The sequence below is a fragment of the Tenacibaculum litopenaei genome, from assembly GCF_964514025.1.
Taxonomy (GTDB): Bacteria; Bacteroidota; Bacteroidia; order Flavobacteriales; family Flavobacteriaceae; genus Polaribacter; species Polaribacter litopenaei.
In genome coordinates this window covers 1-57,671 of the sequence record NZ_CAZEQT010000001.1, presented here as the reverse complement: position 1 = coordinate 57,671, position 57,671 = coordinate 1, and the positions used below count along the sequence as shown (strand labels likewise).

Annotated in this window: 39 protein-coding genes (1 of these 39 running past the window's edge); 18 read left to right on the top strand and 21 right to left on the bottom strand. The window is 39.1% G+C overall.

Annotated elements, in window-relative coordinates:
- From ACKTS5_RS00195 to ACKTS5_RS00180, 4 genes are all read right to left on the bottom strand, one after another.
- Nucleotides 1-1,165, bottom strand: the 5' end (the start) of a protein-coding gene (locus tag ACKTS5_RS00195) for a GEVED domain-containing protein (protein WP_408041803.1). 3,083 nt of this gene lie to the left of the window's left edge; only the first 1,165 of its 4,248 coding nucleotides appear in the window; its start codon is at nt 1,163-1,165; the stop codon falls past the left edge of the window.
- Nucleotides 1,166-1,247: 82 nt separating this feature from the next.
- Nucleotides 1,248-4,628 (bottom strand): GEVED domain-containing protein, encoded by a 3,381-nt coding sequence (locus tag ACKTS5_RS00190; protein WP_408041802.1) that lies wholly within the window; start codon nt 4,626-4,628, stop codon nt 1,248-1,250.
- Between the two features lie 233 nt (nt 4,629-4,861).
- The gene (locus ACKTS5_RS00185) at nt 4,862-7,390 is read right to left on the bottom strand and encodes a GEVED domain-containing protein (protein ID WP_408041801.1); all 2,529 of its coding nucleotides are present in this window, start codon (nt 7,388-7,390) and stop codon (nt 4,862-4,864) included.
- Between the two features lie 255 nt (nt 7,391-7,645).
- Nucleotides 7,646-10,330 (bottom strand): GEVED domain-containing protein, encoded by a 2,685-nt coding sequence (locus tag ACKTS5_RS00180; RefSeq protein WP_408041800.1) that lies wholly within the window; start codon nt 10,328-10,330, stop codon nt 7,646-7,648.
- Between the two features lie 169 nt (nt 10,331-10,499).
- Here ACKTS5_RS00180 and ACKTS5_RS00175 point away from each other — a divergent pair, with 169 nt between their 5' ends.
- Genes ACKTS5_RS00175 through ACKTS5_RS00150 form a run of 6 tightly spaced genes read left to right on the top strand, consistent with a single transcriptional unit; the run spans nt 10,500 to nt 17,262 of the window.
- Nucleotides 10,500-12,161 (top strand): ABC transporter ATP-binding protein, encoded by a 1,662-nt coding sequence (locus tag ACKTS5_RS00175; RefSeq protein ID WP_408041799.1) that lies wholly within the window; start codon nt 10,500-10,502, stop codon nt 12,159-12,161.
- Between the two features lie 53 nt (nt 12,162-12,214).
- On the top strand, nt 12,215-13,231 hold the full coding sequence (locus ACKTS5_RS00170) for a sugar phosphate nucleotidyltransferase (protein WP_408041798.1): 1,017 nt from the start codon (nt 12,215-12,217) through the stop codon (nt 13,229-13,231).
- Entirely contained in the window at nt 13,209-14,192 is a 984-nt protein-coding gene (locus tag ACKTS5_RS00165) for a tetratricopeptide repeat protein (protein ID WP_408041797.1), read from the top strand. Before ACKTS5_RS00170 ends, ACKTS5_RS00165 begins: the two co-directional genes overlap by 23 nt.
- A gap of 29 nt (nt 14,193-14,221) precedes the next feature.
- Entirely contained in the window at nt 14,222-14,992 is a 771-nt protein-coding gene (locus ACKTS5_RS00160; protein ID WP_408041796.1) for a DUF4292 domain-containing protein, read from the top strand.
- Nucleotides 14,993-16,216 carry a murein hydrolase activator EnvC family protein gene (locus tag ACKTS5_RS00155; RefSeq protein ID WP_408041795.1) on the top strand — a complete coding sequence of 408 codons (1,224 nt, stop codon included), beginning with the start codon at nt 14,993-14,995 and terminating at the stop codon, nt 16,214-16,216.
- Nucleotides 16,217-16,227: 11 nt separating this feature from the next.
- Nucleotides 16,228-17,262, top strand: a complete 1,035-nt coding sequence (locus ACKTS5_RS00150) for an AI-2E family transporter (RefSeq protein ID WP_408041794.1) — start codon at nt 16,228-16,230, stop codon at nt 17,260-17,262.
- A gap of 5 nt (nt 17,263-17,267) precedes the next feature.
- Here ACKTS5_RS00150 and ACKTS5_RS00145 read toward each other — a convergent pair whose 3' ends face one another.
- Together ACKTS5_RS00145 and ACKTS5_RS00140 are read right to left on the bottom strand one after the other, a co-directional pair.
- Complete coding sequence (locus ACKTS5_RS00145; protein WP_408041793.1) at nt 17,268-17,780, bottom strand: acyl-CoA thioesterase; 513 nt, start codon at nt 17,778-17,780, stop codon at nt 17,268-17,270.
- A gap of 66 nt (nt 17,781-17,846) precedes the next feature.
- Nucleotides 17,847-18,758, bottom strand: coding sequence for an HU domain-containing protein (locus tag ACKTS5_RS00140; protein WP_408041792.1), 912 nt, complete (start codon nt 18,756-18,758; stop codon nt 17,847-17,849).
- A 96-nt stretch (nt 18,759-18,854) separates the two neighbouring features.
- Between ACKTS5_RS00140 and dprA the strand changes: the two genes are divergently transcribed.
- Together dprA and ACKTS5_RS00130 are read left to right on the top strand one after the other, a co-directional pair.
- Nucleotides 18,855-19,955, top strand: a complete 1,101-nt coding sequence (gene dprA, locus ACKTS5_RS00135; RefSeq protein ID WP_408041791.1) for a DNA-processing protein DprA — start codon at nt 18,855-18,857, stop codon at nt 19,953-19,955.
- Between the two features lie 95 nt (nt 19,956-20,050).
- Nucleotides 20,051-21,109: a hypothetical protein gene (locus ACKTS5_RS00130; RefSeq protein WP_408041790.1), complete on the top strand. Its 1,059-nt coding sequence runs from the start codon at nt 20,051-20,053 to the stop codon at nt 21,107-21,109.
- A 34-nt stretch (nt 21,110-21,143) separates the two neighbouring features.
- Here the strand turns inward: ACKTS5_RS00130 and ACKTS5_RS00125 are convergent, their stop codons facing one another.
- Together ACKTS5_RS00125 and ACKTS5_RS00120 are read right to left on the bottom strand one after the other, a co-directional pair.
- Nucleotides 21,144-22,043 carry a transporter gene (locus ACKTS5_RS00125; RefSeq protein WP_408041789.1) on the bottom strand — a complete coding sequence of 300 codons (900 nt, stop codon included), beginning with the start codon at nt 22,041-22,043 and terminating at the stop codon, nt 21,144-21,146.
- A 61-nt stretch (nt 22,044-22,104) separates the two neighbouring features.
- Nucleotides 22,105-22,965, bottom strand: a complete 861-nt coding sequence (locus ACKTS5_RS00120) for a DMT family transporter (RefSeq protein WP_408041788.1) — start codon at nt 22,963-22,965, stop codon at nt 22,105-22,107.
- 123 nt (nt 22,966-23,088) lie between these two features.
- Here ACKTS5_RS00120 and ACKTS5_RS00115 point away from each other — a divergent pair, with 123 nt between their 5' ends.
- A complete protein-coding gene (locus ACKTS5_RS00115; RefSeq protein WP_408041787.1) occupies nt 23,089-25,830 on the top strand; it encodes a DEAD/DEAH box helicase in 2,742 nt (913 codons plus the stop codon).
- A 309-nt stretch (nt 25,831-26,139) separates the two neighbouring features.
- Here ACKTS5_RS00115 and ACKTS5_RS00110 read toward each other — a convergent pair whose 3' ends face one another.
- From ACKTS5_RS00110 to ACKTS5_RS00090, 5 genes are all read right to left on the bottom strand, one after another.
- Nucleotides 26,140-26,874 (bottom strand): protein phosphatase 2C domain-containing protein, encoded by a 735-nt coding sequence (locus tag ACKTS5_RS00110; protein ID WP_408041786.1) that lies wholly within the window; start codon nt 26,872-26,874, stop codon nt 26,140-26,142.
- Nucleotides 26,874-30,233, bottom strand: a complete 3,360-nt coding sequence (gene mfd / locus ACKTS5_RS00105; protein ID WP_408041785.1) for a transcription-repair coupling factor — start codon at nt 30,231-30,233, stop codon at nt 26,874-26,876. The genes ACKTS5_RS00110 and mfd overlap by 1 nt, the downstream gene beginning before the upstream one ends.
- A 93-nt stretch (nt 30,234-30,326) precedes the next feature.
- On the bottom strand, nt 30,327-30,827 hold the full coding sequence (locus ACKTS5_RS00100; RefSeq protein WP_408041784.1) for a nuclear transport factor 2 family protein: 501 nt from the start codon (nt 30,825-30,827) through the stop codon (nt 30,327-30,329).
- Between the two features lie 50 nt (nt 30,828-30,877).
- Nucleotides 30,878-31,222: a biotin/lipoyl-containing protein gene (locus ACKTS5_RS00095; RefSeq protein WP_408041783.1), complete on the bottom strand. Its 345-nt coding sequence runs from the start codon at nt 31,220-31,222 to the stop codon at nt 30,878-30,880.
- Nucleotides 31,223-31,336: 114 nt separating this feature from the next.
- Nucleotides 31,337-31,900 carry a YceI family protein gene (locus ACKTS5_RS00090; protein ID WP_408041782.1) on the bottom strand — a complete coding sequence of 188 codons (564 nt, stop codon included), beginning with the start codon at nt 31,898-31,900 and terminating at the stop codon, nt 31,337-31,339.
- A 117-nt stretch (nt 31,901-32,017) separates the two neighbouring features.
- On the opposite strand from ACKTS5_RS00090, the gene ACKTS5_RS00085 reads away from it, so the two are divergent.
- Nucleotides 32,018-32,902, top strand: coding sequence for a winged helix-turn-helix domain-containing protein (locus tag ACKTS5_RS00085; RefSeq protein WP_408041781.1), 885 nt, complete (start codon nt 32,018-32,020; stop codon nt 32,900-32,902).
- Nucleotides 32,903-32,933: 31 nt separating this feature from the next.
- Here ACKTS5_RS00085 and ACKTS5_RS00080 read toward each other — a convergent pair whose 3' ends face one another.
- Nucleotides 32,934-35,327, bottom strand: coding sequence for an aminotransferase class I/II-fold pyridoxal phosphate-dependent enzyme (locus ACKTS5_RS00080; RefSeq protein WP_408041780.1), 2,394 nt, complete (start codon nt 35,325-35,327; stop codon nt 32,934-32,936).
- A gap of 524 nt (nt 35,328-35,851) precedes the next feature.
- On the opposite strand from ACKTS5_RS00080, the gene ACKTS5_RS00075 reads away from it, so the two are divergent.
- The gene (locus tag ACKTS5_RS00075) at nt 35,852-36,286 is read left to right on the top strand and encodes a TerB family tellurite resistance protein (protein WP_408041779.1); all 435 of its coding nucleotides are present in this window, start codon (nt 35,852-35,854) and stop codon (nt 36,284-36,286) included.
- Between the two features lie 48 nt (nt 36,287-36,334).
- The gene (locus tag ACKTS5_RS00070) at nt 36,335-36,922 is read left to right on the top strand and encodes a hypothetical protein (RefSeq protein ID WP_408041778.1); all 588 of its coding nucleotides are present in this window, start codon (nt 36,335-36,337) and stop codon (nt 36,920-36,922) included.
- A gap of 52 nt (nt 36,923-36,974) precedes the next feature.
- Here the strand turns inward: ACKTS5_RS00070 and gltX are convergent, their stop codons facing one another.
- From gltX to ACKTS5_RS00055, 3 genes are all read right to left on the bottom strand, one after another.
- Nucleotides 36,975-38,489: a glutamate--tRNA ligase gene (gltX, locus tag ACKTS5_RS00065; protein WP_408041777.1), complete on the bottom strand. Its 1,515-nt coding sequence runs from the start codon at nt 38,487-38,489 to the stop codon at nt 36,975-36,977.
- Nucleotides 38,490-38,651: 162 nt separating this feature from the next.
- On the bottom strand, nt 38,652-39,227 hold the full coding sequence (locus ACKTS5_RS00060) for a hypothetical protein (protein WP_408041776.1): 576 nt from the start codon (nt 39,225-39,227) through the stop codon (nt 38,652-38,654).
- Nucleotides 39,228-39,368: 141 nt separating this feature from the next.
- Entirely contained in the window at nt 39,369-40,211 is an 843-nt protein-coding gene (locus tag ACKTS5_RS00055) for a transporter (protein WP_408041775.1), read from the bottom strand.
- Between the two features lie 209 nt (nt 40,212-40,420).
- Between ACKTS5_RS00055 and ACKTS5_RS00050 the strand changes: the two genes are divergently transcribed.
- The 4 genes from ACKTS5_RS00050 (at nt 40,421) to ACKTS5_RS00035 (ending at nt 52,425) form a co-directional block, all read left to right on the top strand.
- A complete protein-coding gene (locus ACKTS5_RS00050; RefSeq protein ID WP_408041774.1) occupies nt 40,421-43,750 on the top strand; it encodes a DUF4175 family protein in 3,330 nt (1,109 codons plus the stop codon).
- A 247-nt stretch (nt 43,751-43,997) separates the two neighbouring features.
- Nucleotides 43,998-44,411: an rRNA maturation RNase YbeY gene (gene ybeY / locus ACKTS5_RS00045; protein WP_408041773.1), complete on the top strand. Its 414-nt coding sequence runs from the start codon at nt 43,998-44,000 to the stop codon at nt 44,409-44,411.
- A gap of 34 nt (nt 44,412-44,445) precedes the next feature.
- Nucleotides 44,446-46,323 carry a tRNA uridine-5-carboxymethylaminomethyl(34) synthesis enzyme MnmG gene (gene mnmG / locus ACKTS5_RS00040; protein WP_408041772.1) on the top strand — a complete coding sequence of 626 codons (1,878 nt, stop codon included), beginning with the start codon at nt 44,446-44,448 and terminating at the stop codon, nt 46,321-46,323.
- Between the two features lie 5,244 nt (nt 46,324-51,567).
- Nucleotides 51,568-52,425 carry a class I SAM-dependent methyltransferase gene (locus ACKTS5_RS00035; protein ID WP_408041771.1) on the top strand — a complete coding sequence of 286 codons (858 nt, stop codon included), beginning with the start codon at nt 51,568-51,570 and terminating at the stop codon, nt 52,423-52,425.
- 143 nt (nt 52,426-52,568) lie between these two features.
- On the opposite strand, the gene ACKTS5_RS00030 is transcribed toward ACKTS5_RS00035, so the two are convergent.
- The gene (locus ACKTS5_RS00030) at nt 52,569-52,967 is read right to left on the bottom strand and encodes a DoxX family protein (protein WP_408041770.1); all 399 of its coding nucleotides are present in this window, start codon (nt 52,965-52,967) and stop codon (nt 52,569-52,571) included.
- A 129-nt stretch (nt 52,968-53,096) separates the two neighbouring features.
- On the opposite strand from ACKTS5_RS00030, the gene ACKTS5_RS00025 reads away from it, so the two are divergent.
- Nucleotides 53,097-54,029 (top strand): SPFH domain-containing protein, encoded by a 933-nt coding sequence (locus tag ACKTS5_RS00025; RefSeq protein WP_408041769.1) that lies wholly within the window; start codon nt 53,097-53,099, stop codon nt 54,027-54,029.
- A gap of 51 nt (nt 54,030-54,080) precedes the next feature.
- Entirely contained in the window at nt 54,081-54,398 is a 318-nt protein-coding gene (locus ACKTS5_RS00020; protein WP_408041768.1) for a heavy metal-binding domain-containing protein, read from the top strand.
- A 34-nt stretch (nt 54,399-54,432) separates the two neighbouring features.
- Here the strand turns inward: ACKTS5_RS00020 and tatA are convergent, their stop codons facing one another.
- The 3 genes from tatA to rnr form a co-directional block, all read right to left on the bottom strand.
- A complete protein-coding gene (tatA, locus tag ACKTS5_RS00015; RefSeq protein WP_408041767.1) occupies nt 54,433-54,621 on the bottom strand; it encodes a twin-arginine translocase TatA/TatE family subunit in 189 nt (62 codons plus the stop codon).
- 32 nt (nt 54,622-54,653) lie between these two features.
- A complete protein-coding gene (locus ACKTS5_RS00010) occupies nt 54,654-55,331 on the bottom strand; it encodes a GIN domain-containing protein (protein ID WP_408041766.1) in 678 nt (225 codons plus the stop codon).
- A gap of 110 nt (nt 55,332-55,441) precedes the next feature.
- Entirely contained in the window at nt 55,442-57,637 is a 2,196-nt protein-coding gene (gene rnr, locus ACKTS5_RS00005; RefSeq protein ID WP_408041765.1) for a ribonuclease R, read from the bottom strand.
- Nucleotides 57,638-57,671: the final 34 nt, after the last annotated feature.

Below are 57,671 nucleotides of genomic sequence, written 5' to 3'. Positions count from 1 at the left end.
CTGATGTTGTTCCTTGTGTTAAGGCATAAATCTTATTCGCATTGGTAGCCGATGGCTCTAATTCAACACGGTTAGAATTTGCCAAAGGCGATGCTGCTGCCTGAGTCCAAGTACCTCCATTGGTAGAGCTATACACTCGACCACCACCTTCACCGAAGGCTGAATTGATGGTACCCATCCAAATCGTATTGTTGGCACTTACTTCTAAATCATTAGGAATGTAGTAGTAGTTTTGTCCTCCTTTAGTATAACGCATATCGGCTGTTTCGATACGATTCCACGTTGCTCCGTTATCTGTAGAACGGTACAATCCAGCTGATTGTAACCCTAAGAAGTTTCTAGGAGTAGAAGAATCAGAATACACGCTGGCACCTACTGCTACAAATAATTCAGTAGCATTCCCGTTGTTCCATGCTAAGATATCATTTACAAAGTGTACTCCTGATAAAAATACATTACTCGCATTGTAATTAATAATTGCATTTCCAGCTGCAGGAATATTTACGGCATTCCAAGTAGTTCCACCGTCTGTAGTAACGTACACTCCGTTACCTACAACATCTCCTGCTGTATATTGCTCACCAGTACCTACGTACCAGCGATTTGAATTTCTAGGATCAATAGTAACCGAAGTCACCGATAAGTTTCCTGGTACATTTTGAACACGTGTCCATTGAGAGTTCGCATTGGTAATATCTGCATTTCTCCAGAGTCCTCCACTAACACCTCCTGCATATACTACTCTGTTGGTAGCGTCATTAGGGTCAAAGAAAACGACTCTTGTACGTCCTCCGACGTTGTTAGGACCTCTTTCTACCCAAGCGTTGTTTGCATGTCCAGGGTTTCTGCGTTGTCCTCTTTCTTTCATCAAACGCTCACGTAAAGCTGCCAAGCTTCCGTCTTCCATTTGTCCCGTAGCTGGGTTCATGGTCAATAATTGCATTTGATCGTAATACCTATTAGGTGGTAAACCTCTTAATTTTCGTTCCTTCTTACTCCACTCTAATTGTTGGTGTAAAGGACTTTGGTTGTAAAAAGTACTGTGTACTTTTCTCTTTTCGGCTAAGGTATCTGCTTCGCTCTTTTCAGCAAGATACTTAGACCCTAAAATTGAAACAGCTGCCACAGACAGCCCTCCAATCAAAAACTTAATTTTTGTGTTCATATAGTAGGGTATTAGTGTAAAATACAGCTAGGGAGCGGACTCCCTAACTGTACTTTACGTAGTAATAATTGTACGCGAATTCTTATTGCTTGATCAACTTAGTAGTCATAGATTTTTGACCATCGTGAACCTCAAGCATATACACTCCTGTTTGAAGTGTTGATACGTCGATTTGAGAAGTTAATTTTCCAGCTTGTACCACACGTCCTAAAGTGTTCACCACTTTATAGGTTGCTCCTTCAACTCTCGTCACAACATTTACTTGTACGAAATCAGTTGCAGGACTTGGGTAAGCCATGAAGTTAACTGCAGGTTCGTTTCCTAATTTTTCAGCGTTAGAAGCTGCAAAAGTGGTATTCAAACTAGCTGCACTTGCCGTAATATTTACAGTATAATCTTCCACCTCACCGTAGCTGAATGTCTCACAAGCTGTTTGTGCTGCGTTGTACTTCATAGATACACGCATTCTCGTTTGACCTAAACTCGCTCCAGATGGAATTGCCACTGTTGCCTTTAAATTGTTAGCACTTGATGAAGATCCTGTAGCTACTTTTTCACTAGCTGCGAATGTTCCATCTTTGTTGTAATCAATCCAAACAGCCCAGTGTTCTGTATACGAAGTACTTCTGAACCCAGCACTGATTAAGAGTTCGTTTGAACTTCCTTGTGCTACGTTCGCTACTTTCGCTGTGTAGTCTTTATAACCACCGTCATTTCCAGTTGAATTTGTCATTCCTCCGAAAGCTACGTAGTCAATCCACTCGTATGAAGAGTTACTTCCTTTAGAAGCACAATACGAAACTGAAGTTCCTAGCGTAGTAACATTTACTACATTACTAGCTGCTGACTCATTACTAGCTGCATCTTTTGCTTTTACTGAGAAGCTGTAGGCAGTACTAGCTGTTAATCCAGTTACATTGTAAGTAGTTCCGGTAACGGTTGCCAACTTCGTCGCTCCGCGATACACGTCGTAACCCGTTACACCTACGTTGTCGGTAGCTGCAGTCCAATTTAAGGTAAGGCTTGTCTGTGCAACGCTAGAAGCGGCTAAACCAGACGGTGCTGTAGGTGCTTGCGTGTCTGCGGTTGCAGGGCCAATAACTACAGTATAGTCTTCAGTTTCTCCGTAATTGTACGATCCACAAGCAGCAGGTACTGCATTGTAACGCAAAATCACACGCATTCTCGTCGCTCCTTCCGTTGCTCCTGCAGGAACGGTAAATGATCCACTCACAGGTGTATCTTTTGACGCTGCTTTTGTCCAAACAGTTTCCCCACTATCAGAGAAATCACCGTCTTTGTTATAATCTATAAATACACCGTATCCTTCGTTGTACACGGTTCCATTCCACTTAGGTGTGATGGTAATCGTATGAGAAGTTCCTTTTGCCAAGTTGGTTGAAACAGCTGTGTGGTCAGTATAACCGTTTCCTCCTGTTGAGGTGTTGTTGATAGTTCCTAACTGTACTTTCTGAATGTACTCATCTGAAACACTGTTTCCTTTAGAGGCACAGTATGAAATGGTCACTGCTGAGGTTGTGAAATTCACAGAAGCACTGTAAGCAGAGTTCCCAGAAGAACACTTACTACGCACTTGCACTTCGTACTGAGTAGAAGCAGTTAAACCACTTAAAGCAGTTGATGTAGCGCTAACAGCATTGGTAGTCCAAGCTGTAGTACCTACCTTGCGGTATCTTACATCATAGGTTGCACTAGTTACTGCACTCCAAGAAACGTTTGCTCCGGTAGCACTCACTCCTGAAGTAGTTACTCCAGTTGGTGTTGTCGCATTACAAACTACAGGAGTTCCTTTAATTCCAGTTACGATTAAACTAAAGTTTTGACTTCCTCCAGTTAAAGTTCCTTTGTGAGTTACGGTAATTGTGTATGTTCCAGAAGCTCCTGAAACATCCACTCTTTCATAAGGATCTACATTGTTATCTTGCTTCGCATTGGTTGTAGGTCCTGTTAATTTATATGGCAAATAAGTAGTTCCTGCTTTTGAAACTCTGATATCTAAATCATTAACTAAAACAGGTGTTGTCGAATTTACAGTAGTATTTGCCGTACCGGGTCTGTCGGTCCAAGAGATAGAAGCTAATAATGGGTTTGTTCCATCGCTATTTACTGTAATCGTATACGTTTGACCAGCATTCAAGGTTAACTCATCTATTTTTGATTGGTTCCCTTTCTGAGTAATTACTTGTGCTGCTTTTTTAGTGTTTAATAAACCCCATCCAAATACTGCATCAGGCCCAGAGGCACCAGCATCGTCGGCAGTGTGTAACGCTAAACCTTTTAACGTTGCCGCTTTCATGAATGAGCTTTGCGAAGCTTTGTAGTGCTGTTGTAACAACACCAACGATCCCGTTACATTCGGAGAGGCCATTGAGGTCCCTGTAATCGAATTATAAGCAGTATCGCTACTTGCATAGGTTGAATATACACCAGTACCGTTTCCAGTAATATCTGGCTTAATTCTGAAATCATCGGTAGGACCTTCACTACTAGAGCTATTGATCGATACAGAAACTAAGTTTCCACTCGGATCGACATTGGCATCTTGAGCGTTCGCTACAACCAAGTTATTCTTAGACGTAGCGTGTCCAGTTAACTTATCCCATCCAGAACCTCCAGTAGGATTATTGTTGGCTGTGTTATCATTACCGTCGTTCCCCGCAGCCACAACCATCAAATAGTTAGGTGCGTTAAACATGATTTCGTCCCACGTACGAGAAACAGTAATATACCCACCAAAGAAGTGTTGTGGTAATTGTACTTGACCAAATTGGTTTCTCGTCGCGTATCCGTAAGAGTGATTCGAAACTAACATTCCATTAGCTGCCGCAGTAGTAGCCTCTGAAGTATCGTTGTTCCAATCGTATCCTACAGCCTTGGCATGAGGTGCCATTCCTTTCGCATTGGCTACTACTCCTGATGCGATAATAGTTCCTGTTACGTGCGCAGCGTGGAAATTTTGGGTTGAAGTTCCATCACCGATAGAGAAACGATTGTTTCCTCCTGCACCGTCATACTCCTGGTGAGTAGTACGCGCTAATCCACCGTCCCAAACGTGAGCAGTCATTCCTTGTCCCATTAGGTTTAATCCTAAAGAACCTCCTGAATGTAAATGATTTGTTCTGGTTGATTTTGCTGCATCGACGTTAAATGTGGTGTAGTAAATTGGTTTACCGTCGACTACTCTTTGAAGTTCTAGCACTCTTCCGTCTTTCGTAGTAAATTTGGTTTCCCAACCATTTTGCTTCGCAAGTCTCAGTGCTTGTTTTCTTTCATTAGAAGCAGATTCTAAAAGATCTTGCTTCAACGACTCTAGTTTTGTTAAGTTGTATCCACGCCGGATTTGTTCAACTTCGCCTTTAGTTTGAGCCTGTAGTTGTGCTTGGAAAGTTAATCCAATAAACGCACCTGTAACTACAAGACTCTTAAAGTACTTGTGTTTCATTGTAAGAAGGGTTTTTAAATTAGTTTTTTGTTTTAATTTAAAATTAGATTTTTAAGATATTAAGTCTCAATAATTCAATAATTTGATTAAAACAGTGCCAAATATATAATTTTTTTTTTAACAAAAAAATAACACTTCTAAAACTGAAGACCGTAAATAGGGCTAAATCAACAAAAAACCCCGAGAAACTCTCGGGGTTTGGGATAGTATTAAATTATTATTATTTCAATAAATTACTTTTTAATAAGCTTATTTGTCAATAATTTTTGACCATCATTAAGTTCTAAGATGTAAACTCCTGAATTTAATTGAGATACATCAACAGCACTTTGCGTTAATTCACCAGTCATCACTACACGTCCAATGGTATTTAACACCCTATAGCTCATAGAAGCTCCTTTTTCAGCAGCTACACGAACTTGAACAAAAGAAGTTGCTGGGTTTGGATAAACCATCACATCACTAGCCGTTTCATTTCCTAATGGTTGTGCATTTGACAAGGCTACAGCACCGTTATCTTTACTTGAAGCAGCCGTAATATTCACTGTGTAATCTTCAACTTCACCATCATCAAAAGTTTCACAAGCCGTTTGTGCTGCATTGTATTTCATAGAAACACGCATTCTCGTTTGACCTAAACTAGCTCCAGCCGGAACTTGTACAGTTGCTCGTAAGTTATTGGCACTTGAAGAAGATCCTGTAACTACTTTCTCACTTGCTTCAAAAGTTCCATTTTGGTTAAAGTCAATCCACACAGCCCAGTGCTCTGTATAAGCAGTACTCTTAAATCCAGCACTGATAATCATATCATTTGAACTACCGCGTGCTAAGCTCGCTACTTTTGCTGTATAATCTTTGTAACCTCCGTCATCACCAGAAGGGTTTTTCATTCCTCCTAATTCAACATTATCAATCCACTCATACGTAGAACGATTCGATTTAGACCCACAATAAGTCACTGCATTTGACTTCGTAGTTACGCTAAGTGCCGCACTTGAAGCCGATACGTTTCCTGCAGCATCTTTAGCTCTTACAGAGAAACTATAGGTAGTTCCTGCCGTTAACGAAGTAATATTTGCTGAAGTTCCTGTAACCGAACCTAATTTAGATGCTCCTTGATATACATCGTATCCAGTTACCCCAACATTATCAGAAGCAGCCGACCAATTCAACGTAAAGGATGTTTTTGTCACGCTTGCAGCTGATAAATTCGTTGGAGCAGTTGGTGCTTGCGTATCTGCTGATGAAGCTCCAGAAACAACTGAAATAGCATCAATTGCAGCATCAGATCGATACGACGAAGCTGTAGTCAAATGGAATCTCACTTTTAATTTTTTAGAAGCCAAGTTTACCTCTGCATCTTTCCAAGAGTTTCCTTGGTCTCCAGACTTACTCCAAACACTTGTCCAAGTAGAACTTCCGTCTTCTTGTACTTCTAATTTCAACGTTCCCATACTGCTACCATACATGTGGTACTTAAACTTAAATTTCGCATTTGAAACACTGCTTAAGTCAAAACAAGGACTGTTAAAAATCGCTGTTTTTGTCGGGTAGTTTGGATTCGATGATTCTGTAAACATATAATAGCTTCCAGCAGCAGCTGAAGATGGTCCTGTAGATGATGAAGGGGTTCCGTTCGCATCTCTCGTCCAATCAAAATTGTCATCAGTAGCTTGTGTCCATGCTCCAATACCACTTTCAAAACTCTCGCTGTATGGGAAAGAACTCACTGTTGACGAACACGCGCTTGGTGTTGGTGTTCCACCACCGCTTCCGCTTTTATCAGATAAAGCAAGTGCTCTACGTGCTCCACCTTCTGCTAAGTAGGTACGCATTCTGTTCTTTTGTCCTGTAGTGAACAAGTTCATACAAGAATCGTCAGAATAATCCATAAAGTTCTGTACCATATCTTCAGATCCACAAGAAACATGTCCTGTTTTACACCCGTAGTTTGCAGCATCTGACTCAGGTGTATCCGACACGAAATCGTCAGTTCCACAAGGTCCATCACCCCAAATATGACGTAAACCTAAGTAGTGTCCAACCTCGTGCGTTGTTGTTCTACCTCCGTCAAAAGGTGCCTTCGCTGTTCCTGTACGTCCAAAATACTGATCTGCCATAACCACACCGTCTAACGACTTGTCAGTCATCCATGGGAACTGTGCATATCCTAAGATGCTTCTTCCATCAGAAGTACGTAAGTTATCTACAACCCACATATTCAAATACTCTGCTGTATTCCAAGGACTGATTCCTCCTGCAGAGTTCTTTTTCATACCGTTCGTATCGGTAATCCAAGTAGAAGTACTCGTTTGTTTTCTGACGATCCCTGTAGTTGGGTTCCCGTTAGGGTCTACTTTCGCCAAGTAAAATTCAATTTCTGAATCTGCCGCCTGTGACCATTTATTGGTCTTATCCGAATTGGTACGACGGAAATCTTCATTCAATACGTCTAATTGCGATTGAATTTGGGCATTGCTGATATTGTTGGTACTGTTTGTGTATAAAACGTGTACAACCACAGGTATTTTGATGATGTTTCCTTCAATTTTTCTGTGGTTTTTTGCCAATTCCTTCACTTTTCGCTGCGTAAAAGCTTCCATTTGCTCCATTCTGTGACGTGCGTCTGGATTTTTGGTAAGGTCCTGTTCTAACATCTCCATCACTGCACAAGAGCGCTTCACCGGAGTAGGTGTTTGTTGGGCAAAAGCAGTAGCGCCCATAAATAAGCATGACAATGCCAGGGTAATTGTTTTTTTCATTAAGAAAGGGTTTTTAAGTTACTTTGTTTACGTGTGTACGTCTTTAATAAATCGTTAGCTTTTTATATTTTTTAACAAATAATCACTAATAATTAACTAAAAACAGCGCCAAATATATAATTTTTTTAACATAAAAATAACATTATAGGAAAATCACCCTTTTTTCTTTGAAGTAAAAACACTAAAAAACCCCGAGAAACACTCGGGGTTTTAACCATTAAAATTTTTTTATTTTTTTGTTTACTAAACTTCTGATTATTGCTTAATAAACTTCTGAGTCAAGGTTTTTTGGCCGTCGTTTACCTCCAAAATGTACATACCAGCCTCTAGTTTAGTTACTGGAATCGTTTTAGTCAAGGTACCAGAATACACGGTACTACCTAAGGCATTCACGATTTTCACGGTAGCCGTTTGTACACCGCTCGCTAAAGATACTTGAATAAAATCAGTAGCTGGACTCGGATACGCCATCAGGTCTAAACCGCTGTTGTTACCAAGTTCTTCTGCGGCTACTTCAACCGATTTAACGGCACTTGAGGTAATATTCACTGTATAGTCTTCTACTTCTCCGTAAGAGAACGTTTCACAGGCAGTTTGCGCGGCATTCCACTTCATAGAAACACGCATTCTAGTTTGACCTAGCGCGGCATTCGCAGGCACTGACACATTATAACTTAAGTTATTAGCACTTGAAGAAGACCCTGAAGCTACTTTTTCACTGTCAGAGAAGGTTCCGTCTTTGTTGTAGTCAATCCAAATTGCCCAGTGTTCTGTATAAGAGCTACTTCTAAAACCAGCGCTTACTAACAACTGATTTGTACTACCCGGGCTGATATTTGCTACTTTACTTGTGTAATCTTTGTATCCACCGTCATTTCCGGTGCTGTTTGTCATACCACCAAATGACACGTAGTCAATCCACTCATAGCTTGAGTTATTTCCTTTAGAAGCACAATACGAAACGGTATTTCCTTGCGTAGTTACATTGACAACATTACTCGCCGCTGACTCATTTCCAGCTGCGTCTTTTGCCTTTACAGAAAAGCTATAAGCAGTATTGGCTGTTAAACCAGTTACGTTGTAATTCGTAGTCGTTACCGACGCTATTTTAGTTGCTCCTCGGTACACATCGTATCCAGTTACCCCGACGTTATCCGTTGCAGCTGTCCAGGCTAAACTCAAGCTTGTTTGAGCCACACTAGAGGCCGCTAAACTCGCTGGTGCAGTTGGCGCCTGAGTATCGGCTTGAGCAGCAGTAATGTTTACCGTATAATCTTCTGTTTCTCCGTAATTATAAGTACCACAAGCACTAGGTACTGCATTGTATCTTAAAATTACACGCATTCTTGTCGCTCCTTCTACCGCTCCTGCAGGAACCGTAAAAGTACCACTCACAGGCGTATCTTTTGACGCTGCCTTCGTCCATACCGTTTCTCCACTGTCTGAGAAATCTCCGTCTTTATTGTAATCAATAAACACACCGTAACCTTCGTTGTACACCGTTCCGGTCCACTTTGGAGTTATGGTAATGGTATGAGAAGTTCCCTTAGCTAAATTCGTTGAAATTGCGGTGTGATCCGTATAGCCACCACCTCCAGCAGAGGTATTGTTAATAGTACCTAAAGCGACTTTTTGTATGTACTCATCCGCAACGCTATTTCCTTTTGAAGCACAGTAAGAAATGGTCACCGCTGTCGTGGTAAAGTTAACCGAAGCACTGTAGGCCGAATTCCCAGAAGCACATTTACTTCTTACCTGCACTTCGTATTGCGTAGTTGCTGATAATCCACTTAAGCTCGTGGAAGTTCCAGATACCGCATTGGTCGTCCACGAAGAAGTTCCTGTTTGACGGTAACGCACGTCATACGTAGCACCGCTAACTGCCGACCAAGAAACCGTAGCTCCTGAGGCCGTTACACTTGACGTGGTTACCCCTGTAGGTACAGTCGCATTACACGAACCTCCTCCGCCACCAGTCTTATCAGATAAGGCTAATGTTCTTCGAACTCCACCTTCTTCTAATACTGCACGCATTCTGTTTTTTTGTCCAAGTGTATATAAATTCATACAAGAATCATCAGAATAATCCATGTAGTTTTGAACCATATCTTCGCTTCCACACGACTGGTGTCCGGTAGCACAATTGTAATTAGCTGCGTCAGATTCTGGAGTGTCAGAAACAAAGTCATCCACACCACAACCACCGTCACCCCAAATGTGACGTAAGTTTAAATAATGTCCAATTTCATGAGTAGTAGTTCTACCTTTATCAAAAGGTGCAGACAAATAGAATCCTGATCCTTTTGCCGAGCTTCCGAAGTACTGTGGGCTCATTACAACTCCGTCGGTAGCTGCACTACCTCCAGGAAACTGTGCATATCCAAGAATTCCTCCTCCAATATTACACACCCACATATTTAAGTATTCCGCAGTATTCCAAGGATCCACTCCTCCCTGCGATGATTTTTTCATGGCATCACTTGTTCCCCATGATGTCTTTGTCGATGATTTTCTAGTAATTCCGTTGGTTGGGTTTCCGCTCGGATCTACTTTTGCTAAGTAAAACTCTATTTCTGTATCGGCAGCTTGTGACCATTTATTGGTCTTGTCCGAATTGGTACGACGGAAATCTTCATTTATCACATCTATTTGTGACTGGATTTGCGCATCGCTAATGTTTTCTTGTGCTTTGCTGTAAATTACGTGGACTACTACGGGAATTTGGATGACGTTTCCAACAATTTTCCCATGGTTGTGTTCCAGTTCTTTTACGCGTTGTTTTGTAAAGTTTTCGATGTCTTGCATTCGTTGTTTTAACATCGGATCATTGGACTGTCGGTATTCCAAATTATGCATCGTATGGCAATTCCGTTTTGATTGAGCGACAATAACGCCCACGAATAACATACACATCAGTGTAATCGTAGTTCTAAGTTTCATTTTAGAAGGGTTTTAGTTAAAAAATTAATTATTAGTTTACAATTTTATTAAAATCATATCAAATATATAAAATCATATACTTAGAAACAAGTAAATACCACACTAACAACAGGTTAAGTGATTAGGGCAGTTGAATTAAAAAATGTACATTTACACAAAAGTCCCGTAAATGCTAGCGTTATCGAATGTTTCAGTGCAATTTAAAGGCACTAAAAAAATTATAAAAAACATAAATTACTCATTACCAAGGAATACAATTTTAGGTATCGTTGGAGAAAGCGGAAGTGGAAAATCCGTTAGTTCGCTAGCTATCATGGGATTACTACCAAAAACAGCAACTATAGGAGGGAGCATCGTGTTTGACGGTATCGATTTGACCACTTTACACGAGGCAGAAATTCAAAAACTTCGCGGAAATCGCATTGCGATGATATTCCAAGAACCCATGAGCTCACTGAATCCAACCTTAACCTGTGGACATCAAGTTGCAGAGATTCTCAAAAAACACGGCAAGGTAAATTCCGCCGCTATCAAGTCAAAGGTTATCGAGTTGTTTGAGCAAGTTAAACTTCCGAGGGCAGCCCAATTGTACCACAGTTACCCACATGAAATTAGTGGAGGGCAAAAGCAGCGCGTAATGATCGCCATGGCAATTGCGTGTAAACCCGATGTACTGATCGCTGATGAGCCTACCACGGCACTGGATGTAACCGTACAAAAAGAAATAGTACTCCTTTTAAAAGAACTGCAAGAAACATCAGGAATGAGTATTGTATTCATTTCACATGATTTAGCTTTGGTTTCAGAAATCGCAGACCATGTCATAGTAATGCATAAAGGAACCATTGTAGAGCAGGGGACAGCAGCCGAAGTGTTTTTAAACCCTAAAGAAAACTACACTAAGGCGCTAATCAACTCTCGTCCTAATTCGCGTTTTCGCTTGAAAAAGCTTCCGACAGTCCAAGATTATATGGCTGGGACTGTACACACAGCATTATATACGGATGAGGAGCGTGAGAAATTTCACAATAAGCTATACGAACAACCTCCTCTTCTCCGTGTTGAAGGCATCACCAAACACTACAAATCAGGAGGAGGATTTTTAACTCCTGAAAAAGTTGTTACTGCTGTAAATGACGTATCGTTTAAACTCTACGAAGGCGAAACTCTGGGCTTAGTAGGGGAGAGCGGCTGTGGAAAATCGACTTTAGGTAGGAGTATTTTACAGTTAGAAACTATTGACCAGGGTGAAATCTATTACCGCGGAAAATCGATTACCTCCCTGAAGAAAGGAGAATTAAAAGCACTACGGAAAGAAATCCAAATCATATTTCAAGATCCTTTTTCGTCGCTCAATCCAAGAATTCCTGTTGGTCAGGCCATCTTGGAACCCATGAAAGTTCACAAAATACTCAAGAATAAAACAGAACGCACAGCATACGTACTTGAATTACTGGAAAAAGTGGGCTTGCAAAAAGAGCATTTTGACCGGTACCCACACGAATTTTCCGGAGGGCAACGTCAGCGCATCGGCATTGCCCGAACCATAGCTTTGCAACCCAAACTCATTATTTGTGATGAATCTGTTTCAGCATTGGACGTTTCGGTACAGGCGCAGGTACTAAACCTGTTAAACGAATTAAAAGCCGAATACAAATTCAGCTATATTTTTATTTCACACGATTTGTCTGTTGTCAAATACATGTCTGATCAACTACTTGTAATGAATGGAGGAAAACTAGAAGAAATCGACGATGCGGACCAAGTGTATCGAGCTCCTAAAAGTACGTATACGCAAGCACTCATTGATGCCATTCCTAAGGGCATCTAATGTTTTTACAAAAGGTATATTAATGGTATATTGCACCGTTAAAAAATGAATTCATGAAAATTATTGTACCTATGGCTGGAATCGGTTCACGATTGAGGCCACATACGCTTACAGTTCCTAAACCATTGACTGTAATTGCGGGAAAAACTATTGTTCAACGACTCGTAGAGAACATCGCATCGGTATTGCAAGATCCTATTGAAGAAATCGCATTCATCATCGGACCTGTAGCCAAGGGATTTCCAGCGAATACCCAACAAGATTTACTAGCAATAGCGGAAGAATTAGGTGCTAAAGGAAGTGTATATGTACAAGAGGAAGCCCTGGGTACAGCGCATGCTATTTACTGTGCAAAAGAATCGCTTAGCGGTCCTTGTATCGTTGCTTATGCCGATACTTTATTCAAAGCGGACTTTACTTTAGACGTCAATGCTGATGGGGCAATTTGGGTGAAGCAAGTAGCAGACCCGAGTGCTTTCGGAGTGGTAAAACTGCAGGATGGTATTATTACTGATTTCGTGGAAAAGCCTAAAGATTTCGTTTCTGACTTAGCCATCATCGGGGTGTACTACTTTAAAAATGGTGATAAATTACTCGAAGAAATTCAATACTTAATCGACAATGATTTAAAAGAAAACGGTGAATACCAAATTACCAATGTACTGGAATCTTTAAAGCAACAAGGCGCTCAATTCATTCCTGGAAAAGTCGATGCTTGGATGGATTGTGGAAAAAAAGATCCGACTGTAGACACCAACAAACAAATTCTTATTTTTGAAGAGGAAGCAGGGGCGAATTTGGTTTCAGAAGACGTCGTTTTAGAGAATTCTAAGATCATTCAACCTTGTTACATCGGAAAAAATGTTATTTTAAAGGACAGTACCATAGGACCGCACGTTTCAATTGGAGCTGGGAGTACGATAGAAAATGCTACGATCGTAAACTCACTAATTCAAAAAAACGTGCAAATTAGCAATGCTAAGTTAGACAATGCCATGATTGGAAATCATGCTAAATACAATGGAAACTTTACCTCAGTAAGCATAGGTGATTATACGGAACTCATATAACAAGCTCAATCCATTATTCGAGCAAAGCACGCGACGTATTAAGCAATTAATACTGATTGCTTTGCTCGGCTGTGGAGTAACTTTTAAAGCACAAGCACAGGACAGTATCCCACAAGTGGATGCGCAGTTACTCAAAAAAAAGTTAGACTTTCAAGAGCTCTTTTTTAGTGCTATTACAGACAAGGCCATCCAAAACTATCAAAAGGCAATTACGGCCCTGGAAAAATGTAACGAACTCGTTCCTAATGACATTGCGGTACTCTTCGAGCTCTCCAAGAATTACCATTTCTTAAATCGCTATGTCCCGGCCGTAAACTATGCAGAACAGGCCTTAGCGTTGGACCCTAAAAATTTGTGGATCGCAGAACACTTAGTTAAGGTGTACCGAAATCACAACGCCTTTGACAAAGCCGTTAGTCTGCAAAAAAAAATCATCGCAAATTATCCTAAAAAGAAAGGGGACCTCGTGTATTTGTACCTGCGAAAGAACGATTTAAACAATGCCAAGCTCATTTTGGAAGAGCTAAAAACGGCCAAATTACTTTCTCCTCGATTGAGAAGAATCCACAATCAACTGATGGCCTACCAGAAAAAAAGGCGACAAGCAGCTGTGCCTTCGAAAGAATCAGGTGATCTCGTTGCGGCCTTCGAAAAGGACAGTTCCTTTAAAATATTAAAACCCCTTTTAACCAAACTCGACAGCGCTAAAGACGCGAAACTACTCGCATACAGCGAAAAAGGGTTGAGCCTGTACCCAGCACAACCTTTTGTGTATTTGATGCACGCCAAAGCCCTTTACCGAAATAAAAAATATAAAAACGCGTTAGAAAGCCTAGAAAACGGCATTGATTTTGTTATCGATAATCCAAACATGCTCAAAGACTTCTACAAGGAGTTTGTAAAGAATTACCAACGTATGGGCAATGCTAAAAAAGCGAGTTTTTACAAAAAGAAATTATAGCTCTCTAAAATACAGAATGTAAGAAATTCATGAAAAAATACCTCTACATACTACTCTTAACGCTATTAACAGCGGCCTGTTCCAGCAAAAAAGCCATCCAAACCCAGGCTAATGCCATCAAGGAAATGTCGGCCCGAAGGGTAGCTAAAAAGCATGCTGCACATTATTTTCAAGAAAAAACCATCGATGCCAAACTCAAAGTCAACTATCGAAATGACAAAGAGCGATTGGGTTTTTCTGTACGTATGAAAATTGAGAAAGACAAAGCTATTTGGTTAAAGGGAACCAAACTCATCACTATTTTCAAGGCGAAAATCACACCTGAAAAAGTGCGTTTCTACTCGCCTTATACCAAGAGCTATTTTGACGGTGATTTTGCCATGCTCAAAAAGCTATTAGGAACTGACATCAATTTTGAACAATTGCAAAACCTATTGCTAGGTCAAGCTATTTTTGATGTCAAAAGCAAGCGTCAACAGGTAAATATCGTAGAGAATTCCTATCGTTTATCTCCTAAAAGACAATCGCGATTGTTCGATGTCTTTTTTTACATCAATCCGTTTAACTACAAACTCAATAAGCAATCGTTGATAAATCCGATAGGCAATCAACGCCTCGATGTTTCATACCCAAAGTACTTGGATAAGAAAAAGGCCTTGTTCCCCAACAAAATAAACATCGTAGCTAAGGCCAACCAGAAATCGACCAACATCGATATGACAGTACGTTCTATCCAATTCAACACGCGATTAAACCTAGATTTTTCCATTCCGAAAGGCTATAAAGAAATTCAGTTGTAGATGAAAAAAGCACTCCATATTTTCGTTTTTATTAGTGCCCTGTGTTTTACAGTGCTCGCTCAAGCCCAAAGCCAACGAGAGCTTGAAAAAAAGCGCAACAAACTGAAAAAAGAAATCAAGCAAGTAAATGAACTCTTGTTCAAAACCAAGAAGAAGAAGAGCAATGCCTTAGAGGACCTGAAAGATTTAAATCAAAAAATCAGTGTCCGCGAGCGCTTGATAGAAACTATTGAAATGGAATCTACGGAACTCGAAAATACCATTGCTAAAAATACCACAAAACTCGAAGGTTACGAAAAAGACCTCGCCAATTTAAAAAAGGACTACTCAGAAATGGTGGTAAAAACCCACAAGAGTAAATCCATGCAAAGTAAAACCATGTTCTTGTTGTCTTCACAGAGCTTTTATCAGGCATACAAACGCGTGAAGTACATGCAACAGTACAACGAATTCAGAAAAAAGCAAGGAGAGGCTATTTTAGCCCGTGCCGAAGCCATAAAAAAACTAAACGACTCTCTATCGCGCCAAAAAAACATCAAAGAGCGTCTTATCACCGAAGAAAAAGAACAAAAAGACGAAATAGAAAACGATAGAAAAGATCAGGAGAAACTGATTACCACTATCAAAAAGCAAGAGAGTAAGTACAAAAACTCACTCCTAAAAAAACAAGCTGCAGAGCGCAAAATCCAAGCGCGTATCGATCGTTTAATTCGCGAGGCCATCGCGCGTTCTAACCGCAAAAAGAAAAAGGCGAAAGGAAGTAAGAAAAGTAAAAAATCAGCAGAGTTTACTTTGAATGCTGCAGAAAAGAAATTGCTGGCTAATTTTGAACAGAACAAGGGTAATTTGCCTTGGCCTGTGAAAGGTATTATTACCCGTAAGTACGGTATTCAACCGCATCCTACCTTTTCTGGAATTACGATCAACAGTACCGGATTGCACATTGCCACCAAGGCCAATACAGCGGCCAAAAGTATCTTTACAGGAAAGGTACTAGCCATTCAAAAAAATGCCGATGGTAAGAAGTCCGTTTTGGTACAACACGGAAATTACATCTCGGCGTATAACAATTTAGAGTCCGTTTATGTCAAAAAAGGCGAGGCCGTCAAAACCGGGCAAAAACTAGGGAAGGTTTTTACCGATAGAGTTACCGGTAAAACCAAACTCGGATTTGTATTATTTAAAAACACCGTTCGTCTGAACCCAGCAGAGTGGATTCAATAAACTAACAGCCCGTGAAAAACGCAGCAAACATCATCATCGTTATCATAGCCGTTATGGCTATATTGGTCATCGGAAAAGGGATCTTAATTCCATTTGTATTTGCCTTGATATTCTGGTTTCTCACGCGAGAAATTCGCAAAACAATTTATCGCATTCCCTTTGCCAAACGCTTTATTCCTAGATGGTTGAGCAACATCCTAGTTTTTACGTTTATCATCCTCAGTTTTAGCGCTATTTCTGAAATTATCACCAACAGCATCGGTAATTTGACCAGTTCGTATCAAACGTATGAAAAAAACGTAGATCAGATCATTCAAAAAGTAGATAGCTACTTCCATATGGATCTGGTGAACTCGGTGAAAGCCTTGGTCGGAAAATTCGATTACGGATCTGTTTTAGGAGATATCGCCAACGGCATCAGCAGTTTGTTAGGCGATACGTTTATGATCGTTATTTACGCTTTGTTTATCTTTTTAGAAGAATCTAGTTTCAAGAAAAAAATCGGAAAATTATTCGGCAATGATAAAACCCATCCTGGAAGCGTTCAAAACATGCTCGGAAAAATAGAGGCTTCCATCTCAAACTACTTACGCCTAAAAACCTACGTGAGTTTACTAACGGGGGTACTGAGTTATATCGTTTTGTTGATTGCCGGAGTTGACAGTGCTCCTTTTTGGGCCTTTTTAATTTTCTTGTTGAATTATATCCCGACTATCGGATCACTCATTGCCACGGTTTTCCCTGCAGTATTCTCTTTACTGCAATTTGGAGAGGTTACCCCTTTCCTTATCGTGTTGATTGCAGTAGGCTGTATTCAGGTAATCGTAGGAAATATTATCGAGCCCAAACTCTTTGGAAAATCGTTAAATCTAAGTCCTTTAGTAACGATTTTATCACTTGCTGTTTGGGGAAAAATATGGGGCATCACTGGTATGGTACTCAGTGTCCCCATAACGGTTATTATGATTATCATCTTTTCTCAGTTTGAAAAGACTAAATCTGTAGCGATACTCTTATCGGAAAATGGCGATATTGAGGAAATTTAGCTCGTTTAAGCCAAAAACAAGGCTTTGAGCTCTGTAGCATCCTTTGGAAGCATTTTACCCGCTAAAACAAGGCTTAATTGCTTTCTTCGTAAGGCTCCATCATAACGCTGCTTTTCCAATTCTGTTTCTGGTTTGATTTGAGGAATCGGAACGGGCTTCCCTGTTTCATCCACAGCTACAAAGGTATAGATCCCTTCATTTACCTTGGTTTTCTCACCAGACTGACGATCTTCGATCCACACATCTACATATACCTCCATAGACGACTTAAACGCTCTAGAAACTTTCGCTTCTATGGTTACCACGCTTCCCACGGGTACCGACTTTGTAAAGGCGACATGATTTACAGAGGCCGTAACCACGATTCGTCTTGAATGACGACGCGCAGCAATACTACACGCTCTGTCCATACGTGCTAACAACTCACCCCCAAAAAGGTTGTCTAAGTAATTCGTTTCTCCTGGCAACACTAAATCTGTCAGTGTTGTAAGAGATTCTTTCGGCGCTTTTGCTCTCATATTTCAAATTTGATGCAAAGATACGCAATGTGATAGGAAAGGACGGCTATATTTTAGCCTAAAAACTTACTGTTTGTGTAGTAACCAAGCATCTTTGGTAATGGTCGCTTTGATTCTCATTAATGCCTCGCGAGCCTCTTCTTGAGTTTGATAACTACCAAAAACAACTTGGGTTAATCCCCATTCGTTTTCACCGATAATTTTGGCATTGTAGCCCATCTCTTGAAGTTCCTCGAGTTTTTTGTCGGCATTTTTCAACGATTGAAAAGCTCCAGCTACTACGTGAAAGTTTTTGAGCGCTTCTTTGTTTACCTCCAAATCTATAGAAGGAAGCGGAGCCTCACTGATAAACGTCGCTGTTTGAATTTTCTTTTTTAGCGTTGCTTCTTGATCCGCTACTGCAGCAGCTTGCTCTTGTTGCGTATACGCGTACCAACCTGTAATTCCAACTCCTACGATAGCAGCGGCAACTGTTGCACGCTTTACCAAAGGAATGAGTTTTGACTTCGTAGATACAGGTGATTCTTCTACTGTATTCACTGGGATAACTGGTGTTTCTTCGCGTTCTACTTGCTGTCCTGGTGTAGCTGCCAACCCATAAGCTTCCAGTAAGAAATTGGTTTCTAAATTCGGTTCGAAAACCAATTGCTCAGCGTCATTAAGGGTTACAGTTCCCACTTTTCCGATGGTAACGGTTCCCGTTTTTACTTCGGTCTTCCAAAGCGCCACTTGCTCGTGGATTTGCTCGGTAGCCTTTTCAAAAGAAATGCGCTCTGCAGAGGCGATGTAATTTGCCAACAAACCATCATTGTGCTGTAAATACGCATTGAAGGTCACCTGCTTTTTGGGCGGGTGAAACATCGAGGTCTCCTCGTCGAGGACTGCACTGACTTTATTCGTTACAAATCCACCGAAATTCGGAACTATGACACAATCGTATCTGTACAATAAATCACTGATGTAGTTGGCTAATCTCATAGATACAAAACTAGTAATTTTCACCGGTTGAACGTCCTTCGTGGTGTAATACTTATCAACAGTTTATTTGTACCTTGATAACCAAACTATTAGACTATGAAAAACACTGCACTTTACGCGCTTCTCCGCTTACAATCTTGTAAGAAAATAGGGGCCAAAACCGCGAGAAGACTCCTTGCTGCCGTAGGGAGTCCAGAGCTAATTTTCAAGGAAAAGAAGGCGACTTTATTAAAAATCCCAGGCATTGGACCTCAGTTAGTTTACGAACTTTATCAACCAGAAGCACGAAGAAAAGCCGACGAAGAGCTCCGTTACCTATCAAAAAACCGCTATCGCACTCTTACTTTATTGGACGCGGACTATCCGAAACTGCTCAAACACTGTACTGATGGTCCTATCGTCCTCTTTACCGATGGCAATTTGGCTTGGAATACCCAACGAATCATCGCTATTGTCGGTACGCGCAGAGGTACTGCTAGCGGTCGGGAGTTTTGCAACCAACTCATAGAAGCACTGGCCCCCTTCCAACCGATTATCGTAAGCGGATTTGCTTACGGGGTTGACATTTGCGCACATCGAGCAGCCATTAGCCAACAACTACCCACAATTGCCATTTTAGCTCACGGCATGGAAACCTTATATCCCAAAAGTCACAAACCATATGTTGAAACTATAAACAACAACGGTGGCTTTATCACTGAATTCTTCCACTACGAACTCCCTTGCAGAGAACACTTTATCAAGAGAAATCGCATTATTGCCGGGATCACTGCGGCTACCGTGGTTATCGAATCGGCCGCCAAAGGAGGTGCACTTCTAACGGCTGATTTTGCCCATGGCTACCAACGTGAAGTATTTGCTGTTCCAGGTCGTCCCTGTGACCTCTATAGCAGCGGTTGTAATCAGCTAATTAAAAACCAAAAGGCACGCATGCTTACCTGCGTTGACGATATCGCTCGAGAACTCATGTGGAACAAAGCGAATACTCCCCAACAAATTCCACTTCCCACACAACTTGCTCCTAACGAAAAAAAACTGATTGTTCAGATGAAAACCAGCGGTAAAATTGACTTGGATTCACTAGCTATCAGCACGGAACTTCCCGTTCAAGAGGTGGCTTCACTCTTAATTCAACTAGAACTTCAAGGTCATGTTCGTTCTCTTCCAGGAAAGCTATTTGAACACGTTCAACATTAAAAAACAGGCGGTTACTAAAAAATGATGCTGGATTCAAAATCAACGGGGGTAAAACCTCAAAAAAATCGCTATTTTTGATAAAAACCCGTAGCACTATGTCTTCAGAAGAAAAATTGATGTCTCAAAAAAAACCAGCTTTTCCGGTCACTGAAGAGCTCCATGCCTATTTGACCGAACACAGCAGGAATATCAAAATTCCAATTTTCTACGAAGATTTGCTGCGCTTTCAAGGGTCGATAGTCGTTTACGATAAAAACGATGTAGACACCCTTTGGGTACGCACGTACTATTCCGAATTTGAGCGAGAAGAAATCGATTTAAGTTTAAAAAAGGTATACACCATTTTGCATTCTAACGGTAATGAAGAAACCATCCCATACCTCAACATCGATGCTATCGACTACTGTACCTTTGGGAACTCCAAGCCCTTTCGAGTAAAAGTGCGTAATATTCTCAATGATAACTATACCTATTTCTACGTCAAAAAAACAGACGCCTCTCGAATTTACGGTCTGGAATTAGAACATATACTCTCGCCGTATAATTTAAATTTCTTGGTTTATAAAGACACCCTTATCGAAGAGCACATTGCAGGAATTCCTGGAGATGACTTTATCAAAGAATTTCTGCCTAAATGCCGAGAATCGGAAAAAGCTCAGATCGCCAAAGAGTTTGTAAAGTTCAACGAGCGTTGTATGATCAGACTGCTAGGGGATATGCGTTCGTACAACTACGTTATTGTACCGACACACGACTTTGACCACGTCGTTTACAAGATCAGAGCTATTGATTTTGATCAACAGTGTTTTGAAGGAAAATTTAAAGTCTACTACCCACAGTTTTTTAAAGAAAATTACCCGATGGTAGCATTGGTAGGCGACAAACTTCACGAAGCCTCTATCAACCAATACCGCATCGAAGAGCGCTCCATAGTAGCCAAACGCATACTGAGTTCAGAACAGCGTATTCAACAGTTGATTTTCTGTATGAAAAACGATGTCATTTCAACCGATAAAAACATTCAGTTACTCAAGCAGCAAGTGTTTGATTTTACAAAAGATATTGCCTTCAAAAAGAGTAGTAATATGGGAGAAATTCTAGAAACTGCCTTGGAGTTTGTCAAGAGGAATTACGAAAACATGAGTGTTTTATAAGAAAAAAACCGCCCATAAGGCGGTTGCTATATCGTTAATTTTTGTAGACCAGTCCAATTGAAAAGCCGCGCTCATTTCCGAAGTTACGACCGTCCAAATTCAGGCCATACCCCGCTGAAATACCGAATTGCTGTTGGTATACTGGTACATAAACATCAAAACTCAAATTGGTATAATCAACTTCTGTTTGCGACAAGGCTGTAGGACCGCCATTGGCACCAAATTCTGCTGATCCGATATCATACCCCGAAGTAGAATTTTGAATACCGAGCTTTGCATGTGCGTAAATCCACGAGTTGTAATAACCGAGTTTAAAACTGTGTAATAAGGCATTTGGAACGCTGAAATCGCTGTTACTTCGCAAACTCACTCCCGTTTGTACTTCGGCAAACAGGTTTATTTGAGTCGTAAATTGTGCAATCGCAATTCCGTCAAAGGCCGTTGCCTTATTCCCAATAGAAATAATCCCATTTCCTTCGTAGTTACTGAGGGGAAAGCTAATTCCAGAAGCTACTCCCAAAGAGAATTTACTTCCTCCTTCAAAATGATGTTCAAACAATCGCGCTTTTAAAAACAACGATAAATCTTGAATTCCACTCTGTTTGCTTTTTTGGTGAACTGGATCGAGTGTTCCCGCTTCACTTTCTACTGAAATATACGGAACACTTGCTACTGCCGATAACCAATTGTTAATTCCGTATTCACCGTAAATCCCGAGGATGGTTGAATTAATAGCACCCAAATTTGCCGGGTTGCTAGCCGTCAATGTTTCGCCTCTGTAAAATTGATCATAGCTCTTGTTGGAATAGCTCAAAGCCACGGTAAAACTGTTCTTTTCCGGATAAAATCCGGTAACAGGTGTTTGAGCATTTACAAAAAAAGGACAACAAAAAAGCATAGCAATTCCTAAGAAGGGCTTTTTTAATGAAAACATAGTGCGTTAGTTTTTAGTTTGCTACTTAGACGACTAAATTCTCAAACACTTACACCAGGAACTACTTATTGTTACTTCGAATACTTTCAATAACGACGGTTGCCAAAATCAAACCTCCTCCTAAAAGGGTGTATACCGTTGGTACTTCATCTAGAAATAACAAGGCGAGTACTATTCCGAAAATAGGTTGTACGCTACTGATAATGCTGGCTGTGGCAGCAGAGAAAAACTGAAGCGAATGGACCATTAAACTGTGCCCGATGGCTGTAGTTAGCAACGCCAACAATAGTAAATACGGCCATTGACTCACAAAACCAGAGCAGTCCATAAAAAACAGGGTAGGGGCCAAGCACACTGCGATAATCAATGTCTGATAGAGCATCAGCATAACGCCGTTATACTGGGTAACAAACTGCTTTAATATCAATAATCTAATGGAATAGCACAAGGCAGATAGCAAGCCGAATAAAATACCTTGAACATGCGTACTTTCCAAACTAAACTCTGGTGATAAAATATATAACCCAGTGAGCACCATTCCGCCCAGAACCAGATAAATCGGATTAAATTTCACCTTCAAAAAAACGGGTTCTAAAAAGGCAATCATAACTGGAAAGGTATACAACGACAGCATTCCCGTTGCTACGTTAGAAAGTTTGAGTGCATAGAAATAAGTAATCCAATGGGCTGCCATAAAGATTCCTCCGATAATAAAGGGGCCGTAATGCGCTTTTTTACGAATGCGAAGGTCAATTTTTTTCACTTTACAAAACAGTAATAAGATCGGAAAAGCAAAGGCCGACCTAAACCATACGATGACCTCAGAAGGCATTGCAATATACCTTCCTAACACTCCAGAAGTACTGATAAACAGCGTTGCTAGTAACAAACCTGCAAGTTGTTTAATATGTTGATTTTGCATGTGGTAATTTTGAATTCCAAATGTAGGAAAGTAGAATCTAATTTGACCAATCACTCCGTAATTTAAATGAAAAATCAACTACTTTTTAAAATTTGTTTAAGTTAGCCTTTCCAATAAATTTCTATGATCAAAGATTATCTCAACTATTTGTACAAATGTTATCAAGCCGACAATAATGAGAGCGGTATGCTTAACTTTTTTGCGGCGAAATACGAACACCAATCACTGGTCAAACCAGTGGAGGAATTGACCAATAACCAATATCCTCTTCAATTTGTAAAAGACAGTATTGCCAAATCCATACAACAAACATTAACCTTGTACAGCAACGATAAGGAGCTCTGGTATGCAACGTTATTTTGTACGGGAAAAAGAAAGGATTTTAGAAAGCGAACCCAGGTACTACAGGCACCGCTATTTTTATACAAAGCCCAATTAGTAAACAGAGAAGACGACCACTTTATCAAGATAGATCACGACTCCAGATGCCTGAATATAGCCTTTTGTAAAACCTTGGAATTTCGTTCTTCTTTTGACGATTTCTACATAGCCATCGACCAATTGTTAGCGCAGCACCGCTATATCGATTTTGAGTTTATTAGCGCCTTAAAACCTGTACTAAAAAAACACGTCCACAATATTGCTTTTAATGAGGATTTACTAGTTTTTCCACGATTAAAAAATCAAACCTTCTTAAAAAACTACGCAAAGAATACATCGAACTTCGATACGTACACCTTGCACCCGGCCGCTGGCTTCTGCGTAATAAGCAAAGTTGTTAATACCAATGCCATTGTGCGCGAATTAGAACAGCTAAAGGAGAATGATAATTATTCGGAGGGCCTTAAAGCTTTTTTTAGTGATCAAAAACAGCATCTAGGCGCTCTAAATCGGTCTATCCACATCCCTTTGTTACTCAATAAAGCCCAAGAACGCGTAGTAAAAAATGCCAGCAGCTACAACAAGTCTATCATCTTTGGTCCCCCCGGAACCGGGAAATCTTATACCATTCACGCAATTGCTCAGGACTATATAACCCAAGGAAAAACTGTATTGATAGCGACCAAAACAGCCCAAGCTCTGGAAGTACTTTCAGGCAAGCTGATGAAGTCTAAACTGGGTAATTTCTCTATCAAAGTTGGGGGAAACTATTACAAGCGTAGCCTCATTGCCAAAATTAACAGGATTTTCAGCGGTAAGTATTACGATCACGACCACCTAGAAAAAGCCAGAGATACTAGCAATACTGCGCAGCTACTTCAAAAAGAATTGACATCGGTAGCAAAAGCATTCGAAAAAAAGACTGCCAAAGAAATTGACAGCGCAGAGGCCCTGCTTTCCGAGTTTTATTTTAAACGAGTTTCATCAAAGCTACACATCAATACACTACGCAAATTTGAAAAAGAGGAATGGTCGTTAATCACTAAATATTTCAATTTACTTGAACAATACGAAAAGGCGGCAAATGAAGCCCTATATCGCAAATTGATAAGCAGTATCAATACCTATGCAGATTCCGAACTCAAAAAACTTGGAATTATTCGAAATGTATTACAAACAGAAGAAAAATCAGAAATAAATAGGGCATTACAAAACCTAGATGCCCTTCCTTTGACCCATTTCTTACCAATATGGTTAGTTAAAATCGATGAAATATCACGGTGTTTACCCCTTCAAAAGGACCTATTTGACATCGCTATCATCGATGAAGCCACACAATGTGACATGGCTTCGTGCTTGCCTATTTTTCAGCGGGCAAAAAAAATCGTCGTTGCTGGCGACACCAATCAGCTACGTCATTTGAGCTTCCTGTCGAAAACTCAAATGCAACAATTTCAAGCACAGTATTCAATAGGGGAGCCTCAAGCTTTTGATTTTAGAAGAAAAAGCCTCTTAGATTTCTGTTTAGAACGGACTGAAAAAGGCTCTCAAACCGTACTATTGGACGAGCATTATCGATCCCTTCCCGACATTATTAGGTTTAGCAACGAACAGTTCTACGGAAAATCGCTGCGAATTATGACTGAAACGCCTAGTAAACTTCAGAAAAATGCAACGGAACTGCACTTCCTTACTTCGGTATCTGCCGGACCTGTGAATACCGCTGAGGTAGACGCGATTATAGTCGTACTCAAAAAACTGATTGCAAAAGAAAAAGAACTCCCTAAAAACGCCTCCAGTAGTATTGGGGTTTTGTCTCCTTTTCGTCAGCAAACGAATGCATTAAGTAAGGCAATCAAGGAAACTTTTGAGTTAAACACTCTTAAAAAACACCAAATAAAGCTTGGAACTCCCTATCACTTTCAAGGAGAAGAACGAGACATTATGCTTCTTTCCATGGGAGTTTCACCGCATTCACATCACGGGAGTATCCATTACCTCAACAAGGAAGATGTATTCAATGTAGCCATTACGAGAGCTAAAAACCATCAGTATGTCTTTCATTCCATTACAGCGAAAGAACTACCCGAACATTCGCTACTAAGAGCTTATCTAGATTCCTTTACGACCGTTAAGGGCACACCAAAAACGTCCCACACATCAGAAGATGTTTTTAGTGGGCTAGTTCAAAAGTTTCTGGCTACCTATGACCTCAACATTTATGAGGGGTATGACATTGCAGGATTATCCATCGATTTGCTATTGGAACGCGAAGGAAAGTACTTAGCTGTAGATTTGATTGGTTATCCCGGCAGTTACACTGCTGCGTTCAATTTGGAACGCTATCGTATTCTACACCGAATGGCAATTCCCGTCATTCCCATTTCCTACTTGAGCTGGACATATCAAGAAGAAACGGTAAAAGAGTTCTTGAATCAAACGATACTTTCAATCTTGAAAGTACCGGGTAACCAAGAACCCTAATAAGCAGAATTCAAAATGCTCTTAAAACACGATATAAGCGCTCTGTAAAATAAGAGAGCCTACCTGTATTGCCAGAATACACTTTTAAGAGTTACTAAGTTATTGACTACTCACCATACTACAAAAATAGTTGTTGTAGCTGGTCTTTTAATTGCATAAATGGCTTCTTTAGGGCTTTTCTCGTTTTGCCAGGTCGTCAACAAAGAGCCACAAAAAAGCACACAAGAATCTCGGGCTGGAGTCTTCAGGTTGTTATTTAACTTACAGTCGCGAATACACGTTCAAAACACAGGTGCTTTTTTTAAAATTTTAAAAATCACAGCGAATGACTGCTAGGTCATCAGTAGCCTTCCAAGCATTTGCTTTTTCTAAGTTGTTTACCAATCGAGCCAGTTTTATAAAGCTTCCTTCCATCCGATCCGTGGCACAGAGCGCCGCTATTACGGTATCAGAGTTTTCCTGGTCCGCGGGTTCCCTGAGATTTTTAAAGGCGTGCACACCATCAGTAGCGAGAAGTAATTGCTCGAGCTGATTACAAGAAACTCGTTGCTGTTGAGCAGCGTACCACGTATCAAAAGGCTCATCGAGGTGATAGCCTAAATAATCAGGGGCATTGTCTTGTTCAAAATCATACACGTCGGTATTGACACAAACAACTCCATCTCCGACCACCAATACTTCTGCCTCCTGCTGTTTTTCACACACGACTCCGATAACCAACGTGCTCAACAACTCATACTTGTCCAAATCTAACATCCTTTTCATATCATTTAAACCTAAAAACAGCTCTTTTAAGACCGTTTTAAGCTGCTCTTTGAGTGTTGTAGTGGAAGGCTGTACAAAATCCTTGTAACGTTCTTCTTTTGCAATCTTCCGAAGAAGCTTGACAATCAGCAAACTCGCGAAAACAGCCTCCTTTCCCATGGAACATCCGTCCATCACGGCCAGGAGTCTTCTGTCATTTGCCAAGCTTTCAGTAACGAGAGCGTCTTCACAGTGTTTAGCGTGAAAATAACCGCGTTGTAATACCGTGTCTATATGCATTACGAAGGGTTTGAAGCGACAGCACTCAAGGTCGAAAAAGCCTTGTTTACCGAGTCTATTTTAATAAAAGTTACGAGCAAACGAAGCCCGTTTTTGGTTTCTTTTTCTTTCATCACACAGCTCTTAGCATTGCGCTGTACGTACTGAAGCATTTTAGTAAATGCAGGGGTTTGATAAAACTCACTTTGCTGATCAGCCACAAAATAACCAATCAAGCGCTTTTGCTTGAGCACTACCTTTTCCAGCCCCAATGATTTCGCCAACCATTTTATTCGGACGCTGTCGAGTAAGTCTGCAACTTGCGTAGGATAAGGACCAAAGCGATCCACAATTTCACTTTCAAACACGCTGAGCGCTGCCTCGTCTTGTACTTCTGAAAGCTTGTTGTACAATACCAGGCGCTCACTGACTGCATTGATATAATCGTCTGGGAACAAAATTTCAAAATCCGTATCGATCTGGACTTCTTTGACAAACTCTTTGGGTTCGTTAGCACTTGTAGGATACAGCTCTTTAAATTCGTTTTCTTTGAGTTCTTGAATGGCTTCTTGTAGGATTTTCTGATAGGCATCAAACCCGATATCGTTGATAAATCCACTCTGTTCACCTCCTAACAAATCACCAGCACCGCGAATTTCCAAGTCCTTCATAGCGATATTGAGTCCACTTCCTAAATCAGAAAACATTTCCAAAGCTTGGATTCGCTTACGAGCATCATCCGTCATGTGATGGTAGGGGGGAGTTATGAAATAACAAAAGGCTTTTTTATTAGATCGCCCAACACGTCCACGCATCTGATGAAGGTCTGACAGTCCGAAGTTATTGGCATTATTGATAAAAATTGTATTGGCATTCGGTACGTCTAGTCCTGATTCAATGATGGTAGTAGATACCAAAACATCGAATTCATTATTCATAAAACTCAACATCAATTCTTCGAGTTTTTTCCCTTCCATTTGACCGTGACCAATCCCTACTTTCGCATCTGGTACCAAGCGCTGTATCAGTCCGGCCACCTCTTTAATATTTTCTATTCTGTTGTGTATAAAAAACACCTGACCTCCTCTGGCAATTTCATACGAAACAGCATCGCGAATGGTCTCTTCGCTAAAGCGAATCACATTGGTATCGATGGGGTGTCGGTTGGGGGGTGGGGTTTTGATGACCGATAAATCACGAGCCGCCATCAAACTAAACTGCAGGGTTCTCGGAATAGGTGTCGCCGTCAAGGTTAGGGTATCAACGTTTTCTTTGATTGTTTTGAGCTTGTCTTTAGCCGCGACTCCAAACTTTTGCTCTTCGTCAATAATGAGCAAGCCTAAATCTTTAAATTTTACATTTTTATTGGTCAACTGATGTGTTCCGATAACAATATCCACACTACCATCAGCAACTCCTTCTAATACGCCTTTTCGCTGCTTTGCAGTTCTAAATCTATTGAGGTAATCAATAGTCACCGGAAAATCTTTTAATCGCTTAGAAAAGGTTTTAAAATGCTGAAATGCCAAAACGGTCGTCGGTACCAAAATAGCGACTTGTTTCCCGTTATCTACCGCTTTAAAGGCAGCTCTTATGGCTACTTCTGTTTTTCCAAACCCTACATCACCACAAACCAACCTATCCATGGGTTGTTCTTTTTCCATATCCGTTTTCACATCGTGGGTCGCAGTGTATTGGTCGGGAGTATCTTCGTATAAGAAACTCGCTTCCAATTCGTGTTGCATATGCGTATCTGGACCAAAAGAGTAGCCTTTTTGCAGCTTTCGCTTTGCGTATAATTGAATGAGGTTAAAAGCAATTTCCTTGACGCGAGTTTTGGTTTTTTGCTTGATTTTTTTCCAAGCATTTGAACCTAGTTTATAAATTTTCGGAGCTTTTCCGTCACGACCATTAAATTTTGAAATTTTATGTAACGAGTGTATGCTCACGTACAAGATATCGCGATCTCCATAGACTAATTTAATGGCTTCTTGCTTTTTACCCTCCACATCAATTTTCTGAAGGCCACCAAATTTTCCTACTCCGTGATCGATGTGTGTTACATAATCTCCAACCTCTAATTTGGTCAACTCCTGCAAGGTGATCGATTGCTTTTTTGCATAGCCGTTTTTCAAACGGAATTTGTGATATCGCTCAAATATTTGATGATCGGTATAACAAACTAGTTTTTCTTCGGTATCGATAAACCCTTGATACAACGAAAACACGACTGTTTCATAAGGAACTTCTTGTTCTGCGTCGTCAAAAATATCTTTAAAACGCTGTGCTTGTTTTTCGTTGGCACAGCAGATGTAATTTTTATAGCCGTTCTGATCGTTTTTTACGAGGTCATCAATCAGTAAATTAAACTGCTTGTTAAAAGACGGTTGGGGTTGAATCGCAAACAAGATATCGCCTTCCGAGTGTCCTGCTCTTAACTCAGAGCGATAGGTAATTTCAGTTAGGGTGAAGTTTTTGAGTTCTTCTGCGATCTGATTTCCATCGCAAAACAAGGCCTGAGGTGCTGCGTGATTGAGTTCTTTTGACAAGTTCTCAAAAGCATTCTCCGCCTTTTCAAAAAACGTATCTAACTGCCCCTTTACAGCTCCTATATTACGAGCAAAAACAACGGTTTTAGAAGCTATGTATTGTAAAAAACTCTCGCGCGTTTCTTGTAATTTCTTGTTTTCTACGTTGGGCATAATGCTCACCTTCTTCAACTTGTCTTTGGAGAGCTGCGTTTCTACGTCAAATGTTCTGATACTGTCTACTTCATCCCCAAAAAACTCAATTCGATAGGGTTCATCATTAGAAAATGAAAAAACGTCAATGATACCCCCTCGAACCGAAAACTCACCGGGCTCGGTAACAAAATCAACGCGATTAAAATGGTATTCAAAGAGTACTTCATTGACAAAATCGAGTGATAATTGTTCTCCTATTCCCACTTTCAAGGTACTTTTTTCGAGTTCTTTTTTAGTGACCACCTTTTCAAATAAAGCTGCTGGATAAGTGACTATGACCGCAGGTTTTTTTCTCGAATTGATTCTATTCAGTACCTCTGAACGCAAGAGTACATTCGCATTGTCCGTTTCTTCTATCTGATACGGTCTGCGATAAGATCCCGGATAAAACAGGACATTCTGTTCACCGAGTAGTTGCTCTAAATCGTTCAAATAATAGGCTGCTTCTTCTTTATCGTTAAGAATAAGCAGGTAAGGTTTTCCTGCTTTTTTAAAACTTTCTGAAATGACAAAAGACAACGACGATCCGGCCAAATTCGTAATTTGAAAATGGTTTTGATCGAGTTGAAGTTGCTGTACAATCTGCTCAACCTTAGCAGATTCTTGATAATGATTTACTATGGTTTGCTTACTCAACGTAGGTATTTTTCACAAAGGTACGAGTAAAATTTGGCTCTGAGGGGTAAAATTATACTTCTGCTACTAACTGTAGCACAAACGGCAATGGACTTAGCGCTCCGCTAAGCGAGTGGCAGCTAAAAACTGTTGTTCATTTACTGGCATTCCTAACAGTGTATCACTGTCCCAATCTTGTTGTATACGCCAACGGCCAGCACGCTTCACTACTACCACGTGAAACCTACCAAAACTGGTTTTTACAAGTCGTTTCCCTTCAAAAATACGCACGCGATAAAAACCGATTTCGTAAGCTACTTTGTTAAATACCAATCTTTTTTCGAAACTAAAATCTATGGTTTTCCTTTGGGTAGTAGGCTTAGAAAAATTTGTTTGTATAGCTGTTTTATATTCCTTACCTCGACGGCTACCATAATCGTTAATTCGAAGAACATCATCGGTATGTAAGGCGTTAAAAGCTTTCCAATCTCTCATTTCGTAAGCCTTTTTAAAAGGAAACCACACTTGGGTATTGAGCTCATTTACTTGACTAGCATCCTGCCCCTGAACACCAAGAGCACAGCATAAAAAGGCTAAAATTAGTAGGCGAATCATAATAAAATAAGGTATTTAACGCTTCTTAAAGTTACGAAAAATAAGAGAATTTACTCGGTCGGTTCTATCCCTTCGATATTAAAAAGAACGGTTCCTTCTTTAATTTTCCCTTGGGGAGGTGTCGTGGTTATTCTACCATAGCAAAAACTCTCAAATTCAAAATGAAGTTCATGATTTTCGACGGTCATCAATACTTGCCCAGGTTTGACAATATCGCCTACTTTAAAAAAAACTTCTTTCACGGTATATACTCCGTGATCTCCGATCTTGGGCATTTCCACAATCGATTTTTCACCAGGGAGCAGCGGGATATTCGGAACAGTTGAACCTTCCTTTTTCATAAAATCTGTTGATCCTTTCCACAGTTGTAACTTCGATAATAGCTTTTTTAGCATAGCATTTTGGTATTAGGTTATTTTTCTTCATTCCATACAAGAGTATGCCTAATAAACCTTTTGGTTCTAAGACATACTCTTAGGACAATAATACAAAAACTTCAGTTTTAACTATCAAATTTGCAATAAAACATCAAAACCAATGGCATCGGAAATAGCACCATCTCGAAAAGCACTGGTGTAATTTACCTTCCATTTTCTTCTGTCAATTTTAAATTTTGCTCGAAAAGTTTTCTTTTCGTAGTTCAAGTCTGCAGAAAAGTAAATAGGTTTCATAATTCCTTTAATAGTAAGGTTTGCGTAAACCTTTACTTTCGTCTTTTTTTCATAATCGATGCGCAAAATTGACAATACCGCTAGCGGATGTTTTTCCACATCAAAAAAATCGGCTGCCTTGAGGTGATTGTCCAGGTTGGTTCTTCCATCTACCGATTCCAAATCGGTACTTTTCAAGGATTTCATATCAATAACAAAATCACCACCTGTCAATTTATCATCCGACTTTAAAAAATAGCCGTCTAACAATTTGATGGTTCCCTGATGCCCACCAAAATGGAAAACGTAATACCCTTCCCAATGAACCGTACTCTGATGGATTTTTACTGGTAGTTTTTTTTGCGCTGAAGCAGTGATAAGCCCCATAAAAAATAAGAGCCCAAACATGTAAATTTTTTTCATGATATTTATGTTTTCGATAAAACTACTAGGCCCTCGTTCGGGAAGTGTCAAAAAAGTGTAAAAGAAGTGTCAAGCCTTGTAAAATAAGGTGAAAAAGTAATTTATTTGTTCGAAATTATGAATACGAAAACCATCCTCTTATACGGTAGCTGTTTACTTTTAGTACTTTCAGGAGTGCTTTTTTTAAACTTTAGCCCCCCTCAAAATGACTTTAGTAGCAAGGTACAATCCAGCCTTCGAGAAATAGGGCATCAGTTGTTACTTTACAATGCTGATAGTACCTCTTTGGTACGTCCTGTTTTACAACGTAGCCCTTACCATTATCAATTGGAGTTTCAATCGGCTTTAAAAATTGACCCAGGAGTACTCGCCAGTCAATTTCAAAAAAGTCTGGACAAGGCAAAGCTTCCCAACAGCTATAGGGTAGAGGTAATTCCTTGTACCACCGATGCCATTGCACACAGCTTTATCATGAATCAGGATACTAAAGAAGATATCGTTCCTTGTCAAGGGCGAATTTTACCATCCGCTTGTTATACTGTCCATCTACATTTTACGGAACTCCCCAATAAAGCCGATTCCATTCGTTATTTTACCAGTGCGCTCCTTATACTTCTTGGAAGTTTTTTTGCCCTATTGTTCTACTTAATCAGTATTCGAAGGGAGGTAAAAAAGAAAGACAAACCTGCGAATACCAATATTATTTCCCTAGGAAAGTATCATTTTTTTCCGGACCAACACAAGTTGCATTTTCAAGCCCAAGAAGTCGCTTTATCTAGTAAGGAATGTGAACTGTTAGCCCTGCTCGCCAACCGTCCTAACGAAGTTATTACACGTGAAGAATTGAGTAAAAAAGTTTGGGAAGACAAAGGGGTAATCGTAGGACGAAGTTTAGACACCTACATTTCTAAACTTCGAAAAAAGTTACAATTAGATCAAGGCATACAAATAGTCAATCTGCACGGTGTTGGCTATAAGTTAGTAATAGGAAAAGAGGGTTGATTTCTAGTTGAATCAACCCAATCTTTCTTTATTACAAGGTATCTAATAAGGAATGGCTCAAGTGTTCAGTAGCCTGAACAAAGGCATAAGTCTCCTGAGCAACAGCCCCTAATTTTTTCTTTTCCATATCAGCAGTAAAACCAAAATCAAGCGTTTTACAGCCCAATTCCTTTGCTCTACAGAGTGTTTTGTACAGTATTTGCTTGTATACATTGTACTCGTACACCCATTCGTAATCAAGACCAACTATCATAGCTGTATAGGTATCTGCCTGCTTACAACTAAACATGACACCAACCAGCTTAGGTTGGGCTTGCTCATCGTTCGCTAGATATAACTGAATGCAGTCATAATTATCACTAGTATTCATGAGTTGAAAAAAATGAAATGGCAATTTAAATACGTTGAGTTTGTAGGATTTGTGATACACTTGTTCATACAACTGATACCAAGAGCGAAGTTCTGTATCACTGGCTGCTTTCTGATAAGCCACACTGAAATTGTCACTGAACTTCAAAACTTCTTTTCGTACGTTGTACCTGTATTTCTGGTTCAGTCTTTGCAGGTACTCCTCTTCTGAGTTCCAGTTGATGTTACGGACAAAAAAGTTATCAGGCAGCCTAAATTTCGTATAGCCTAATTCCAATAAGGACGTTTCAAAATCACTTTCGGGAGCACCGTAAAAATCACGCAACATAATTTTAGTGGCTCCTTGGTTTTCCTGAACTTCACTTAAGGTCTTTCCTAATAGCCTTAATGCGTGTTTCCATTCAGCGTGCTGGTAATTGAGGTACAGATGATCACCCTTGGTTATTAAAGTCCCCAAAACGAGAGTTTTAGAACTTAAAAAATACGGATTCTTAACTCGTTCCATTTCAACCTTTTCAGAAACAGCTGCCGAAGCAAACATATCATCCTTTGTCCAAGCGAGCGTAAAAAGAGTTTTTAATACGAGCGCTCCGCTAGCATCCTTAATGGTCACATAATAAAAATCCCATTTGTTTTCACGCGTGGTAGTATCGGAAAAAGTACGTTCGAGCTCGTACAAATTAGCACAGGATAGGGTAGGAGTCTTATCAAAACAGTGAGCCCACTCATGTTGATCGATATTCACTATCGATTTATCAATTTTGACCTGCCAATCTCGAACAGTTGAAAGGGGTTGCTTCAAAGACTCCCTATGAAAGTTTGGCAGGTTAAAAACGCGAGCAACTTCCTTACAATCACTCCCATTTTCTTCCAGAGATTCTAGGTATTTCTCTTGCAAAGTACACAGTATTCCTTCTATTTGCTCGACACTGAGGCTACAGTTTATCATAAAACGAATTCCGCTTTTTTTCATAGGAACCGCCGGAAAAGAAGCCACGTTCAAAAAGTAGCCACTCGCTTTCATTTTATTGACAATATCATAGGAAATTTTAGGCAGTCCAACTGGAATAAAAAACAAAGGACTGTCTGTTTTTTGATACTGAGGTAAATGCAATCGATCTAAGCAAGTATTTGTCAGCTGAATCTTTTGCATCAAATCTTCTTGTCGTTGCCTTACTTTGGACGAGGTATGAAAAGCTGCTGAGGCAATAGCAGCGCCTAGCATAGGAGGCTGTATGGGCCCTGAAAATATATAGGTAGCTCCGCAATTTCGGACTTTTCGTTCCCAGTGTTCATTCGGAAAAATCAAACAACCACCAGCAGCCGCATACGATTTGTTTAGCGATACGGCCAAAATCATTTTATCGTGTGCTCCGAGCTCACTAAAAGCAACTCCACAACCGTGTTCTCCGGTCCAGCCCATTCCGTGGGCATCGTCTATATAGAGGTAAAATTTTTTGTAGGTATCCAACAATTTTTTCAGAGAAGCAAAGGGAGCATAGTCTCCGTACATAGAGTACACACCATCGGCAAAATACCAAACCTTCTCGTGTTTGCTACTTAAACTTGCTATCTTCTTCTCTAATGATTCCATGCAATTGTGCTTTACCACATATACTGGTATCTTTTTTTCTTTCAACAACTTAACCGTCATTTGCACACTGGAATGCACCTGTAAATCCAAGACAACGGCATCATTTGGTCCGACAACCACAGGTATAGTTGCCAGGTGCCCCAAGGTTGTACTTGCAGTGACAATAGCCGGCCGATTGTAAATACGTCTCATTTGTCCTTCCAATTCACTGTAAAGTCCTATAGATAAATAGGTTCGTGAAGAAGAAAATTGCGTTCCATATCTTTCTACAGCAGTAATTACGCCTCGTTTGATATCCGGATCGTGTTCAAGTCCTAAATAACTACAAGAACCAAAATTCACATAGGTATCACCATCGATGGCTACTTCACTGGGAAGTGCATCGAGCTCTGTGGAGGTGTAATTGTGAACCAGTTTTCTTTTAAACCCATCTTCAATAATTTGATCTAAAACATCAATCATAGTTTCGTTATTTTTAATTTATAGTTGATTCAAATTAGTACAGCACCTTTTGTTTTCACAAAACGTGCTTTAAAGATGTAGTAGGTAAGAACGAAGCAAAACTCGTTCAAAATAGTAAGCACAAAGAACGCTTTTCTTTGAAAAACAAATGTTAGTAAATTGTAAAATATAACAAACAAAATTCTACTAAACTGATTTTGTGACATATAAGTCTATAGGTAGGATTAAATCAAAACTTACTGTTTAGAAAAAAGCACAAAAACAGGGTTTTTAGACACTTTAAGTAGGTGATGCATACACGTATTCCAAATAATTTCAATCTTCTATAAAAAGACACTTAAAAAAGACCGTTTAAATAAACATATTTTATCAAGAAAAAATAACTATTGATAAAAACAATACCTTTAGATTTCGTAAATTTAGCTTGTACTACCGAAGAAAATATTTTCTGACGTAAACCTTAAAGGAAGGGGTGACTTTTTTACTTTTTTGAATCTAAAATTATATAACCTAAAATTTACATCATGTCTATTTCTGATATTTATTCAAGTGGAAAACACAAACAAGAGTTGGGTCATTTTGCGAGTATTGTGAAAATAGCCCAAAGTGACGGAATCATCGCAACGGAAGAGTTAAACCTATTACAACGAGCAGCACGCAAGCTCCATATTAACGAGGAGGAATACGAGAGTATTTTGAAAAATCCTAACAAATACCCTGTAAATCCACCTGTAAACTACGATGAACGCATTGAACGTTTATACCGACTGACACAAATGATTTTTGCGGATAATTCTGTTGATCCAGCCCAAGTAGTACTGCTGAGAAAGATTGCAGTAGCCTTACAATTTCCGCTAGACAATGTAGAAAAAGTTTGTGATGAATCCCTGCATTTAGTTATGAATAACAATGACTTAGACGACTACATAATAGCCATAAAAAAAGTGAATTTAGAATAAAATTATACTAAATTTACAGCTTTAAAGTTATTATTATAAAATCCCCGTATGAGAAAAACGATTTTTTTAGCAGTATGTAGTCTATTTTTCAGCGTCGGCCTAATTGCACAGAACTTAAATGAATCTTGGCAAATTGGTTTCGGAGTTGCGATGACAAAATTTAGTGAAAGCGATGCTGGCTTTATAGGAGACCAATATCAGTTTCAAGTACCGAGATTAAACCTTACCATGCCCATTGGTGAGCGACTTTCTGTGGATGCCGCAATGTCTTTTAACACCCTTGACGAGGTAGGATTCGTTTCCAACAGTGCCAAGTACTTTTCAATTGATGGTTCATTACGTTACAATTTTGACGCCATCATTGACAATTTCAGTCCTTATGTTTTTGTAGGAGGAAGTGTTGTTGACTCGGAGCGCAAAATGACGCCAACCTTTAATTTAGGAGTGGGAGGAATTTATTGGGTATCTGACCGTATTGGTATCAACCCTCAAGTGTATTACAAGCACTCACTAGAAAGTTATGAAAGTATGCGATCGCATATTCAAGGAGCTTTAAGTGTTTTGATAAAAATGGATTGGAACAACCTATTTGAAGGTGGAAATCACGCAGCTAGATCATCTGGAACGTGTTTTTAATACTTAGGTATATAAAATAAAAAAAGCGGCTTAAAACCGCTTTTTTTTGTTTTTATAAGGTAGCTATTGCATGCTTAATTCGTTGAATCGTAGCTTCTTTACCTATCATTTCCATAATATCAAATAGGTGAGGTCCTTTTAAAGCACCAACCAAGCTCAATCGGAGAGGTTGCATTACTTTTCCAAACCCAACTTCTCTCTCTGTGATCCAAGCTTTGACAATAGGCTCAGTAACATTTGCCGTCCAATCGTCAATACCTTCCAATACCTCAATTAAACCGTTCATTAATTCTGGAGTAGTTTCTTTCCATTGCTTTTTAGCAGCTTTGGCATCGAATTCCGTCGGTGCTTGGAAAAAGAAATCAGACAAATCCCAGAAATCAGTAATAAAGGTTGCTCTTTCTTTAACTAAGCTAACTACTTTTTGAATATAGTCAGCGCTTTCAGCAATTCCTCTCTCTTTTAAAATGGTTTCATACCCTTCTGAAAGGTCCTTAACAGCAGCGTTTTGCAAGTATTGTTGGTTGAACCATTTTGTTTTGTCTGGGCTGAATTTCGCCCCAGATTTGCTAACCCTATTTAAATCGAAAGCAGAAATCAACTCGTTTAAAGTAAACAATTCTTGCTCAGTACCTGGGTTCCAACCCAATAAGGCTAACATATTTACAAAAGCATCGGCAAAGTATCCGTCTTCGCGGTATCCTCTTGAAACTTCTCCTGAATTTTCATTGGTATAGGCTAACGGGAATACAGGAAATCCTAGCTTATCTCCATCACGCTTACTCAATTTACCTTTTCCAACTGGTTTTAAAATCAGTGGTAAGTGTGCAAATTTAGGTGCTTCCCACTCAAATGCTCTGTAAAGCAATACGTGTAGTGGGAGTGAAGGTAACCATTCTTCTCCGCGGATCACATGGGAAATTTCCATCAAATGATCATCAACGATGTTTGCTAAGTGATAGGTAGGCATCCCATCCGACTTAAACAACACCTTATCATCTAAGGTATTCGTGTCTATAGTAATGGTACCTCTAATTTCATCGTTCATTTCCAAACGTTCACCTTGAGGTGTTTTAAAGCGAACCACGTACTTTTCACCTGCTGCTAACTTGGCAGCAACTGCTTCTTTCGATAGAGAAAGAGAGTTATTTAGCTGTTCGCGATTGTGCCAATTGTAAATAAAGGTTTTGCCTTCCTTTTCTAAGGCATCGCGTAATTGCTGTAATTCTTCTGGTGTATCAAAAGCGTAGTACGCCTGCCCTTTTTCAAGGAGTTCCTCTGCGTACTTTTTATATAACTCCTTGCGTTCTGACTGTCTGTAAGGTCCAAATTTTTCGTTCTTTCCAGGTCCCTCATCAAATGGTATATTACACCATTCTAAAGAGTCTATAATGTATTGTTCTGCATTGGCCACATAACGTGTTTGATCTGTATCTTCAATGCGAAGAACAAATGTTCCGTTGTGTTTTTTAGCAAATAAATAATTAAATAGGGCAGTTCTTACACCTCCCATATGCAAGGGTCCTGTCGGACTCGGTGCAAATCGTACTCTTACGTTATCAGTCATGTTTTAAATCTTTAAAAAATCAGTAGTAACTGTTAAAAGTGCAAAGATACTTAACCCGATGAACCTGTGAAATGATAGACTCAAAAATAAGTAGTACTTCCATCGAAATAATTGAAGGACACAACCCCATTTTGTGAAGCGCTGCAAGCATATAGCATCGAACTACCGAATTTGAATATTATCAAAACCGAAGACCTCGGTAGGTGCACTGGTAACGTCAACTACAAAACGTATTCCTGAAACCTGTTGCAATAACCGCTCCCAATCATTGGCCGTAGCACCCGATTTCATCGTCCAATCTCCTTGGGCATTACTCGGTAATTGATTGCCTGAACAGCGCTCGATAGGGGCACACACATGCACCCATTGTCCTTTCATTGCCGTATTGTTACTCGCTGTAAAAACAGCTGCAGCCGTCGGATTCATAGGATCACCACTGTAAATTACTAATCGAGGAGCAATAGGTTCATTCAACCCACCGTCATGAAGGACTAGAAAATCCCAACACAGCGTTTTTCCGAGGTGAGCCAACCAATCTCCTTTGAACAGCTGAGGATTGTAGATATACGACAAGCCAGCTTTATCATGAACTGTAAGAAAACACTTGTCCGCTGAGTTCGAAGTACTCGTACTGGCTCTGACGGCCCTCCATGACGAGTTGACCGATACCTTATTGGTTTTACACGCAACAGCGACAATTCCGCAACAAAGAAGAAAAATTCCTACCCGATAGTTCATAAAAAAAGGCATTACTTAAACGAACTTCAAAACTCATTCAAGTAATACCTTTTATCATCAAGATTTCGACTGATAATAAGCGGTGGATACCACTCTTTTTTTCAGTGCTTTTACCTTGACAGAAAAGGGGGAAAACCCCTATTATAATTTGTAATACACTCCGAAGGTAAAGGCGGGCTTTTTAGCTACGTTACGTCCACCAAAAGCACCTCCCATAGCTGCATTTACTCCAAACTTTTGGTTGATCTCTCCGATGAGCTTAAGTCCAAACGCCGCATAACTAATATTGTTGACGTACAATCCGGTTAGGCGATTGTTTACTGGCACAACGCGATCTCCATTACCTAAAGCGGCGGAACCATCCAAAAATCCTGCTACCCAAAGCCAGCTGACAGCTTTATATCCTAATTCTCCTCCTAGTCGGTAATTACTGCTATAGGCATTGGTTCGTACATCGGCACCCGTAAAAGCTTGTATATACCAATTACTAAATCCTCTTCCCACTAATACCATCGGTGAAAAACTCCAGGCATCAAATCCTGAACGCAATCCAGAAGCAGCATCGTAAGAACTGGTATTGGCTTCTATTCCCAATTGACCAGAAATAATCCATTTTTTATTGTAAAAATTGTGCTTTACACCAAACTGAATGTTTCCGAGTTTACTCTCTGAAGCTTCAGCAGTCCAAGGAGTCGCTCCAGGAACCACGAGATCACCTGCCTTCATCATTTTTAACGGAACGGTTGCAAATAGGGTAGTGGCATCACTCACTCCATACTCACCATACAGTTGAATGGTTTGGTCGGTAATTTTTCGTTCGGTTGCATAATCGGGGTCACCGTATAACTTATCATAGTTAGAAATACTGGTAAAAGAAGCCTGTACATAGGCCTTGTTCTTTTTTTGTGTCCACGGACTTTGTGCTTGTACTGTAGTTGCAAGCCCTAGCAATGCTGTTAAGCCAAGAAGTTTAATTTGTTTCATAATTTTAAAATAACACGTTGTATAAGCGAACTCTTAATTTACTACTTAGTAGGAAATACCGAATATAAATTACAAAATTTAGTGAAAAACTCCTTTATTTTAAAAGTAGTATTTTTATAGGTTATAAGCTATAGGCAGATTTTCAAGCAAAATCATGATTGCCTGCTAGCAATCGGAAGTGAGTAACGAAAGTAACAAAGCTGAAAAAGATGAATGAATTCAAAAATATAGAGTCAAAACTAGCACAATTCAGTAAGAAGTATTATACCAATGAACTGATTAAAGGGAGTATTTTTTTCTTTGCATTAGGGATTTTGTACTTACTGTTCACCTTGGTTATTGAGCACTTTTTATGGTTAAAACCTACATTTCGCACCTTGCTCTTTTGGCTTTTCATCGCTGTGGAATTGTATTTATTACTCCGGTTTATTTTATTTCCTCTGTTTAAATTATTCGGTTTACAACAAGGGATTAGCCCTGAAGAGGCCTCTAGTATCATTGGAAATCACTTTCCGGAAGTTAGTGACAAGCTCACCAACGTTCTGCAATTACAAAAGCACGGTCAGTATTCCGAGTTACTTCAAGCTAGCATTGCACAAAAATCATTAGAGCTAGAAACCGTTCCTTTCGGAAAGGCAATCAATTTTACGGCCAACAAAAAGTACTTGCTCTTTGCTGCGATTCCTGTGCTGTTTTGGATTTTGAGTTTTGTAACCGGTTTTAGTTCGAAACTATCAAATAGTTTAGAGCGCGTGTTAAATCACCAAACCGCATACGCTCCACCAGCTCCTTTTTCGTTTGCTTTAACAACCGATGATCTAAAGGTTATCAAAGGGAGTTCTTTCACCCTTTTTGTTCAAGCATCGGGAACTGTACTTCCCGAAAATGCGAAAATAAGCTTCCAAAATCAGGAATATTACCTACACAATGAAGGAAACGGTCTTTTTTCTTATGCTTTTGAAAATATCCAGACCTCTTTTCCTTTCTTTATCAGTGCTAATGGAGTACAATCGGACACTTACGAGATAAGCGTAGTAAATACTCCGACCATTCGAAATATTGAGTTGGTACTGCAATATCCAGCTTACTTGGGTAAAAAAAATGAAACACTCAACAATGCTGGAAATGTCATTGTTCCACAAGGAACATCCGTACAATGGAAGGTAAAAACATCACAAACTACCGCCGTTCAATTTAAGCATAACACAAAGACCGAAGCGTTTACAACAACTGCAGAAGACGAGTTTAGCTATCGTTTAAAAGCACTTGAGAACATCAATTACAGTATTAGTACATCGAATGAAAATTTAAAAAATTACGAAGAGCTCAGTTTTTCGATTCAAGTAGTTAAAGACGAATTTCCCAGTATTATCATCGAGAGCAATATCGACAGTATCACGCGAGGAAATGCACAATTTGCAGGTCAAATTTCCGATGACCACGGTTTTAGTAAATTAGAGCTCAACTATAAAAGCACTACGGATGAGCAGGCCAGCAAGAAGTCGATTTCTTTAAGTAACGACCTAGTACAGTCTTTTTATTACGAATTTCCCGGTACTATCCAGTTGCCTACTGCAGGAACATACGAACTGTACTTTACGGTATACGACAACGACCGTGTTAACGGAGCAAAACGCACCCAAAGCAAGAAATTTTTCTACCGACAAAAAAGCAGCGAGGAACTCGAAGAAGAGCTTTTAGAAGAACAAAAAGGACAAATAAATCAGCTCAAACAATCTTTGCAGAAACAACAACAAAGCAAACGCGAGCTCGAAAAAATCCAGCTCGATTTACAAAACAAAGACCAACTTAACTGGAGCGATAAAAAGAATATTCAAAATCTATTACAGCGTCAACAACAATACAGGCAAATGATGCAAAAGCAAAGTCAGCTATTGCAAGAGAACTTAGAGGAAAAAGAAGAGCAAAATGAAGATCTCCAACAGAAAAAAGAGGACCTACAGAAGCGCATAGAGGAATTGAAAAAACTGGAGAAACAACAAAAGTTATTGGATGAACTTAAAAAGCTCGCAGAGAAGTTAAGCAAAGAAGAACTGATAAAAAAAACCAAGGAACTCGCTGAGCAAAACAAACAGCAAGAGAAGAGTTTGGAACGCATTTTAGAAATGACCAAGCGTTACTATGTAGAGCAAAAAATGAATCAAATTGCCGATATGCTCGATAAAACCGCTAAAAAACAAGAGGCCTTAAGCAACAAAGAAACACAGCAAAACGACGCTAAAAAAACGGATACGAAAGAACAACAAGCAAAGCTTAAGAAGGATTTTGACTCCATTAAAAAAGAATTAAAAGACTTAAAAAAAGAAAATTCTAAGCTCAAAGAGCCTATGCAATTACCAGAAATGGATTCGCTTCAAAAAGAAACGGAGCAAGAAATGCAAAAGGCTCAAGAAAATTTAGAAAAGAATAATTCTGAAAAAGCCAAAAAGAACCAGAAAAAGGCAGCTCAAAAAATGCAAGAAATGAGCAAAAAAATGCAGCAGAGTATGCAATCGATGAGTGCGGAGATGCAAGAAGAGAACATGGAAAGTTTACGCCAGGTACTCGAAAATTTGGTTACCTATTCCTTTAAACAAGAGAAACTCATGCAAGATTTTGGTGAAATAAACGCTGATCACCCTAGCTTTAGTAAAAACTTAAAACGTCAATACCAGCTTAAAACCTATTTTGAACATATAGATGACAGTTTGTTTACCTTGTCTATGCGTGTACCTAGCATCAGTACTAAAATTCAAGACGAGCTTGCCAATGCCCATTATAACATAGACCAATCCTTAGAAAACTTAGCGGATAATCGCATCCGTCGAGGGGTCTCTAACCAGCAATATGTAATGACCTCTGCTAACACCTTAGCTGACATGTTGAGTAATACCTTAGATGCCATGCAGAACCCCAAGCAAGGAATGGGAAAAGGAAAGGGGAAAGGGAAATCGTTTAGCCTACCCGACATTATTCAACAGCAAAATGAATTGATGGAGAAAATGAAAAACGGGATGAAAAAATCGCAACAGGGACAACCTAAAAAGGGAAAAGGAAAGCAAAAAGGTAAAGGCAAGGAACAAGGACAACAAGAAGGGCAACAAGGACAGCAGAGTGAGGAGATGAATGGCAAACTCTATCAGATTTACAAAGAACAAGCGCAGTTACGTCAACAGCTTCAAGATGCCTTAAAGAAAGGCAAAGGGGGGAATGGAAATGCCAAGAAAATTGTAGAGAAAATGGAAGATTTAGAGAACAAAATTCTTGAGCAAGGGTTTAACCAGGGAGTGATCGAGCGCATGCGCCAATTAAACTACGAATTACTAAAACTAGACAAAGCTAGTTTCGAGCAAGGGCGCAAAAAAGAACGCGAATCAAATACCAACCGTAAAAATTACGGTACTTCAAACCAGAAAAGTCTAAAATTCAAGAAGCTATTTAAAAACCAGACCGAAATATTACGCAGACAATCCCTACCTTTGCGCGACGATTTGAAACAAAAGGTCAAAAACTACTTTAACAGTACCCAAAAACAGTAATTTATAGTTCGTTGTATCGATAAAGGAACCTGAAGTTCCTAGAACAGGCTGTTGAATACTGGGGAATGTAGTTGAGAACCGACCTGATAAGGTAGCTTATTTGCAAATCCGTTTCCTTATAATTCGGGAGTTGGTAGTAAGAGGGGATTGTTTCAACTATCGTTTCCCATAGTTTTCTGATTAACCACAACTAATTTCAGAGGCTACAGGTATTTAAAAGATTTCGATTTACAGCAAAAGATATACAATGATTGAATTTAATTACGAACTAGATTTTTCCTTAGAAAATGAAGCAAGCACCCGTCAATGGATTATTGACTGCATTACTAAAAACGAAGGAGAAGTAGGAGATGTCAACTACATCTTCTGTGACGATGCGTACTTGCATAAAATTAATGTAGAGTTTTTACAGCACGATACGCTTACTGATATTATCAGCTTTGATTACACTTTAGGAAAACTCGTAGGTGGAGACATTTTTATTTCCATTGAACGAGTAAAGGAAAATGCTAAAGAATTTGGTGTTACCTTTGCAAATGAATTGCATCGTGTTATCATTCACGGTATTCTTCATTATTTAGGTTATAAAGACAAAACCGATGAAGAGAAAGCTGAAATGCGTGCAAAAGAAAATGAATGTTTAGAATTATTAAATCCATAACAAAAAACGAGTTCCACGTGGAACTGAAATAAAGATGAGTTTATTTAGTACGACATACGACGTCATTGTAGTAGGAGGAGGGCATGCCGGTAGTGAGGCAGCTGCAGCCAGTGCAAATATGGGTGCAAAGACTTTGTTAATTACAATGAACTTACAGAACATCGCTCAAATGAGTTGTAATCCTGCCATGGGAGGAATTGCAAAAGGGCAAATAGTGAGAGAAATCGATGCATTAGGAGGTTATAGCGGTATCGTAACTGATAAAACGGCGATCCAATTTAAAATGCTTAACAAGTCAAAAGGTCCTGCTATGTGGAGCCCTAGAGCGCAATCAGACCGTATGCAATTTGCTGAATGTTGGCGTACCTTACTGGAACAAACCGAAAACTTAGATTTTTATCAGGATTCTGTTAATGGATTATTGTTTGATGAAAATCAAATTGTAGGAGTTAAAACCGCTTTAGGCTTAGAAATTAAGTCGCGAACGGTTATTGTAACTGCGGGTACCTTCTTAAACGGGCTAATCCATATCGGAGAAAAGACTTTCGGTGGAGGTAGAGCCGGTGAAGGAGCTTCAACAGGAATCACAGAAGACCTGGTTGCTAAAGGATTTGAGGCCGGTCGTATGAAAACAGGTACTCCTCCAAGAGTTGATGGACGTTCGTTGGATTACTCTAAAATGACAGAACAACCTGGAGATGAAAACCCAGAAAAATTCTCTTATTTACCAGTTACACGTCCGCTTACACAGCAACGTTCGTGTTATTTAACCTATACCAATCCGGAAGTTCACGAGCTCTTAAAAGAAGGATTTGACCGATCACCGATGTTTAACGGTCGTATCAAATCAACAGGTCCTCGTTATTGTCCTTCGGTAGAAGATAAAATCAATCGATTTGCAGAGAAAGAACGCCATCAGGTTTTTGTAGAACCAGAAGGTTGGAACACTGTTGAAATTTATGTTAATGGATTTTCAACTTCATTACCCGAAGATGTACAGGACAAAGCTATCAGAGCTATTCCTGGATTTGAAAATGTAAAATTCTTCAGATATGGGTACGCAATCGAGTACGATTATTTCCCGCCTACGCAATTAAAACACAATCTAGAAACTAAGCTGATTGAAAACTTATTCTTTGCAGGGCAAATTAACGGAACAACAGGATATGAAGAAGCTGCAGCCCAAGGCTTGATGGCCGGAGTAAATGCAGCACTTAAAACCCAAAACAAAGCGCCATTCATTTTAAAGAGAAGTGAAGCTTATATTGGAGTTTTAATTGACGATTTAATTACGAAAGGAACAGAAGAACCGTATCGAATGTTTACTTCTAGAGCCGAATACAGAACGTTATTACGTCAGGACAATGCCGATTTGCGTTTGACAGAGAAATCGTTCGAGTTAGGTTTAGCAACTCAAGAACGCTTTGATAGAGTACAAGCCAAAAAAGAAAAGACACAAAAGCTCATTGATTTTCTTGAGAATTTAAGTGTTACTAAAGAGGAAATGAACCCTATTTTAGAGGCAAAAAATCTCGCTTTGATCAACCAATCAATGAAGCTCTATAAAATTGCTGCTCGTCCGCAATTGAATTTCGAAGATTACGCATCCTTAGCTAAACTAGCTGCTTTTACTGAAGAACATGAGATAGACGGTGAAATTATAGAGCAGGTAGAAATACATTTAAAATACGCTGGATATATCGCGAAAGAAAAGAATAATGCCGACAAATTAAACAGACTTGAGAATGTTCCGATTCCTTCAAGTTTCGATTACACAAAAGTAAAATCGCTTTCGTTTGAGGCCAGAGAAAAGTTGAGTAAAATTCAACCTACTTCAATATCTCAAGCAAGTAGAATTAGTGGTGTATCGCCAAGTGATATTTCCGTACTACTCGTATATATGGGGCGTTAATCGCTGAATAGTATAAAACAAAAAAGAGGTTCTATAAAGAGCCTCTTTTTTTTTCACACTTATATCGTATGTTAAACACAAACAATACTTATACAACGATAAAAAGTTTTATATAGTATACACAGCATAGCGATTTTATAGCTAATCTTAAATATTTCTTTTTGACAAGCAGTAACACCGCATTTCAAGCCCAAATTACGCCCTTAGAACGAAGAATACTCTTTAAAAGATCAATGTAACCTGAACACTATTTTAAAACGGTAAAAAGCGTTAAAAACGAATTTAAAGAGGGCATACGTACCTCAGAATATTCCGGAAACACTTCATAAGTTAATTCGACCAGGTGTATTACATGAGCAGCATGATTTTATAAAAAGTGAGGAGCTCCTTAGTATATACTTCTACTTAGCTATAGCAAACAACACAGATCAGGAAAAGCTACATTAAATTAAACTTTGCACTCAGAAAAGGAGAGAAGCCTCTTTCCTTTACTATGGATATCTCGTAAAAACATCACACAGTTAAAAACACCTAAGTACGGCATTATAGTACTACAGCGTTCCACGAGAAACATCCTAACAAGACTGCTAAAAAGTATAGCTGAGTATAACGTATACAAAACCTCAAAGAGGACTTCTAGGCATGCCTAAAACTCAAATTCAAGCACTCCTAAAAATACAATCGCGTTCATCAGGAATACCTAAATCAAATTAAAATGTGTCCTCGAAACAGGAGAGCCCCCTCTTTCCTTAACGATGGATATCTCGTGAAAACATTCCTCAATTGATAACACTTGTTATCGTATTCCAGTACGACAGCGTTCCACGAGAAACATCCAAATTAGTCTGCTAAAAAGTATAGCTAAATATAACGTATACAAAACTTCAAAAGAGGGCTTCTTAGCATTCCTAAAATTCAAATCCAAGTACTCCTAAAAACGCAATCGAATAGATCAGGAACACCTATATCAAATTAAAATGTGCCCTCGGAAAAGGAGAGAAGCCTCTTTCCCTAACAATGGATATCTCGTAAAAACATTCCTCAATTGATAACACTTGATATCGTATTCCAGTACGACAGCTTTCCACGAGAAACATTCAAACAAGACTTCTAAAAAGTATCGCTGAGTATGACGTATACAAAACCTCAAAGAGGGCTTCTTGGCATATCTAAAGCTCGAATCAGAGCACCCCTAAAAACGCTATTACATAGATTAGGAAGACATAGATTAAACTAAACAGCACCACAAAAAAGGAGAGGAGTCTCTTTCCTTAACTATGGATCTCGATTGAAAACAATCCTCAATTGAAAACACCAGAGCACGGTATTCCAGTACAACAGCGTTCCACGAGAAACATCTAAATAATCCTGCTAAAAAGTATAGTAAATTATAGCGTGTCCAAAACCTCAAAGAGGGCTTTCAGGCATTCCTAAAACTCGAATCAGAGCACCCCTAAAAACGCAATTGCATAGATTAGGAAGGCATAGATTAAACTAAACAGCACCATTAAAAAAGGAGAGGAGCCTCTTTCCTTAACTATCGATATCTCGTGAAAACATTCCTCAATTCAAAACACCAGAGCACGGTATTCCAGTACAACAGCGTTCCACGAGAAACATCCAAATAATCCTGCTAAAATGTATCGCTGAGTATGACGTTTGCAAAACCTCAAAGAGGGCTTCTTGGCATTCCTAAAATTCAAATCCAAGTACTCCTAAAAACGCAATCGAATAGATCAGGAACAGCTAAACCAAATTAAACAGCATCTTCCGAAAAGGAGAGGAACTTTTTTTCAAACACCTTTGGATTATTAGCATAAACATCCAGCAGTTAGAAACACCAGAGTACAGTATTCTTGTACACAAGCGTTCCACGAGAAACATCCAAATTAGTATGCTAAAAAGTATAGCTGAAAATAACGTGTGCAAAACCTTAAAAAGGGCTTCTTGGCATTCCTAAAATTCAAATCCAAGTACTCCTAAAAACGCAATCGAATAGATCAGAAACACCTACATCAAATTAAAATGTGCCCTCGGAAAAGGGGAGAAGCCTCTTTCCTTAACTATGGATATCTCGTAAAAACATCACACAGTTAAAAACACCTGAGTTCGGCATTCTAGCACTGCAGCGTTCCACGAGAAACATCCAAATTAGTCTGCTAAAAAGTATAGCTGAGTATAACGTATACAAAACCTCAAAAGAGGGCTTCTAGGCATACCTAAAATTCGAATCCAAGTGCTCCAAAAAACACAATTGCATGGATCAGGAAGGCATAGATTAAATTAAACAGCACCATTAAAAAAGGAGAGGGCCTCTTTCCTTAACTATGGATATCTTGTGAAAACATCATACAGTTAAAAATACCTAAGTACGGCATTATAGTACTACAGCATTCCACGAGAAACATCCAAACAAGCTTGCTAAAAAGTATAACTAAGCATCGTACAAACAGAACTAGAAAAAGGGCTTTCAGGCATACCTAAAACTCGAATCAGAGCATCCCTACAAACGCAATCGAATAGACCAGAATCACCTAAATCAAATTACAATGTGCACTCGGAAAAGGAGAGAAGCCTCTTTCCTTTACTATGAATATCTAGTAAAAACATTACTCAATTAAAAACATCTGTCATGGTATTCCCGAACGACAGCGTTCCACGAGAAACATCCAAACAAGTCTGCTAAAATGTATAGCCGAGAATAGTGCTTGGAAAACCTCTAAGAGGGCTTCTTAGCATTCCTAAAATTCAAATCCAAGTGCTCCTAAAAATACAATCACGTTCATCAGGAACAGCTACATTAAATTAAACTATACACTCGGAAAAGGAGAGAAGCCTCTTTCCTTAACGATCGATATCTCGTGAAAACAATGCTCAATTGAAAACACCAGAGCACGGTATTCCAGTACAACAGCGTTCCACGCGAAACATCTAAATAATCCTGCTAAAAAGTATAGCTGAATATAACGTATACAAAACCTCTAAGAGGGCTTCTTAGCATTCCTACAAATCAAATCCAAGTACTCCTAAAAATACAATCGCGTTCATCAGGAATACCTAAATCAAATTACAATGTGCACTCGGAAAAGGAGAGAAGCCTCTTTCCTTAACTATGGATATCTCGTGAAAATATTACTCTATTGAAAACATCTATCATGGTGTTCCTGTACGACAGCGTTCCACGAGAAACATCCTAACAAGCCTGCTAAAAAGTATAGCTGAATATAACGTATACAAAACTTCAAAAGAGGGTTTCTTGGCATTCCTAAAATTCAAATCCAAGTACTCCTAAAAACGCAATCGCACAGATCAGGAACAGCTACATTAAATCAAACTATACGCTCAGAAAAGGAGAGAAGCCTCTTTCCTTAACTATGGATATCTCGTAAAAACATTCCTCAATTGATAACACTTGTTATCATGTTCCAGTACAACAGCGTTCCACGAGAAACATCCAAACAAGCCTTCTAAAAAGTATAGCCAAGCATAGCCTATACAAAACCTCAAAAAGGGCTTCTTAGCATTCCTTAAGCTCGAATCCAAGTGCTCCTAAAAATACAATTGCATAGATCAGGAACAGCGACATTAAATTAAACTATGCACTCAGAAAAGGAGGGATGTCTCTTTCCTTAACTATGGATATCTCGTGAGACCATTCCTCAATTGAAAACACCTGTCATGGTATTCCAGTACGACAGCGTTCCACGAGAAACATCCAAACAAGACTGCTAAAAAGTACGATCCATCAGAAGGGCTACGAATGCCAAAAGAAGTTTATCAGACATTTCAAAACTTCCATACGAGCCTTTCAGAAATTGAGTCATTTTTAAAACGATAAATCAATTTGACTAGTAGTATCACAAAAGGGAAGTGTTCCTCTTTTCATTTGGCTATTTCATAGCTACTCATCCAACCATTAATAGCTACTCAGAACAGAAAGTACTAAAAAAACGAACCTACACGACCAAACCTGGGCAATAAAAAAACTAAAAAACATTGCTTCCGATCACCATCCTAAAACAGATATACAGACTCCGAATCGGAAATACAACTTCATTAGGAGAACCCGCGTATTATTCAAAAAACAGCATCACTAAAGAAATGCTAAAACAATTTGCGGATTATTGTTCCACGAGGAACATCATAACCTAGCTCAAAAAGAAATTTCCAAGAACAACTACTCCGACAGTAGGAGGTATGCATAAAGAGATCAATACACCATTTTCAGGAACCGCATCCTATAATGCCTATTACTATATATTTAAATCCCAGCATTGCTTCCCTTCCTTTCCTAAACTATTAAATCATAAAAAGGAGGTCCAAGAAGAAACGTCGAATTTCGAACATTAGTTTAGCTAAAAATATTGGTAAGGTTCCTCGTGGAACCACCAAATTCAAAAAGAGTACTGATCAAACAAAGAATCACAAATAGAAATTCAACAGCTTAAAATAGTCAAGTAGAAAACCTACCCAAAAAAGTAGGGTAGTAGTGCCTCATAAAAACAAAAGCTTTTACTTGTAAAAATACATTTGCTAAACACATTTGCTAATTATGTTCCCCGTGGAACAAGTAATGGTTTCATAAAAATCTCTATAACTAAACCGAAAAAATAACTACTCGATACTTATGCGAAAAAAGCACCTAGAAATCAACCCCATAAAATAGGAGGGGAGTTTTGCATCGAACATTAACCAACTCTCAAAACAACAGAGAAAAACTATTACCAAAGAAAAAATGCTCAAACCATTGGCATGGAATGTTCCTCGTGGAACACCTCTTCTTAAAATTCGAAATACCAATTCGAAAAAAACAACCTACTTGACATCCAATTTTTGTCGAAATTCTAGTTATGCTAAGATATTTAGCTCTTATGTTCCACGAGGAACATCAGTAATTCATAAAAATTAAGAGAAACAAAACCACTACAACACAGGAAAAAAAAAAGCAATGTTCCACGGGGAACATAAATCCTACCCTAAACTATTGATATCATAATAGTAACCACAAAAATTAAAATTTCAGTGGACAACGCTCTTAGTTACTATTTAAAAGAGAAGCACAATATTTGAACAGCCACTTGCAAAATCAATTAGCAATCCAGCTATCAAAAGTCATTTGCAGAAGAAAAATAGAAATCTCTATTAGGCATAAAATATATCTGCTGGCCGTCAATCTTACTAATCAAAATTTCGTAATATTGTACTAGTGAATTCCTCTTTCAATAGGAAATAAAACCATCATCCTTGGATACTACAAAAAAATATAGTACTGGTGCTGTGCCCTACTTAACCTGTATAGATCATACTGTCTCAAACGAATCGTATCAACTAGTATATAACAGCGAATACGACATGCTCGTAACTACACCAGTACCTCAAAACTTGGCTTCATATTATGAAAGCGAAGCTTATATCTCACATACCGATCGTTCTAAAGGTCTGTTTGAAACCACCTATCAATTGGTAAAAAAATACGCACTCAAAAAAAAACTTAGTCTTATAAATCAGCAAACAGCTGGTCCTAAAAAGATACTAGATATTGGTGCAGGTACCGGCGATTTTTTAAAGGTCTGTAAAGATAACGGTTGGGATGTTACCGGAGTTGAACCTTCAGCTGTAGCCCAACAATACGCACAAGAAAAAGGACTGCAACTTCATACGGAACTAGCTGAAGTAGTCCAACAAGAATTTGAAGTGATCACCATGTGGCATGTATTAGAACACGTACGTGATTTAGATAGCTATATAGAACAACTTAAAAAATTACTTAGCCCCACAGGTACCTTAGTTATTGCTGTTCCGAACTTTAAAAGTTACGATGCCCAGCATTATAAATCCTTTTGGGCAGCTTTCGATGTTCCCAGACATCTTTGGCATTTTTCTAAAGAAAGTATTAAAAGACTGTTTAAGCCTTATGGCCTCCAGCTACAAGAAACGAAGCCCATGAAATTTGATGCCTATTACGTGAGCTTATTAAGTGAGAAATATAAAACGGGAAGTATGCGACCTATTCGTGCCATGATGCAAGGATTTAAATCGAATTGGCAAGCAAAAAAGACACAGGAATACTCATCGTTGATTTATCTGCTAAAAAAAGTATAAAAACCTACATAAAGCCATTTTAAAGAACTTTTACCAAGACAGGCTTATTGGTAGATTCAAAACAAAATAAAACCTCTTAAAATTGATTTTTTAAGAGGTTTTTCAATAAGTATATCTTATACTATTTTTAGTAGTAATAAATTTTAATGATTTAAAATATACATACCTAAAACGGTAATAATAAAATATACCGCCAAGGTCATTGCTCCTGCATAATCTTTAGCTAAGCGTTGTCCTATTAATAAAAATATCAACGTCAAAGCCGACAATTGTACTCCGAGCAAGGCCAATGATTTTGCTCCCGTGGTCATAATGTTAAATGCACCAACGAACATGAAGGCCCCTGCGAGTAATTCAATTACCAAAATGATCGCTAACAACAGCGGGACCATATTTCGCAACGGCGAGTTTTTGAAATGACCTTTAATAAACTCTAAATTACCTTTCCAGTCAGAAACCTTGTCGATACCAGATTGTAAAAACGTGACTATTAAAAACAACAATATTAAAAGTGCAGTTGCATTATTTTGAATAAGTTCCATATAATTGATTTTTAGCAAATATAAGAGTTCTTAAAAAAAATGTAACATTTATTAAATTCTGCGTCTAATAGCTGTAAGATTTATCGATCTTAGTAAAAAAAAATTCAATCACTTTAAATACTTTTTATTATGCCAATTCCATACATCGTAGTCACGGTACTCGGAGTGCTCGTCCTATTATCGTCATTTTTCATTATTAAACAGCAAACTGCAGGCGTTATCGAACGTTTTGGACGATTCAGAAGCATACGCCATTCTGGACTTCAATTCAAAATTCCATTAGTAGATAGAATCGCTGGAAAACTGAGCTTAAAAATTCAACAATTAGATGTAATTGTAGAAACAAAAACCTTGGATGACGTATTTGTGAAGCTCAAAGTTTCTGTGCAGTATAAAGTTATCAAAGAAAAGGTATACGAGGCCTTTTATAAGCTAGATTATCCTCACGATCAAATTACTTCATACGTATTTGACGTAGTACGTGCAGAAGTACCTAAAATGCGCTTAGACGATGTATTTGTAAAGAAAGACGATATTGCCATTGCGGTAAAGTCAGAATTGAATGACGCTATGATGGAATACGGATACGATATCATCAAAACCTTAGTTACAGACATCGATCCAGATGCACAGGTGAAAGAAGCGATGAACCGTATCAACGCCTCTGAACGTGAAAAAGTAGCTGCTCAATACGAGGGAGACGCTCAGCGTATCCTTATCGTAGAGAAAGCGAAAGCAGAAGCAGAAAGCAAACGTTTACAAGGTCAAGGTATTGCTGATCAACGTAGAGAAATTGCACGTGGTTTAGAAGAATCAGTAGAAGTTCTTAATAAAGTAGGAATCAACAGCCAAGAGGCATCAGCACTTATTGTTGTTACCCAGCACTACGATACCTTACAAGCCATTGGAGCGGACACCAATAGTAACCTCATACTACTTCCGAATTCACCTCAGGCCGGAAGTGATATGTTAAACAATATGGTGGCGAGTTTTACCGCCAGTAACCAAATTGGAGAAGCCATGAAAGAAGCCAAAAACAAGAAAAAAGGAAACGATAACTAATCGAAAGCGCTGAGGTCATAGCCTCAGCGTTTTTATTTTAAAACTAGAAAAATGAAAGTAACCACTACCCCGACCTTCCAAGGTCAAGACATTCAAAGCTATCACGGTATTGTTACCGGAGAAACTATTATAGGTGCCAATATTTTTAAGGATTTCTTTGCGGGAATCAGAGATATCGTCGGTGGACGCTCAGGATCCTATGAAAAAGTCCTCAGAGAGGCGAAAGACATCGCCTTAAAGGAAATGCAGCAACGCGCACGAGAAATTGGCGCAAATGCCATTGTAGGCGTAGATTTAGACTATGAAACCGTCGGACCTAATGGCGGTATGCTTATGGTGACTGCTTCAGGAACAGCAGTTACTGTATAAACCAAAAAAAACGAATCCCTAAGGATTCGTTTCTTTATTTTTTCTCTTCTATCTTATCGTCTTCTTCAGATTTGGTAGCATCCTTGAATTCTCGGATACCCGTACCCAATCCTTTCATTAATTCTGGAATTTTTCGACCTCCAAAAAGTAACAATACTAAGGCTACAACTATGGCAATTTGCCAAGGTCCCATTATTCCTAAAAATATAGTAAGTGCCGTCATTTTTAATCTAATTTATTGACAAAGATACAAAATTAACTTCTGTGTTCAATTACTCCACCAATTACTTTTTTATCTTTTAAAACTTCAGGCTTTCCCTTGTAGAAGATTGAACCGCCAAAAGATACCTTAGCGTCTAAGGTTTCTCCAGACTGAACTTCTGCCTTGGCTCCTGACCCAGCACGAACGATATTCATGGCTGAGACATTCACGTTATAGCCGTGGTAATTTGCTCCCAAATCAACGTGTACCGTTTGATTTTTGGCCTCACCCGTAAGTTTCACTACTGCACCCGAGGTACTTTTCACCTTAAGGTGCTTTACTTTCACCACCATGTTGATAAAAGCGCCTTCTTGCGCTTTAATTTCAACCATATTCTGACGTAGGTCAGCTGAAGTAATTAGGGCGCCTTCATTGGCATCAATAACCGCTATATCATTTTTGTAATACAGAGTTATTTTAGCCTTACCCTCCGCACTTGTTTCCGGGAACGTCAATACGATCTTTAAGCGATCATTGTCCGCTTTAAAACGAACCTTTGCTGACTTCTCACCAGTAATCACGGCATAGGTTTTATCAGACTTGACTAATTTTACATCAATTCCGTTATATACTTTCAAGGTTTTAAAACTTCCTAAATCCTTGGTTATCTTGTTCTGAGCTAGTGTTAAAAAACTAACAAACAACAAACTAACTGCCAATACATTTTTCATTTTTCTGTTATTTAGTGTTTCATAATGACATGAAACTCCCTTCAAAAGGGCAAATATCATACCATTACTATAAAGACAAATATTGCAATTTATTGTTACACTTGCACAAATTAATGTGAAATCAATTCGAAATCCAGGTGTTTTCGTTCTAAATCAGTGTGCTTAACTTTTACCACTACTTCATCACCGAGTTGAATTCGCGCCTGAGTTGCCTGTCCAACCACCGCAAACTCCTTCTCTTCAAAAATGTAATAATCGTCTTTCAAATCTTTGATACGCACCATTCCCTCACATTTATTGCTTGAAATTTCAACGTAGATTCCCCATTCTGTTACTCCAGAAACCACTCCTTCAAACTCTTGATCCTTGTGATCTTCCATGTATTTTACTTGCATGTACTTAATAGAATCACGTTCCGCTTTTGAAGCGAGCTCTTCCATTTTCGAAGAATGTTTACAGCGTTCTTCGAAAACCTCCGATTTCGGGCTCTTTCCGCCATCCAAATAATGTTGAAGTAACCTGTGGGTCATAACATCCGGATAACGTCTTATAGGCGATGTAAAATGCGAATAATAATCAAATGCTAAACCGTAATGACCGATGTTTTGCGTAGTATAGGCAGCCTTACTCATAGAGCGAATGGCTAAAGTTTCCACCATATTGGCCTCTCCCTTCCCATGAACGTCTTTCAACAACTTGTTTAAACTTTCAGAAGTTTTCTCTTTAGTTTCTGTGTTGATTTTATATCCAAATTTGTTCACAATATTCTGAAGCGCTGCCAATTTTTCAACATCAGGTTCGTCGTGTACCCTGTAAACAAATGTTTTATTGGTAGCTCTACCCTTTGCAAAACCGATAAATTCAGCCACTTTTCTATTGGCCAAGAGCATAAATTCTTCAATCAACTTATTGGCGTCTTTAGCCTCTTTGAAAAATACACCTGTCGGGTTTGCATCAGCGTCTAAATGAAATTTTACTTCCACTTTATCAAAAGATATCGCCCCGTCTTTCATACGTTTTTTACGCAAAATTTTCGCTAAGCGATCCATGGTTAAAACTGCATCCACTATAGGTTGCTCCACTTCGTAAGCAGCCCCCGTTAAAGACACCTCTTCCGGCACTGTATTTCCGCCTGACTCAATAATAGCTTGGGCTTCTTCATAGGCAAATCGCTTGTCCGAATAGGTCACCGTTCGTCCGAACCAAGTACCTACTATTTCAGCCTTAGTATTCATTTCAAACACGGCCGAAAAAGTCAGTTTTTCTTCATTTGGTCGCAGTGAACACACGCCATTTGAAAGCATTTCAGGTAACATCGGTACTACTCTATCTACCAAATACACAGAAGTCGCTCTATTGTATGCTTCCACATCCAAAGGCGTATCTTCTTGTACGTAATGAGAAACATCAGCGATGTGGATTCCTATCTCGTAATTCCCATTTTCTAACACGGTAAACGAGAGTGCATCATCAAAATCTTTGGCATCTCGAGGATCGATGGTAAACGTTAAATCACCACGCATATCTCGTCGTTTCCCTACTTCCTCTTCGGTAATTTCTATTGGAAGTTTACGAGCTTCGTTTTCGATGTCCGTCGGAAACTCGTGCGGTAAACCATATTCCAATAAGATCGAATGAATTTCCGTATCGTGTTCACCCGGCTTTCCGAGCACCGTATCAATTTTACCAAAAGGATTTTTCGAATTCTCAGGCCAATCTGTAATTTTGGCCAATACTTTATCGCCGTGTTCGGCTCCATTAATCTTACTTTTTGGAATAAAAATATCGGCGTACATTTTGGGACTATCTGGTAACACAAAACCAAAAGTTTTATTCAGTTGTAATACACCAACAAACTCCTGTTTTGCACGTTCGATAATCTCTACAACATCTGCCTCTACCTTGTTACTTCGGCGTTTTTTGTATACATAGGCACGAACGAGATCGTCGTGTAACCCCTTACCTAGATTCACAGAAGGTACAAAAATATCCTCCTCAAAATCATCAGACATAAAATAGGCGTTCCCATTAGAGGTAACGTCTAACTTACCTATATGATACTTGCGATCCTCATTTATTTTATACTTACCACGCTCTACTTCAATAATTTTCTTACTGACTGTTAAAGACACCAATTTTTGCAAAATTTGTGTTTTACCGTCCGTATCATTGATGCGTAATTTAGCGGCAATTTGTTTATAGTTATAGGTTTTATTACTATCCTCGTTAAGTATTTTGAATATTTTTCGGGTCAAATCTTTGATTACTTTTCCCTTTTTTTTGTAGATTTTTTTCTTTCTAGTCATTAATCTTTCGTCTTATAAAATTTTTAGCAAAGTA

Excerpts from the sequence above, each read along its gene's own strand:
- ACKTS5_RS00080 (WP_408041780.1), bottom strand. The coding sequence starts at position 35,327 with ATGATTGATGTTTTAGATCAAATTATTGAAGATGGGTTTAAAAGAAAA.
- ACKTS5_RS00120 (WP_408041788.1), bottom strand. The coding sequence starts at position 22,965 with ATGCAAAATCAACATATTAAACAACTTGCAGGTTTGTTACTAGCAACG.
- ACKTS5_RS00085 (WP_408041781.1), top strand. The coding sequence starts at position 32,018 with ATGAATACGAAAACCATCCTCTTATACGGTAGCTGTTTACTTTTAGTA.
- rnr (WP_408041765.1), bottom strand. The coding sequence starts at position 57,637 with ATGACTAGAAAGAAAAAAATCTACAAAAAAAAGGGAAAAGTAATCAAA.
- ACKTS5_RS00160 (WP_408041796.1), top strand. The coding sequence starts at position 14,222 with ATGAAAAAATACCTCTACATACTACTCTTAACGCTATTAACAGCGGCC.
- ACKTS5_RS00180 (WP_408041800.1), bottom strand. The coding sequence starts at position 10,330 with ATGAAACTTAGAACTACGATTACACTGATGTGTATGTTATTCGTGGGC.
- ACKTS5_RS00125 (WP_408041789.1), bottom strand. The coding sequence starts at position 22,043 with ATGTTTTCATTAAAAAAGCCCTTCTTAGGAATTGCTATGCTTTTTTGT.
- ACKTS5_RS00030 (WP_408041770.1), bottom strand. The coding sequence starts at position 52,967 with ATGGAACTTATTCAAAATAATGCAACTGCACTTTTAATATTGTTGTTT.
- ACKTS5_RS00095 (WP_408041783.1), bottom strand. The coding sequence starts at position 31,222 with ATGCTAAAAAAGCTATTATCGAAGTTACAACTGTGGAAAGGATCAACA.
- ACKTS5_RS00155 (WP_408041795.1), top strand. The coding sequence starts at position 14,993 with ATGAAAAAAGCACTCCATATTTTCGTTTTTATTAGTGCCCTGTGTTTT.
- ACKTS5_RS00170 (WP_408041798.1), top strand. The coding sequence starts at position 12,215 with ATGAAAATTATTGTACCTATGGCTGGAATCGGTTCACGATTGAGGCCA.
- ACKTS5_RS00130 (WP_408041790.1), top strand. The coding sequence starts at position 20,051 with ATGTCTTCAGAAGAAAAATTGATGTCTCAAAAAAAACCAGCTTTTCCG.
- tatA (WP_408041767.1), bottom strand. The coding sequence starts at position 54,621 with ATGACGGCACTTACTATATTTTTAGGAATAATGGGACCTTGGCAAATT.
- ACKTS5_RS00050 (WP_408041774.1), top strand. The coding sequence starts at position 40,421 with ATGAATGAATTCAAAAATATAGAGTCAAAACTAGCACAATTCAGTAAG.
- ACKTS5_RS00190 (WP_408041802.1), bottom strand. The coding sequence starts at position 4,628 with ATGAAACACAAGTACTTTAAGAGTCTTGTAGTTACAGGTGCGTTTATT.
- ACKTS5_RS00140 (WP_408041792.1), bottom strand. The coding sequence starts at position 18,758 with ATGAGATTAGCCAACTACATCAGTGATTTATTGTACAGATACGATTGT.
- gltX (WP_408041777.1), bottom strand. The coding sequence starts at position 38,489 with ATGACTGATAACGTAAGAGTACGATTTGCACCGAGTCCGACAGGACCC.
- ACKTS5_RS00060 (WP_408041776.1), bottom strand. The coding sequence starts at position 39,227 with ATGAACTATCGGGTAGGAATTTTTCTTCTTTGTTGCGGAATTGTCGCT.
- ACKTS5_RS00090 (WP_408041782.1), bottom strand. The coding sequence starts at position 31,900 with ATGAAAAAAATTTACATGTTTGGGCTCTTATTTTTTATGGGGCTTATC.
- dprA (WP_408041791.1), top strand. The coding sequence starts at position 18,855 with ATGAAAAACACTGCACTTTACGCGCTTCTCCGCTTACAATCTTGTAAG.
- ACKTS5_RS00070 (WP_408041778.1), top strand. The coding sequence starts at position 36,335 with ATGAGAAAAACGATTTTTTTAGCAGTATGTAGTCTATTTTTCAGCGTC.
- ACKTS5_RS00055 (WP_408041775.1), bottom strand. The coding sequence starts at position 40,211 with ATGAAACAAATTAAACTTCTTGGCTTAACAGCATTGCTAGGGCTTGCA.
- ACKTS5_RS00025 (WP_408041769.1), top strand. The coding sequence starts at position 53,097 with ATGCCAATTCCATACATCGTAGTCACGGTACTCGGAGTGCTCGTCCTA.
- ACKTS5_RS00110 (WP_408041786.1), bottom strand. The coding sequence starts at position 26,874 with ATGCATATAGACACGGTATTACAACGCGGTTATTTTCACGCTAAACAC.
- mnmG (WP_408041772.1), top strand. The coding sequence starts at position 44,446 with ATGAGTTTATTTAGTACGACATACGACGTCATTGTAGTAGGAGGAGGG.
- ACKTS5_RS00175 (WP_408041799.1), top strand. The coding sequence starts at position 10,500 with ATGCTAGCGTTATCGAATGTTTCAGTGCAATTTAAAGGCACTAAAAAA.
- ACKTS5_RS00100 (WP_408041784.1), bottom strand. The coding sequence starts at position 30,827 with ATGATTCGCCTACTAATTTTAGCCTTTTTATGCTGTGCTCTTGGTGTT.
- ACKTS5_RS00010 (WP_408041766.1), bottom strand. The coding sequence starts at position 55,331 with ATGAAAAATGTATTGGCAGTTAGTTTGTTGTTTGTTAGTTTTTTAACA.
- ACKTS5_RS00115 (WP_408041787.1), top strand. The coding sequence starts at position 23,089 with ATGATCAAAGATTATCTCAACTATTTGTACAAATGTTATCAAGCCGAC.
- ACKTS5_RS00075 (WP_408041779.1), top strand. The coding sequence starts at position 35,852 with ATGTCTATTTCTGATATTTATTCAAGTGGAAAACACAAACAAGAGTTG.
- ACKTS5_RS00185 (WP_408041801.1), bottom strand. The coding sequence starts at position 7,390 with ATGAAAAAAACAATTACCCTGGCATTGTCATGCTTATTTATGGGCGCT.
- ybeY (WP_408041773.1), top strand. The coding sequence starts at position 43,998 with ATGATTGAATTTAATTACGAACTAGATTTTTCCTTAGAAAATGAAGCA.
- ACKTS5_RS00145 (WP_408041793.1), bottom strand. The coding sequence starts at position 17,780 with ATGAGAGCAAAAGCGCCGAAAGAATCTCTTACAACACTGACAGATTTA.
- ACKTS5_RS00020 (WP_408041768.1), top strand. The coding sequence starts at position 54,081 with ATGAAAGTAACCACTACCCCGACCTTCCAAGGTCAAGACATTCAAAGC.